Raw genomic sequence first — 57170 nt, forward strand, 5'->3', positions numbered from 1 at the left:
CCGTTATCGTTGATGTCGAGGCGAGCCGTGCGATCCGGCAGGCCGAGGTCGGCGCGGCACGCACCATGATTGACCGTGCTCAGGATATCTTCGGTCTCTATCCGGAACGGCTGGCTGCCGACACCGCCTATGGTTCTGCAGAGATGTTGGGCTGGCTGGTCCACGAGCGCGGGATAGAGCCGCATATTCCCGTTCTCGACAAGTCCGAACGGCGTGATGGCACATTCGAGCGCGCCGACTTCACCTATGACCACAAGCGCGATCTCTATACCTGCCCTGGTGGCAAGGAGTTACGCTCGAGACAGATCGCCTACAAGAATGAACGTCCGCTCATCGATGAAGATGGCATGGTACGCTATCGGGCCAGCAAGCTCGACTGCGATGCCTGCGCCCTAAAACCTCGATGCTGTCCGAACGCTCCGGCGCGCAACATACCACGCTCCATCCATGAGGGCGCTCGCGACATGGCGCGCGATATCGCCAAAACCGATGCCTATCTTACGTCGAGGCATCAGAGGAAAAAGGTAGAGATGCTTTTTGCGCATCTCAAACGAATCCTCAAACTGGATCGCCTGCGATTACGAGGTCCGAACGGAGCGCGTGATGAGTTTCACCTCGCAGCCGCAGCCCAAAACCTCCGGAAACTCGCAAAGCTGATCCCGCCACCAACGCCAGAGCCGGCGTGAAGGGGAATACGTCTCCGCACGTCCAAACGACGGAAACGTCGGAGCAAGATTACAGCGCGCCTTTTTCAACAGTATCGGCCGTTAGCGGACAACAGCAACATTTGCTTCTCTGTCAGAGTTACCTTTTTCTCCAACGCAATATCCGACGGCCAGACTCCGGCCCGTTGCGGTCGGGTCCCCAGCCAATTTTCCTAGCCCCCTCGAACAGGACGGATGGCCCCGGGAACTGCGGCCAAGATTGTCCAAGTTACTGAGGAGACGTCACTTTCCGTGCAGGAGATGGTTGCCAATTTGGATAGAAAAACCGCTCAAAAATGGCTTGCCTGGGGACCTGGATTCTCACACAATTTCAATGGCTTAGAAATTTGCCTTTGAATTCCCTATATTTTCCTGCCGCGAGCGACCGTGGATGCCACCTTTGTGCCCTGGCTTTGGGCCTCAGTCAACAGAAGGGCACAGCGGCAATTATTTCCGGTTTCTGCGGATAGCTCGGCGAAGTGCGCTCTAGGCGATGCGTCACTGTTGCTCACGTCTGCGAGTCCCGTCGTCGCAAAGATGAAATTGACAGGTGCTCCTGTCGCCCGACCGTTGTCTACGTTGGCGGAGGTAGCCATCGGGCACGGCATTGCAGGAAGTCCTAGGACTGAAGATCGGCGGAGAGCGCCTTTATCCTCGAAGCATTTAACAAGAATTGCGTTACGGTGGCCGTGAATTCCGCGCTCTGTCGCTCATCTTGCTTGCAGCCATGCGAGGACGGTTCTCGCCGAACAGTTTGTAGAGAGGTACTCGGCCGATTGGTGGCTCGCTAAGCTTGCATCTTCAGGGAATAGAAGCTCAGCATCGGTATTACGGGTCACGTCACACCACCGAGACAGATGTATTTCAGTTCCAGAAATTCCTCGATACCGTAGCGTGACCCCTCGCGTCCGAGGCCGGAGAGCTTGACACCTCCGAACGGAGCTTCAGCAGTCGAAATAAGTCCTGTGTTGACGCCCACCATGCCGTACTCAAGAGCTTCCGCGACCCTGAACACACGCGCCATGTTTTTCGCGTAGAAATAGGATGCAAGGCCGAACTCGGTATCATTGGCCTGTCGAATGACATCTGCCTCGTCCTTGAACTTGAACAGTGGTGCGACGGGACCGAAGGTTTCTTCCCGAGCGACCGCCATCTCGGCTGTGACGTCGGCAAGTACGGTAGGTTCGTAGAATGTGTTGCCGATCGAAAGGCGCTTGCCTCCGGTGACGGTTCTGGCTCCTTTGCCCAAGGCGTCAGCCACGTGTTCTTCTACCTTTTCCAGCGCTGCCCGGTCGATCAATGGTCCGAGGGTCACACCCTCGTCAAAGCCGTTGCCCGTGACGAGCTTGCCCACAGCACTGGCCAGCTTTTCGGCGAACCCATCATAGACGCCGTCCTGCACGTAGATGCGATTTGCGCAGACGCAGGTTTGGCCGTTGTTGCGGAACTTGGCGATGATCGCCCCCTCAACCGCCGCATCCAGATCCGCATCGTCGAAGACGATGAAAGGAGCATTGCCGCCAAGTTCAAGGCCGAGCTTCTTGATGGTCGGCGCCGATTGCCTGTAGAGTTCCGCACCGACTTCCGTAGAACCCGTGAAGGTAAGCTTCCGGACGGTTGGGTTCGCTGTCATCTCGCCACCGATTTCTCGCGCTGAGCCGGTGATGACACTGAATAGTCCCTTCGGAAGGCCAGCCCGCTCGGCTAGAATTGCAATGGCGATAGCCGAAAACGGTGTCTGCGACGCTGGCTTCAGTACCATGGCACACCCAGCCGCAAACGCCGGCCCTGCTTTGCGAGTGATCATGGCATTCGGGAAGTTCCATGGCGTAATCGCGGCAACAACCCCAATGGGCTGCTTCATGACCATGATCCGCTTGTCGGGCTGGTGGCCGGGAATGATATCCCCATTGATACGGCGACCTTCTTCTGCGAACCACTCGATGAAGCTTGCACCATAGGTGATCTCTCCCATGGCCTCAGCAAGTGGCTTGCCCTGTTCGAGCGTCAGGATCTTTCCAAGGTCCTCCTTGTTCTCCATCATCAATTCGAACCACTTGCGCAGCACGACGCCGCGTTCCTTTGCAGTGCGTGCGGCCCAGTCTTTCTGCGCAATGCGAGCCGATTCAATTGCGGCGCGGGTTTCGGCCGCGCCAAGCTTCGGCACGTGCCCGATGATCTCACCGGTCGCGGGGTTGTCGACCGCAATGTGGTGGTCCGCGTTTGCTTGAACCCAGTCACCACCAACCAGAGCCGCTTCACGGAAGAGAGATTGATCTTTGAGCTTCATTTCTTCCAACTCCTATTGTCCCGGTGCATCGTTGTCTTAGCGGGCCTCTTCGAGGATCAGGTCCGCAGCCTTCTCCGCAATCATGAATACAGCGGCCTGCGTGTTCCCAGAAACCATGGTGGGCATGATCGAGGCGTCGGCAATGCGAAGTCCTTCGATCCCATGAACCTTCAGCGCAGGATCGGTAACGGCACCTTCGTCCACCCCCATCCGGCAGGTTCCGCAGATATGATAGATCGTCTGGCCGTCGCGTCGGGCGAAATTGAGCCAGTCTTCGTCGGTCCTGCATTCAGGACCGGGGCTCATCTCCCTGTCTCGGAAAGCGTCCAAGGGAGCCTCCTCGACGATCCTTCGAGCAACCTTCATTCCGTCGACGATAGCTCGACGGTCCTCCTCCGTTGCCAGGAAATTAGGTCGTATGGCTGGTGGCGCAAAGGGGTCGGGAGATTTGGAATGTATGGTTCCTCGCGACTCCGGCCGAAGCTGAGTGACGCCGATGGTCATTCCAGGAAGTCGATCAAGCTTACGCTCCGCTGCATTGGCGTAACTCGCGTGCATGAAGAAGTACTGGACGTCGGGCCCATCCAGGCCCGGTCGGGTCCGGACGAAGCCATGGACGAGCCCGGTACCGAGCGTCAGGATGCCACTCCGCGTCGCGAAGTAGCGTGTAACTGCGAGGCCGAGCTTTAGGCCGCGCGTTTGCTCGTTGAGGGTGACCGGCAGCTTCACGCGCCAATTCATTCGCGTGCAGAAGTGGTCGATATAGTTTGCACCTACGCCTGGCAGGGAGTGTCGCACCTCGACCCCCAGCGGCTGCAATACCCGTGGGTCGCCTATGCCAGATAGCTCCAACAACTGCGGCGTCTGGGCAGCACCCGCGGTCAGGATGACTTCGCGTCGAGCGTGGACCTCGGCGGAACTGCTGCCCAGGCGCAGTTCGACGCCTGTCGCACGGCCGTTCTCCAGAAGAATACGCGTTACGTGCGCATTGGTTCTGACCTCAAGGTTGGGTCTGCTCAAGGCTGGCTGAAGATAGGCAGCAGCCGCGCTCACCCGACGGCCACGTCGTTGGTTCACCTGATAGTAGCCGAAGCCGTCCTGACGATCTCCATTATAGTCGGCACTGCGTTCGTAGCCCGCGCTCTCCGCCGCAGAGATGAACGCTTCGGCAATCAGCGGGCGTTCCTTGACCTCGGTGACCGGAAGCGGACCACCTCGCGCACGCATTGAAGAGGCAGGTCCATCGTAGTCTTCGAGTTTGCGGAAATAGGGGAGCACGTCCTCGAAGCTCCACCCCCGGCAGCCCTGTTGGGCCCAACCGTCATAGTCCTGCGGCTGCCCCCGTACATAGATCATGCCATTAATCAACGTGGAGCCACCAAGCCCCTTGCCGCGTGGAACCGAAATGACCCTGTTGCCGGTGGCCTCCTCCGGCTCGGTTTGAAAGCGCCAGTTGAAGTCCGGGTTGGTGAGCAGCTTGCTGAATCCGGCAGGAATCTCTACCCAGAGGCTTCGCGCGGCCTTGCCTGCTTCCAGCATCAGAACCGTGTATCTGCCAGATGCCGTCAAGCGGTTTGCAAGAACGCACCCGGCCGTGCCACCGCCGACGATGATGTAATCGAATGCCTCGCGGTCCTGCTGCATTAGTTCATCCCCCTGATCGCCTTGGCGTGTGTCAGCGAGGAAGGAAGGATCTTGCCGGGATTGAGCAGGCCACTTGGATCGAGCGCAGTCTTCAATATGGAAGCGAGGCGCAGGTCGCTTTCGGGAGCAAGCCGCAGCCATTCATCCACCCGATATTGACCCAATCCATGTTCCGCGGAGATGGAGCCCCCGTGCTTGACGACGGCATCGTGTACTACGCGGTTGATTGCCTTTTGATCGTGATCCGGTCGGAACAGGACATTGTAGTGGAGATTGCCATCGCCCAAGTGGCCGAAGATATTCAGCTCCGCTCCGGGAGCTGCATCTACCAGAGCGGCCTCGGCATCATTCAGGAATTCGCGCAAGTGCGTGAGTGATACGGATATGTCGTGCTTCAGGCTAGGACCGTCCCGCGCTTCTGCTTCGGTGACGTGCTCGCGCAGAGCCCAGAGCTGCCGAGCCTGCGCCTCCGATTCCGCAACAACGCCATCGATAACCCAGCCATTCTCGAACCCGCCCGCCAACACACCTTCGGCTGCGTCGCGCAGTCCGGAAAGACTGGAGGCTCCTTCAAGAAGAATGAACCAGTCACCAGCGGTGATAGGGGGCTTCAGATGCGCATGCCGGCTGACGCGATCCAGAGAGTTGGCAGAGATAAGTTCGAAAGCTGAAAGCGCTTCTCCCATTTCCTGCTGGGCGTGGCCGAACAGCGAAATGGCGGCTTCAAGACTGCTAACGCTGAGGAGGGCTGTGACGGAGTGACGAGGAGCGCTCACGAGCCGCAGAACTGCGGCGGTGACGATGCCCAAAGTGCCCTCGGAACCGATAAACCACTGCTTCCAGTCATAGCCGGCATTGTCCTTGCGCAGATGGCGCAAGCCGTTTGATACACTACCATCAGCAAGAACGACCTCAAGCCCGAGCGTAATATCGCGCGTCATCCCATAGCGAAGAACATTCAATCCGCCGGCGTTCGTGGCTATCACGCCCCCGACAGTAGCGGAGCCTTCTGCTGCGATGGCGATCGGAAGCATCCGGTCCATAGAAGCCGCCTTTTCGCGAACGGTCTGGAGGATCGCACCCGCTTCTACTTCCACGGTCATGCCGATCGGATCGAGCGAGCGGATCGTCTGCATACGGTTCAGGGAAAGGACGACCTGGCCCCCAGTGGTGTCCGGGATGGCCCCGGCGGCAAGGCCGGTGTTGCCGCCTTGGGGCACGATGCTGATGCCAGAGTCGCCGCAAAGTCCGACGATGGCGGCCACCTGGCCTGTTGAGGCAGGGCGTACCACGCATGCTGGCACCCCCGTGGTGCTTCGCTTCCAGTCCGTCGCATAAGGTGCGGTGTCTTCTGCTGTGGTCAGGACGTATCGCTCGCCAACGATGCCAGAGAGCGCTGAGAGAAGATCGGTTCGGCTCGTCATGCCAGTGCACCCATGTGCTGCGCCATCAGCACGATCTGGGACTCCAGCATTGGCTTGCCCGGAAAGATCCTGCACCCTTTCGCCTTCGCCGCCTCAAGCAGTGGTGTCATGGCGGGGTCCATGATGGCATCCGCGACAAGCTGATCCCGATGAAGCTGCGAGAGGTCTAAGGGTGGCTCATCGCCGGAACGCATTCCCAGCGACGTCCCGTTGACGACCAATTCATGGTCCGCAACCCGCTGAGTATTGGTTGCGACCGTAAGAGCCGGATATGCAGCTTTAAGACGTTCGGTAAGGCTCACCGCACGCTTCACGGTTCGATTTGCGATAGTGATGTGGGTCACTCCTGCCTCGGCGAGGGCGAATGCGATGGCGCTGGAAGCTCCCCCCGCGCCCGCAACATAGGCCCTCATCCCCGCCGGATCCGCGCCTCCAACACGCAAGGCTTCAACAAAGCCGATACCGTCAAGCATGGCCCCGACCATGCGACCGTCAGGCTCGCGGCGAACACAATTGACGGCGCCGATGTTATGCGCAGCTTCCGTGATCTCGTCACACAGCGCGAGCATGTCCGTCTTGTGCGGCACCGTCGCAATGAAGCCCCCGAAGTTCTCCATACGCCGTAGACCATCAACAAGCCCCTTCAAGCCATCCGATTTGACATGGAATGGCACGAGCACTGCATCCACGTCCTTCGACTTCAGCAGGGCGTTCATCACTTCCGGCGTCTTCACGTGGTAGATGGGGTCAGCGAGAATCCCGTAGATGCGGGTGCGTCCGGTGACTGGCGGCAAGAAGCTCCGGTGGAGTTCATTGTGATCCGCGGCGATCGGGGTGGTCATGAGAGGTTGTTCCTATGCATTGCCTTGCGCGACACGTCTTGGCGTGCCTCAGGTCATGTACAGACCACCGGCAACGTCGATGGTCTGGCCAGTGACGAAGCTTGCTTCCGGTGAGGTAAGGTAGAGGGCTAGATCGGCGACTTCCTCGGGGGCGCCCAAGCGCCCCATTGGTGTCAGTCGTACCTGTTCCTCGTTGACCTCGCCGGCGACGGCGCGAACCATAGGTGTTTCGATGCGGCCTGGCGCTATGGCATTGACCCGAACTCCGAAGGGTCCGAGTTCTGCGGCAAGATGCTTCGTAAAGCCGATCAGGGCGGATTTCGTTGCGGCATAGTGGCAGGCTACGATGGGCGAGTATGTCTTGCCTGCAACCGAAGACATGTTGACGATCCAGCCGGCATTCGCTTCCCGCATGCTGGGGGAGAGCGCACGGATAGTATTGAAGCAGCCGGAAAGATTGACGGCGACGACCCGTTTCCACTCCGCTGGATCCATCTCCCAGATCTTGTGTGCGATGCCTTCATGCTTCGGCGAAATCCCGGCGTTGTTCACGACAGTGTCGAAGGGGCGGCCGATCCGGCCTGCCGCATCCCCGAGCGACTTCTCGACCGACGGGTAATCCGCGACATCCAGCACCAAGGGAATGGCACCGCCCTTGCCGTCAGCTTCGATCAGCCGGACCGTTTCATTGATGTCGGCTTCGTTCATGTCCGCAACGCCGACCATAGCGCCACGTGCTGCGAAGCGCTGCGCAATGGCCCGACCGATGCCGCGCCCGGCGCCGGTCACCAGAACGCGGCGTCCTGCGTGGCTCGGTCTGTAGGTGATTTCTTCCGGATTGATTTCTCGATGAGACATTTCAAATTCCTAGGTATGCTTGACGGACATGGTCGTTGTGGAGCAGCGCATCGGACGTGTCGGCAAGGACGATCTCGCCGTTCTCGAGTACGTAGCCCCTGTCAGCCGCCTTCAGTGTGTGGAAGACGTTCTGCTCGACAATCAGGACGGTTGCCCCTGTCTTCACAATCGTCTCGATGACATCGAACACCTGCGTAACGATGATCGGCGCAAGGCCGAGAGAAGGCTCGTCGAACATCAGGAGTTTGGGCCGAGCCATCATGCCACGGGCGATTGCGACCATCTGCTGTTCGCCGCCTGACAATGATCCGGCTTTCTGGGCAAGACGCTCGCGCACTCGCGGAAACAGCGACAGGACCTCCTCCAGAGCAGCGTCCTTGTGTTGCCGCGCAGCCTTTCGATAAGCGCCCATCAGAAGGTTTTCCTGAACCGTCATGTCCGGGAAAAGCTGACGCCCTTCCGGGATCAAGGTGATACCTCGATCGACCATCTCGTGCGAGGAAAGCCGGGTGACATCCTCACCTTCGAAGGTGATCTTGCCCGCGGTAGGACGGATCAGTCCGGCAATGGTACGAAGAGTGGTGGTCTTGCCAGCGCCATTTGCGCCCACAATGGTGACGACTTCCCCGGCCTCCACGGCCAGTGAGATATCGTGAAGAATGGTTGTCGGGCCGTAGCCGGCGTGAATGTTCTCAAGCCTGAGCATCGATGAATTCCTTTCCAAGATAGGCCTCGACGACCACGGGATCCCTGACTACCTCGCGGGGTTCGCCCTGGGCGATGATCTTACCGGAGTTGAGAACGATGACCCGGTCTGAGAGAGACATTACTGCCTGCATGACGTGTTCGATGGCGACGATGCTGACGCCGCTGTCGCGGATCGATTTCATCAGGTCGATCGCCCGGCGAACATCCGTCTGATTGATCCCTGCCATCACTTCGTCGAGCAAGAGAATGCGTGGCTTCATCGCCATAACCCGAGCGACTTCCAGCCGCTTCAGGCCGCCAATGGTCAGACCGCGTGCCTCGGCATCAAGCCAGGGGGCAAGCCCCATCCGCTCAGCCGTCTCACGCGCAACTTCGCGGGCTTCTTCGACATCGGAGTACCGATGGAACGCGCCGACCATGATGTTCTCTTCAACGGTCATCGCGGCGAATGGCTGGACGATCTGGAAGGTGCGACCGACGCCAATCGTTGCGAAGTCGCCAGGAGTAGCAGGACTTTGCCAGCTACCGTCGGCGGCGCGAACAGTTACCGATCCGCTGTCTGGTTTCAGGAAGCCGGAAATCATGTTGAAGACCGTTGTCTTGCCTGCACCATTCGGACCAATCAACCCGAGGATTTCACCCTCCCTGAGGGTGAAGCCGACGTCGTTGGTGACATGAAGGCCGCCGAAATGCTTTTGCAGGTGCTCCACACGCATAACATCGGCACCGATTGGTGCCCTTGGGGCTGCGGTTGGCGTTGCCGCGCTTGCGGCGATGGTGCCTGCCGACACACCCCGCTCACGCCTCTGCTTCGTAAAACGAGAGATCAGTCCCATCAGGCCATTAGGCATGAACAGAACGACCAGCATCAAGACGACGCCATAGACAAAGCCGTGGAGACCAAGCGCATGCGCCCCAAGCCACCCACGTGCCAGTTCGCTGATGGGGACGAGAAGAACAGCGCCGAGCAGGGGACCGAACACCGTGCCCAAGCCGCCGATCAGGGCAAACATCGCGATCTGGATCGACATCTGCAGTGAGAACATCGCAGCAGGCTCAATGAATGTCAGATACATTGCATGGAATGTACCAACAAAGGCTGTGAGTGCGGCAGATACCGCAACGGCTGCGAGCCGCACCCGTACCGTTCCAACGCCAGCGGCCAGTGCGGCCGATTCCCGCTCGCGGGTCGCGACGAGGTAGAAGCCCATCCTGTGCGAGCGGATCCACCAGGCAACCGCCAACGTCAGCAGAAGCAGGCCGAACGCGATGAGCAATTGGGGGAGCCGGTCACGAAAGACCATCCATTCCCAACCGATCTGCAAAGGGATCATCAACCCAGTTGCGCCACCAGTGAGTTCACGCCAATGAAGGGCGAGAACCCTGAACACTTCCAGAAAAGCAATGGTAGCAAGAGCGAAGAAAGGACCGTGCAGGCGGAAGCAGGGATAGCTGATGATCACTGCGGCCACGACGGCTATCGCAGCGCCGGCGAACATCCCGATCCACGGACTGATCCCCATGTTCATCAGGATGACACCGGTGTAGGCGCCAATCCCGTAGAAGATGGCATGACCCAACGAAAGCTGGCCGGCAAAGCCACCCACGATGTTCCAGGCTGTTGAAAGGGCAGCGAAGATGCAGATCGTGATGAAGATATGGTAGACGAACTGGTTGCCGACCATGACGGGGATGAGGAGCAGCGATGCAAGGATCACCGCAAGTGGGATAGCCTTCAGCATCCAGCCATTGGAGGCTGCCTGCGGTCTGGGGGAAGTGGAGGAAATATCTGTCATGGCGACACGTGCGATAGGTTGAGACGCGAGCTGAACAGGCCCGACGGCTTCAGGATGAGGATCAAGAGGAACACGCCAAAGACGGCGACCTCACGAAGGTCGGAGCCAATGTAAAATCCCGCAAAGCTGTCGATCAGGCCGATGATCATGGCGCCGGCAAAGGCCCCTCCGATCGATCCAAGACCTCCCAGAACGACGACGACGAACGCGGTCAGGACGAAGTATGTGCCGATACCAGACGAGGTTGGATAGAGCGGGGCGATGAGGACCGAGGCGACCCCCACACAGGCAGCGCCGATGCCAAAGGTCAGGATGTAGATCCAATTGACATTGATACCCATCAACTGAGCAGCCGCGCGGTTCTGGGCGACGGCGCGGATGGCACGCCCGGTCTGGGTGCGCGAAAGGAAAAACTGGAGAACCACGACAACTGCAATGGAAGCAACTAGGATGGCGACCTGGCCCGAGAGCAGGCGTACAGGACCAAGCTGCAGAGGAGTTCGGAGTCCACTTGCCGGCGTGCTAGCGATGTCGGCACCGAAGACCAACAGCGCCAGGTTGATAAGCGCGGTCGAAAGTCCAACAGTAGCGAATATCTGTATGTGATCGTCGTCGGCAGACATCAGGGGCTGTATCAGGAACCGCTGTGTCACGGCGCCCAGCAGAAAGAGGGCCGGTGCAACGAGAATAACCGTCGCAAATGGGTGGATTCCCATCCAGGTCGTCAGCACGTAAGTTAGATACATGCCCACCATGAGGAATTCCCCGTGGGCGAAGTTGACGACTTTGACGATGCCGAAGATCAAGGTCAGGCCCACGGCAACGATGGCGAATAGACTGCCGAGCATGATCCCGTTGGTGAGAACTTGTAAGAAAGTGTTCATTGGCCTCTCCAGGACAGAAAGGTGCCGGGCGGTGACCGCCCGGCACGTCAGAAGGGCTTACTCACCCAGCTTGATTGGCGTCATGGCAGCGGAATCCGGGAACACGGTGACCAGCTTTCCGTCCTGCCACTGCATTCCCATCATTTCGGCGCGTTCATTCTGATTGTCGTCGCCGAACTTGAAGCCATAACCGGCAGCGGTGACACCAGCCTCGATGTCGATGGCCTTCACGGTGTCGACGATGGTGTCCGGCTCAAGGTCGGAGGCTTTTCCAAGGGCTTCAAGAATGACTTTTGCGCCGACATAGTTGTTCAGGGAATGTCCCGAACGGGGAGCCGATCCGTATTTCTTCTGATACGCCTCGACGAACTGTTCCAGGCCAGGCGTGTAGCTCGTGTTGACAGTGTACTGGGTGAAGTCGACGTCCAGTACGCCTTCGATCACGTCATGGCCAACTGCGTCCGCGGTAGGTTGCATCGAGTAGCCGCCGCCACCGCCAATGATGGCGGAAGGCTTGTACCCCGCCTCGTTCGCCTGCTGCAGAAAGAGAACGGAGTCGTTCTGATAGGACGTCTGAAGAACGATATCGACCTCCCGGTTCTTCAGGTCTAGCACCAGGGACGACATGTCTACGATAGCCGCCGGATAGGCCTGGGTCGTCACGATGCTGAGGCCGGCTTCTTTAGCGTACGCGTTCTGCCGCTCGGCAACGGATGTACCGTAGCTGGAGTCTTCGTGGATGATCGCGATCTTCAAGTCAGCCGGCTCTTTGCCGAGACCGGGTCCGACTTTCTCTACGACCATCTGAATGATCATCTTGGCCATGTCGTCAGCGGTGGGATTAGTACGGAAGAGGTATTTCATGCCGCGCCCGGTGACTTCCTCGGCCACAGCACCAAGCTCAAAGTAGGGAATACCAGCCAGCTCGGTCACCTGGCTGGCTGCAATCGAGCGTGCAGATGAATAGGTGCCAAAGATGGCTTTCACGCCTTCGAGCGAAGTCAGGCGCCGTGCCTCGCCGATCGCCTGGTTGTTGTCGACTGCATCACCTCGAACCAAGGTGATCTGTTCACCTTGGATACCGCCGGCGGCATTGATTTCCTCTACGGCCAGTTCAAGGCCACGCGCACTCTCTTCACCCAAAAGGGCGAGCTGTCCGCTGAACGGGTAAAGCGAGCCGAACTTGACTTCGGCTTGCGCCGCGGTTGCGGTCAACGCCAGAGCGATGGCAGTAGTCTTCATTAGGTACGACAGTTTCATTGTTTCCTCCCGTGAAAACGTCGTTGCTGATGGGTCTGTAGGTTAGTAGTTCAAGGCCTCCTTGCCTTCGAAGCTGGTGATGGGCGGATAGGCCCGCTGGTCGGTGATGACGTCCAGTACCGTCGTCCGTCCGCTTGCTAGCGCATCCTTCAGCGCAGGCAGGAAGTTCGATGGCTTCTCAACACGGATGCCGTCGCACCCAACGGCACGCGCGATTGCCGCGTGATCGACGGCTTCGAAGTCACATACGTCTGTGAAGTCGCCGAAGAGGCTAAGCTCTGCGTGTTTCTGATATCCCAGAATCTGGTTGTTGAGCACGACCACCACGACTGGCAGCTTCATGCGCCGCGCGGTTTCCAGTTCCGACCATACATGGCCAAAGCCGCCGTCGCCCGTAAGGCAGATCACGGGTGCATCCGGCCGGGCCGTCTTCGCACCGATTGCGTAGGGTAGCCCCCAACCCAGCCCTGCAATGCCTCGCGGCGTGAGAAAGCGCTGCCCGGCCTTTTGGGCCGTAAGGAAGTTTGCGATCCAGATCGACGAGTAGCTGGCATCGGCAACCGTGATGGTCTCCGGGGTCAGAACAGTGTCGATGTCGGCAAGAATACGCTCCGGGCGAAGAGGAGCCGCATCCATGTCGACGAGACGCTTCATGTCTTCGCCGTGGGCCGTGCGTCCGCTCGCGATAGTGGCTTCTAGCGCCGGCCGTCTCGACGCAATGGCCGAGAGGTCCCGCTTTCGCAGCTCGGCTTCCAACGCAGCAAGCGTCAGCTTGGCATCCCCGACCAGGCGGAGAGCCTCATAGTTTCGACCGACTTCGCTGCTCTCGATGTCAATATGGATATAGGTGGCGTTCTTCGGGTAGAGCGACCAGCTATCCGTACCGTTCTGGTTCGTCCGGTTGCCAACGAGGATGACGACGTCGGCTTCAGTGATCAATGAGCGCAGGTGGGATGAGCGGCCCCGCGGCGCCATGAAGTAGCCTACGACGCCTAAGGAAAGCGGGTTGCCCTCGGCCACCGCGCCTTTGCCCATGACCGTGGTCGCAACTGGAAGGCCAAGCGCTTGCACGGCTTCCAGTTGCGCCCACGCCTGGGAGGAATGTACCCCGCCACCGGCGATGACGATCGGCGCCTTGGCAGCGGCAATCAGGTCGGCTGCGGCCGCTACCCGTTCCGGATCAGCGACAGTCCGGTCGAGCGGAAAGGCGCCGAGCGAAGCCGAACGTTGCGGCGCCGCAGGATCAAGATCAGGGCGCTCGTCCAGCACATCGAGCGGCACCAGCAGCACCGCAGGACCGGCGCGACCGCTGGCGGCTGCCGTAAACGCCATGTCGACATAATCGTCGATGCGTTGAGGATCGGCGACCCGGCGAACCCATTTCGCGACCCCGCCAAACAAGGCAAAATGGTCGAGTTCTTGAAAGGCGTTCTTGTCGGTGAACCGGCGCGACACATCTTGTACGATTGCCACCATGGGAATTGATGCCTTGAATGCTTCGGCAAGGCCTGGAACGAGAAGCGTGGCCGCAGGCCCGTTTTGGGCAGTGACGACGGCAACCTTGCCAGAGGTGCGGGCAAAAGCGTCCGCCATGGCAGCGCCTGCATTCTCCGTGCGATAGCCGATCTGGCGGATCCCATAGTCCGGTGCGGCGAGAAACAGTGCGGAGGGAATGCTCTGACCGAAGACTTCCTTCACGCCATGCCTTTGAAGGGCAGCCGCCAGAAGATGGGCTCCCGTCATGTTGCTGCCGGCGGACTTGACCGGATGATTGGCGACCATGTTCATGCCTTTGCTCCCTGTTGTGGCGTGCCTTCGACGTTCGGCATGGAAAGAACGATCTTCCCAATATGTGCTCCCGTATCCATGCGGGCATGTGCATTTCGGACGTCTTCGAAGGCGAAGACGGAATCGATTAGCGGCTTCACCTTGCCTGTCTGAATGAGTGGCAGGACCTTCTCGCGTAGCGCTTTAGCGAGCTTCGCTTTCATTTCGATTGGGCGAGCACGAAGCGTGGATCCGGTGAGGGTGACGCGCTTCATCAGCAGTGGCGTGAAGTCCACCTCCGCTTTAGCGCCTCCGAGGAAGGCGATCTGCGCGATCCTGCCATCAACGGCAACCGCTTCCAGGTTGCGGGCGATATAGTCACCGCCAACCATGTCGAGGATGACATCCGGACCACGCCCATCGGTTAGACGCCGACTTTCGCTGACGAAGTCCTGCGTTCGGTAATTGATCGCCGCGTCCGCTCCCAGGTCGAGGCAGGCCTGGCATTTTTCGTCCGAGCCCGCCGTTGCGATCACTTGCGATCCTAACGCCTTGGCAAGCGATATAGCTGTAGTCCCGATCCCTGACGTGCCGCCGTGGATCAAGATCGTCTCACCCGCAGCCAAGCGAGCCCGTTCGAAGACATTGCTCCACACCGTAAAGAACGTTTCCGGGAATGCGGCAGCCTCAGTGAAGTCAAGGCTGTCTGGAATTGGTAGCGTGGCACCCTCTTGAACAATTGCCCAATCTGCATAGGCACCGCTATGAACGAGTGCCATCACTCGATCACCCTGCTTGAATTCGCGGACGTTCGGACCAACCACTTCCACCGTACCGGCAAGCTCCAGTCCCAGAACGTCAGAAGCTCCGGAAGGTGGTGGGTAGTTGCCCTGCCGCTGCATAACATCGGGCCGATTAATGCCCGCAGCACGGACACGCACCAACATCTCTCCATTGCCAGGAGTGGGGCAGGGGCGGTTGATTATTTCCAGGACTTCCGGCCCACCCGGCTGTCTCGCAATCACGGCTCGCAAAGTTGAGGTCATACGTGTTGTCCTTCAGGAATTAGGAGGACTTTGACTGCCTCCCGGCTGCGGGCGAGTTCGAACCCGTCGGCGGCTTGTGAAAGAGGGACGCGGTGTGTCGCCAGAGTTGATAGAAGTTGTGTGTGTTCAGCCAAGAGGGAGATCGCTTCCGAGAGCGCCTCATTGGTCGTGTCATGGGCTGCTCGGAGTTGCTTCTTCTCACGCACAAACCGAGTAAGGTCGAGTTCCAGAGGACGAGAGTGGATGCCGGCCACGACGAAGATGCCGCTCGAGCGAAGAACGGCCAGACCTTCCGCCACAGACGTGCTGATGCCAGTGGCCTCCAGGACCCGGTCAACCGGCCGGCGGAAATGTCGTTCAACCGCTTCAGCCAGTGTTTCAGTTGAGAGATCTGCGGTGCTAGTGATGCCAAGATCCCGCGCGTGTTGCAGGCGCACATGATCGTTGAAGCCCGCGATCAACACGTCGGCACCGCGCCGCGATGCAACGAAAGCCATGCCAAGCCCGATGGGACCTGGGCCTAGAACGACAACGCGATCACCGTCCGAAATCTCGGCGACATTCACGGCGTGAACTGAAACCGCAAGTGGTTCGGTCAATGCGGCGATGTCTAGTGGAAGACCGTTGGGTATCTTTCGGCAGTTGATCGCCGGGACCGTGACACGCTCGGCGAAGCCACCATTAACGTGAAGGCCGATGATGCGCCGATCGGTGCAATCCTGAGGGTGTCGGGACGAGCATGCAAGGCACTTGCCGCAGGCGATCGTAGGCCAGCATACGACTCTGTCACCTATTTTGATATCAAGAACGCCTGCACCCACGCCCTTGACGACGCCAGAGAACTCGTGCCCCAGCGTCAGGGGCAGGCATGTTTCCATGAACTCGTAGCCCGGCGTCCATTCATATGCGTGGATGTCGCTGCCGCAGATCCCGGCAGCCGCCACTTCCACAGTCGCCATGCCTGCTGCTGGCAAAGCGGGCTCGGCAACTGTAACGATATCGGCACCGAACGCCGGTGACGTTTTACGAAAGGCAAGCAAATGTCACTCCTCCGATCGCACCTAAATTGGACCTCCTCGTCCAAGTTCACTTGCGAAACAGACTTCGCTTGAACATCATTGGGTGCTATATGTAATTTGTTATAACACTTTTTCGCAAAGGATCTCTGGTGTCAAGACGGCTGGTGCAGAATTATGAGCAGACCGGGGAGGGGGAGGACTGGGCTCGCCCACTCGTCAAGGAAAACCTGAGCGAAAGGGCTTATTCCGACCTCAAGAACGCGCTCATGCACGGCAAGTTGAAGCCGGGCGAGCGATTAAGATTGCGCCCGATGTCGGCGCGTTTTGGAATCAGCGCGACTCCCATGCGCGAAGCCTTGCTGCGCCTAGTCAGCGAGAAGACGCTCACCCTGGACGCACGGGGTACCGTCGTCGTTCCCACCTTGAATCTAGATGAGCTTGTTGAGATCCGCAGTATCCGCGTCGACTTGGAGGGACGGGCGGCTGCGGCAGCGGCCGAACGCGCGACGGAAGCCGAGATCAACACTTTAGAAGCGATTCATTCAGAAATATCGGATTGTCATCGCCTTCAACAATTCGAACGAGCAATCGTCCTGAACACGGAGTTCCACCTCGGGCTTTGCCGTTCAGGGCGAATGCCCATCACATACGATATCGTCGAAGGCCTGTGGATGCGCTGCGGCCCGATCTTGTCACACCTGTACGACGGTGGCTTGCCCGACTGGGAACCGCATCCGCACAAGAGGATCATCGCTGCACTGAAGGCCCGCGACTCAGCAGCAGCCGAGGAGGCCATCAAAGAAGACATCGTCCGAGGAGGACAAGGGCTTCTTGCGTATGTGAAGGCGGCGGACAAGACAGATTGATGGAGGGCCACCTGTTCGCTGAAGGCGAATTCCTGCGGGCATGACCAACGCGGTAGCGTCCCCAGCCAAGTCGTGAGGATACCCCATTATCCGCCAGAACCATCAGACTCTTAGCGATCAAATCAGGCAAGTAGCTGCAATGACGTCACTTTTTTTGGTGGGGAATTGCGGCGATCGAAGTGGAGGAGTGGGTCCAAAAACGGCTCGCCTGGGGAGCCTGGATTCTCGCATGATTTCAAAGGCTTAGAAGAAAATCCTTGAAGTTCCCTCTGTTTTCCCGCCGCGAGCGACCGTGGACGCCACCTTTGTGCCCTGGCTCTGGGCATCAGTCAACGGGTCGCCAGAGCGGCAATAATTTCCGCCTTCGGACCTCAAACTTGCGGTGAGCCGGCAATGAAGCGCACGGAAGCTTCGCGCCTCCATCTACGCCGTTTGTTGGCTGCTGAGATCTCCCCGAATGCCGCCGTCCCCTCAGCATCTTTGGGACCATCAGCGTCCCGTTAGGAGCATTGGACCAGTGGTGGCCGCTCGCGATTCGGTTCCATGTCCAACAGGTCGGGCATACTTTAGGCGGTGGATAAAAAGGAGATTCTTGTTGGCTTTCGCGCTTGGTCGCGAGAGCCTGCAAGTACAGACGGAGTCATTATTCTGGTCGCGACCAGATCAGGACTGCGCTTTTGCTTGTTTTTGTCGGACGCTTAGCATCAGGGGGACAGAATGCCACTTACCCAGGCGCAGCTTGAAGCAGTGGGCTATCGCGAGGGGAATGTTCAGCTAGTCGCATGTGCCGGGTCCGGCAAGAACCGAGGTTGTCGCCCGGCACATCGCCGGACTTCTGACGCCCCTTGGCGCAGGTGGCGCCGGGCTTCATCCGCGGAATATTGTTGCATTCACCTTTACGGAAAAGGCGGCTGCGGAGCTACGGCAGCGGACGCTCGAGCGCTGCCTCGAAGTGATGCCCGAACTGATCGGCGGGGCCGAGATGTACATCGGCACCATTCATGGCTTCTGCCTTGAGCTACTCCGCTCCGAGGTGCCCCGGTTCCTCAAATACGATGTGCTCAACGAGACGCAGCAGACGCTGTTCGTCGACCGCAGTTCAGCCCGTTGTGGTCTAACCGCGACCACGACGCTGCAGGGGCGGCAGCTACGCCGCTATGTCGACACACGCGTCTACATCGACGCACTCGGGCTGCTGCGTGAAGCGCAGGTCGACCAAGCTGCACTTCGACAGGTGAGCATCGCGGAAGGCTTGGAGGCTTATTGCGCTCTGCTGGACGAAAAAGGTTACCTCGACTATTCGTCGATTCTCCAAGAAGCCGCGTGGGCAATTACCGAAGACAAGGCGCTACGGCAGCGGCTCGCCGAACGACTGCGCGTCGTGATCGTCGACGAGTATCAGGACGTTAATCCGATCCAGGAACGCCTGATTGCCGAACTTCATGCGTTGGGCGCCGCTGTCCGTGTCGTCGGCGACGACGATCAGACCATCTATCAGTGGCGCGGCAGCGACGCCCGCAACATCTTGACATTTGAAGGCCGATACAACGCGCACTCTATTCGGCTTGAGGACAATTTCCGATCTAGCCCTGGCATCACCGATGTCGCCCGGCTCGTCATCGAGAAGAACCCTATCCGGCTTGAAAAGACGATGCGCTCAACCGAGCAGCAGGACTACGAGCCCGGCGATATCGTCGCGCTGCAGTTCTCCTCTCCGGACGAGGAGGCGGAATACATCGCAAGGACCTGCCGGGCGCTCCACAGCACCATGATCCGCGAAGGGGACAGTCAGAGGGCGCTCTCCTGGTCCGACATGGCCGTGCTGATCCGGCTCACCAGCATGGCGGAGCCCATCAGGGTCGCGCTCGAGCGCGAAGGTATCCCTGTGATCTCGGTCGGAATGGGAAGTCTGTTCGACACTCAAGAGGCAGAGGCCGCGCGCCAGCTCTTCTACCTAATGGCTGGCCAAGCGGATGCCATCGATGTCGTCACTGCCTGGAGCGATGCGAACCTCGGCGTTGATCCTATACTCATCGCCCAGGCGGTCGCGGAGGCCGAGGCCACCAGGACACGCATGGCGGCCGAGGACCAGGACGTCCGCTTCTCCGTCTATAATATACAACGCCAGTTCATCGGACTCCTCGAACGCCTCAAGCTCCGTGAAGAGGCCGTTCCGGGCGGCAGGGGGGAGGTCGTGTTCTACAACCTCGCCAAGTTCAGCCAGGCTATCTCTGACTTCGAAGCAATCTATTTCCATTCGCGGCCGGTGCAAAAATATGAGTCGTTCGCCGGCTTCCTGCGCAATCAGGCGGCCGCGGCCTATGACCAGTCCACTGGCACCGAGGAGCGGCTTGTCTCGGTCGACGCCGTGCAGATCCTTACCGTTCACCGCTCCAAAGGATTGCAATGGCCGGTGGTGTTCGTGCCGCAGTTGGTCAAGAACCGATTTCCACCGGCAGCACGCGGAGGCATGTCGATCTGGCACCTCGTCCCGGCACGGTGCGTGGAGGGTCAAGCCGCTATCTAGGTTCTGAGGAGGACGAGCGGCGCCTCTTCTATGTAGCGGTAACTCGCAGCCAAAAGCACCTCCATATGACCACTGCTCCGACGCCGGGCAGCAGGCGAAATCTCCAACCCTCGATCTTCTGGTACAATGTCCTGGAGTCCCGGTACGTCCGCCGGACGCCCCAAGATTTGAGCGGACGCCCGCGCGGCGTGCCACAACCCCGCTCGGCAATCGCTGATGTCCGGCTCTCCTTCTCCGATATACGTTACTTCTTCGAATGTCCGTACCAGTTCAAGATGCGGACCCTATATGGCTTCAACGCGCCGCTTGACGAGGCACTGGGCTACGGCAAATCGCTCCACGACGCGCTTGCCGAACTTCACATGCGCGCCATTAGCGGCGAGACTGTCGACGCCTCATGGGTAGATCCTCTCGTCGACCGGCACCTGCGCGTGCCATTTGCTTATCCCAGCCTCCGGGACACCATGCGCGAGGCCGCCAGGCGAACTGTCGCCGCCTATATCGATGCCCGGCAGGGTGAGTTCGCGCAATTGGAATTCAGCGAGAAGGCGATAGAGCTCAGCCTCGGCAATGGTGTCTCCCTAGCGGGCCGCATCGATCTCGTGCGACGCCGGGATAGCGGCGATGTCGCGATAGTCGACTTGAAGTCAAACGAACGCGCTCAAGCCGAGGCGCTGACCGAGGCCCAGCTACATATCTACGCGCTCGGATACCGCGAACTCACCGGGCGCGACGCTGACTTCGTCGAGACCTATGAGCTCGACCACCAACGCCGCAAGGCGCGGACGGTCGACGAAGACCTCATCCGCGATGTCACTGACCGCATCACCAGACCGCACAGGCTCTACGCGAGAACCACTTCGCGCCGGCACCCGAGGCGAGGCGCTGCGCGACTTGCGACTTCGGACGGCTATGTTCCGCTGCCGACCGAGTAAGAGGTCCCCAATGACCGTGAATTATGCCGCGCTCAGCGAAGAGAACCGGTTGGAGTATGGTCGCGCTATCGGCCGAATTGGCAAGATGCTACTCGAGGACCGCTACGACAAGCGGACCCACTTCATCTACGAAGTGCTGCAGAACGCCGAGGACGCGCTGCGCAGGCGAACCGGGTGGACGGGCTCCCACGCCGTCACCTTCACGCTCACCAAGGAGGCGCTACGCATATTCCATTTCGGCGTGCCCTTTACCGAGGACGACGTACGTCATACAGTTCGATGTAGTTCGTGGTGATTGCCGGGATATGCGAGGCGGGGACTCCATTGGCTACAAGATACCTGTACCCGTTGCAGCCTTCTCTCAGCGTCAGATGTTGGCGGATGCCGAACATGGCGAGCAGCTTGTAGGCCCAGCCATTTTCCAGGTCGAGTTCCAGCTCCTCGATGTCGGCAGGGCGTCCATAGCGCCTGGCGGCGATCGCGGCGTCTTCGAGATGCAGAAGCATGACGTCGCGCTCGTGTTCGCACAGTCTCTGGAGCTGCTGCTTGGACATCGGTTCCTTCGATTTCATCTTCAGCTCGGCCATCAGCATGTTGAGTTTGCGGCCGATTACCTGCGCCTTCTTATGGTCGGAACAGTGAAGGCTGAGTGAAAGCCGACTGCCGGGTCTGGATGGCGCGAAGCGCGTGGGGACCCGTGCCCGCCAGTAGAAGATGTTGCCGCGGCGAATGAGATTCTCGACGTCGTGGCGCACTGCCATGGGTATCTTGCCCTTCCCTGCCACCGGAGAGGCCGCAGCGCTTGTTTCGCGTGGGCATCACCTGTGGGCTACAGTTCTGGGCATCAGGTCGCCAATGACGCCAAAACGGGATCCGGCGCGACTGGAAAATCAAGGAAATAAGGGCTTTTCGGGAGAATTGGCTGGGGAACCTGGATTCGAACCAGGACTAACGGAGTCAGAGTCCGTGGGTCTACCGTTAACCTATTCCCCATTGCTCGGGCGCTTGGCCCGGCAATCTGCGGCGGCTTATAACCAATGCGCCTGACTATGCAAAGACTTTTTCGGAAAAAAGTTCCGGCGCCGCCACCGCGCCGTGCGCAGCGAACGTGTGACGGAAAAAGGCGTTGGCGATCGACCCGTCCGCTGTTATCTTGCCCTCAACGTAACGATAAGCGCCAGCTGCATGCCTCGAGGTTTTGCGCGGCGAGATGGATATAAAGTGATGGACCCCGATAGCGGCGGAGAGCCGCCAGAAGGCGGGGCGTCGGCTGCAGGGCGTGGCGATGGGAGATCCTCCCGCCGTCGCAAGGCGAAGCGTAGAGGCAAGATTGCTGGCGCGGCGCCATCCATGCATGGCGAGGCGGCACAAGGTGCCGCTTTGGCCGGGCGACCCCAGTCAAGCGAAACCGGCAAGCGCAAGCGTCGCCGCGCCCATTCCGCTCCGAGCGTGAAGGAGCAGGGTGAACAGGCTGTAGCGTCCTCTCTGCAAGACAGCGAAGGGACCTCTTCCTCGGGATTGGGTGACGCCACAAAACTGCACAAGCGCCGAAAGAAGGCGCGTGGCGGGCGCGGCCTCCAGGGGCGCCCCTTGGTGCATGCACGCCCGCAACCGGCCTTCGACGCAAAGGCAGTCGCCGTGGTGTCCTCTGCGTTGCCGCACGACAGCGGCGCGCATATTTCACCGGATACCAAACCTGTCTATCGTGACGACTTCTATGCGGCTCTCGACCTTGGGACCAATAACTGTCGACTCCTGATCGCGCAGCCGACCCGTCCTGGACAGTTTCGCGTGGTCGACGCCTTCTCACGCATCGTGCGGTTGGGAGAAGGGCTTGCCGCCAACGGTCGCCTATCGGAGGGGGCGATGGATCGCGCTGTCGAAGCGCTGAGGGTATGTGCCTCCAAACTTGCCAATCGTCCGATCCGCAGGATGCGACTCATTGCCACCGAGGCATGCCGTTCCGCAGAAAACGGTCAGCTTTTCCTAGATCGCGTCGTGCGGGAGACCGGTCTTACGCTGGAAATCATCGACCGGGAAACGGAGGCACGGCTTGCCGTATCGGGATGTTCCTCGCTGGTGGGCCGCGAGGCACGGTCAGTGGTGCTGTTCGACATTGGCGGCGGCTCGTCGGAGATCGCGGTGATCCGCATAGCCGAAAGCCGCTCCAGCCGGCTTGCCAATCATATTACGCATTGGACATCGCTGCCGGTCGGGGTGGTCACCTTGTCCGAACGCCATGGCGGAAGGGACGTCACGCCGCAGGTCTTCGAGGCGATGGTCACCGAAGTTGCGGGCATGCTGGCACGGTTCGACTGCCCTCCGGTTGTCGCGCGTCAGGTAAATGCCGACGATTTCCATCTGATCGGGACCTCCGGCACGGTCACGACCCTTGCCGGCGTCCATCTTGATCTTCCTCGCTACGATCGACGCAAGGTGGATGGGCTTTGGCTTTCCGATGCCGAGGTGACGGCCATGCAGGCGAAGCTTCTCTCATGGGGGTTTGAGGATCGCGCCGCCAACCCTTGTATCGGGCCGGACCGCGCCGATCTCGTGCTGGCGGGTTGCGCCATTCTGGAGGCTATCCGCCGACGTTGGCCAAGTCCCCGCATGCGGGTTGCCGACCGCGGCCTGCGTGAGGGAATCCTGACAGATATGATGGCAGACGATGGCGCCTGGCGCCGCATCCGCCCGCGACGACCGAACGCCGAGCGGCACGATCAAGGAGGACGCCGATGACCAAGCCCCCCGTCGGCAGCAATCGCACGGGCCGCAAGCTCGGCCAGAAGGTGAAAAAGGGAAAGCTGAAGGCATCGTCGCGCCGCTGGATCGAGCGCCACATCAATGATCCCTATGTACAGCGGGCAAAGCTCGAAGGGTACCGTGCGCGTGCAGCCTTCAAGCTGCTGGAGATCGACGAGAAGCATCAGATTCTGAAAGGCGCGCGCCGGATCATCGACCTGGGCGCGGCACCGGGAAGTTGGTCACAGATCGCAGCGAAAGTGACCGGGTCCACCGACGAAGACATCCGGGTTGCCGCGATCGATTTTCTGGAGATGGCGCCGCTGCCGGGGGTCCATGTCTTGCAACTCGACTTCCTTGATCCCGATGCGCCGCGTCTTCTGGTGGAGGCCATCGGAGGAGCGCCGGATCTGGTGGTCTCCGACATGGCAGCGCCAACCACGGGCCACCAGAAGACCGATCATCTGAGAACGATGCATCTGTGCGAGGTCGCGGCTCATTTTGCCGTGGAGGTGCTGCGGGAGGGAGGCCATTTTCTGGCAAAGACCTTCCAGGGCGGCACGGAGCGTGAACTTCTCAACATGCTAAAGCAGAATTTCCGCCAGGTCATCCACATTAAACCGGGAGCATCACGCTCGGAATCGGTGGAGATGTTCCTGCTCGCCAAGGGCTTCAAGGGCCCAAGAGCGGAGGCGGACGTGGAGAACAGCGCCGGCTGACTATTCAGCCGCTTCCGTAGGCACTGCCGTTCGTCGATGCCCGGAGACGGCCGCTCTCGCGTTGCGACTGAGCGCAAGCAGTGGCACCACCGCCAAAAGCGAAACGCCGGCCACGATGAAAAACGCGAGGTGGAAGTCGGCAAGCTGCAGAGGGAATCCCGAGAGGCCAGACGACGCTTCCAGGATGAAAGCAGCGAACGCGACGCCAAGCGCGAGGCTGACCTGCTGCAGCACGGACGCGATCGAGGTGGCTTGGCTCGCCTCGCTATCGTCGATTTCCGAATAGCTCAGGGCATTGCTGCCGGTAAAGAAAAACGACCGGCAGAGCCCGGACATCACGAGCAGGGCGATGATCAGCGCATGCGACGTCTGTGGCGTGAAGAAGCCGTTGGCTGCCGTCGTCGCTGCACCGAGGACGCCGGCAGCAATCAGGATCACTTTGAACCCGGTGACGGCAAAGACCCGGCGGGCGATGAATTTCACCGTCAGTGCACCCAGGGCTCCCGCGAAAGTAATCATGCCGGACTGGAACGGGTTAAGGCCGAAGGCGAGCTGGAGCATCAGCGGCATCAAAAATGGAATGGCGCCCGTCGCGACCCGAAAGATGGTGCCGCTCGTTGTGGCAATGCGGAAGGCTTCATTGCGAAAGATCGTGAGGCGGAGGATCGGCGAGGGGTGGCGCCGGGCGTGCCGGACATACAGAATTGCGCACAAGATGCCGAGCCCTGCCGCCGTCATGCCGAATGCCGGCGGCAGGGCGGGAAGGCTCACGATGGACAGGCCCAGGACAATGCCTGCCGCAGCCATGGCGGTGAGAAAAAATCCTAACCAGTCGATCGAGGGAGGCCGAACACTCTCGATCTTTGGAAGGTAGATGCCGGAGAGCCAGATACCGAGGAAACCGATGGGCACATTGATGATAAAGATCCAGTGCCAGGTGAAATAGGTCGTGATGAACCCGCCGACGGGTGGGCCGGTCAGGGGGCCGATCAACGCAGGGATGGTGAGCAAAGCCATAGCGGAAACCAAGTCGCTGCGTTTGGTTGTCCGCAGCAGCACGAGTCGGCCAACCGGTGTCATCATCGCGCCGCCCGCGCCTTGAAGAAAACGCGACAGAACGAATTGCAGAAGCGTCTCCGAAACTGCGCAGAAGATAGAGCCGACGATAAACGCGAAGATGGCCAGACGGAATATTGTCTTGGCGCCGAACCGATCCGCCATCCAGCCGCTAATCGGGATGAACATGGCGAGCGCCACCATGTAGGACGTCAACGCCAGCTTGAGCGTAATCGGGCCGACGCCCAGGTCGGCAGCGATAGCCGGAAGCGCGGTTGAGATAACGGTCGCATCCATCTGCTCCATGAACAGGGCGACGGCAAGGATGAGAGGAACGACACGGTTCATGGAGCAATCGGTTGCAGGCTGGGAAGCCGCTGGTGTATCCGGATCTCCGGCGCGTGCCAACGGTGGGCGGGCACGCGAATCGCGGGATCGACCCATCACGACTGCGTGACGCCGGTTTCCGGAAAGCAGGAGCCGCATATCTTCACGAGCATGGTTTAAGTGCCAGTCGTAGATCAGGGGAGAACAACATGAAACTGCCATCGATGGGTCGTCGTACGCTACTGGGAACTGCGGGTGCGGGGTTAGTGGCGGCGCCAGCCATTTTGACCGGGAAGGCCAAAGCGCAAGAGACGAAGCGATTGGAGATCAACCGAGCCATGCCGCCGCAGACCGACCGCTTCGACGTGGGTAGCTTCAGTGTTCTGGTGGTCAAGGATGGATCACGGGCGTCGGATTCGCCTGGCGAGACGTTCGGGATGGATCAGTCGGCGCAGACCGTGGGCGAGCTTCTTCGCGAGAATTTTCTCCCCGAAGACCAATTCGTCAACAGCTTCGCCCCGGCCTTGGTCAACACGGGTAGCGAAATAATCCTGTTCGACACCGGTATGGGACCTGGTGGGCGCCCGCAGGGAATGGGCCGACTTATCGAAGGACTGACCGCCGGCGGCTATACGCCGGAAGACGTAACCGTTGTGGTGCTGACTCACATGCACGGCGATCACATCGGCGGCCTCGTGGAGGATGACGGCAGCCCGGCCTTCCCGAATGCCCGCTATGTTGCGGGGCAGGTGGAATATGATTTCTGGACCGATCCTGCTCGGGTGGGAACGCCTGCCGAGAACGGTCATAAGGCGGTTCTCGACAAGGTGAAGCCGCTCGCCGAAAAGATGACCTTCATCGGAGGGGGCGAAGAGGTCGTGCCTGGCATCACCAGCATGGAGGCTTTCGGCCACACCCCCGGCCATCTGATCTTCAACGTGGAGTCTGACGGGCGCCGACTGATGATGACCGCAGACACCGCCAACCACTACGTTCTTTCGCTGCAGAGGCCGGATTGGGAGGTTCGCTTCGACATGGACAAGGAAATGGCGGCCGAGACCCGAAAGAAGGTTTTCGACATGATTGCAGCGGATAAGGTCGCGTTCCTTGGTTACCACATGCCGTTCCCGTCGGTCGGCTACGTGGAGAAGCTGGATACCGGATACCGCTTCGTCCCGAAGACCTACCAGTTCGAGATCTAATCCTTAGGATCTTCGGCAAACTCGCAGGCAAAGCGCCTGCGGGTTTTTGCTATTCCCTTCCCGTCATAACCGTGTTACCAGCCCTCGCCAACTTCCCATTCCCGAAGACCGCATCCGGCGCCTCCCGACCGGAAGGACTTCCTTTACTGAAGGAAATTGGCTCATGGCACGCATTATTGAATCGGCAACCGGCGCGGACGCGCTCACTTTTGACGACGTGCTGCTGCAGCCCGGTCATTCCGAGATTATGCCTGGCCAGACCGATATCGCCACGAGAATTGCCCAGGACATCGACCTCAACCTGCCGATCCTGTCGTCCGCCATGGACACGGTCACCGAAGGCCGGCTCGCGATTGCCATGGCACAGGCGGGCGGGATCGGCGTCATCCACCGCAACCTCAGCCCCAGCGAGCAGGCCGAGGAAGTCCGTCAGGTCAAGAAGTTTGAAAGCGGCATGGTTGTGAACCCGGTCACGATCGGGCCGGATGCGTCGCTCGCCGAGGCGCTCTCGCTGATGAAGATCCACGGGATCTCCGGCATTCCTGTCGTCGAGAACGGCGGTAATGGTGGCCAGAAGACGGGACGCCTCGTCGGCATTCTCACCAATCGCGATGTTCGCTTCGCCTCCGATCCGGCGCAGAAGATCTATGAGCTGATGACTCGTGAAAACCTCATCACGGTCAACGACAATGTCGACCAGTCGGAAGCCAAGCGGCTCCTGCACAAGCACCGGATTGAGAAGCTGCTGGTGGTGGACGGGCAGGGCCATTGCGTTGGCCTGATCACGGTCAAGGATATCGAGAAGTCGCAGCTCAACCCTAACGCTTCCAAGGATGCACAGGGGCGCCTGCGGGCAGCCGCGGCAATCAGCGTGGGGGATGATGGCTTCGAGCGCGCCGAACGGCTGATCGATGCCGGCGTCGACCTTTTGGTGGTCGATACTGCCCACGGTCATTCTCAGCGCGTCCTTGATGCGGTCACTCGGGTGAAGAAGCTCTCCAATTCGGTTCGCATCATGGCCGGCAATGTCGCCACCTCAGATGGAACCAAGGCACTGATCGATGCCGGCGCTGATGCTGTGAAGGTCGGCATCGGTCCGGGTTCGATCTGCACCACCCGCATCGTGGCAGGCGTCGGTGTTCCGCAGCTTGCAGCCATCATGGCAGCCGTCCAGGCTGCACAAGATAAGAACATCCCGGTTATTGCCGACGGCGGCATCAAGTTCTCGGGTGACCTCGCCAAGGCGATCGCCGCCGGTGCCTCGGCCGTGATGGTCGGGTCGCTGCTTGCCGGTACGGATGAAAGCCCCGGCGAGGTCTATCTCTACCAGGGCCGATCCTTCAAGGCATACCGCGGCATGGGCTCCGTCGGCGCCATGGCCCGCGGCTCGGCCGATCGCTACTTCCAGGCGGAAGTGCGTGACACGCTGAAACTCGTGCCTGAAGGCATTGAGGGCCAGGTACCCTACAAGGGACCCGTTTCCGCCGTCCTGCATCAGCTTGCCGGTGGCTTGAGGGCAGCCATGGGTTATGTCGGCGGTTCGAACATCCTTGAATACCAGGAAAGGGCCACCTTCGTGAGGATCTCTGGCGCTGGCCTACGAGAAAGTCACCCGCACGGCATCACCATCACCCGTGAAAGCCCGAATTATCCAGGCGGAGCCTGATCCCGACTAAGAGCGTCTGACGGAACATAAAAGCCATGGCAGCAGGCTGCCATGGCTTTTTTCATGCCTTTTCATCAGCGCCATGCCATACCTGTCGCAGTTCGAGCCCAGGAGCGGAAATGACATTCAGCACCATGATGATCTGGCCGATGATCGCGCACGCGTTCCTCGTCTTCGGCCTCTACTACCTTCTCTCCAGTCGCCGCATCGGCGCCGTCCGTGCCGGCACGGCCAGAGCAGAGCAATTCAAGGCAAACCTCGAGGAGCCGGTCGAGAGCCTGATCATCCACAACAACCTGAAGAACCAGTTCGAGCTCCCAGTTCTGTTTCATGCGGTCTGCCTGGCGCTTTACATCACGACGGCCGACAACGCGGTGACGGCGATGCTGGCCTGGGCCTTCGTGCTGTCGCGCTACGTCCACTCCTATGTCCACATCACCAGCAATCGGCTGCGCTACCGGCGGCCGATTTGGATCACCGGCTACTTCATTCTGATTGCACTTTGGATCTGGCTTGGCATCTGGCTCGCATTCAGCTGACGGCGTTTTGCGGTGGATCAACATCGCTACTGCTGATGTGCGCTAGGTCCTCTCACAAAACGCCGCCATGAGCGGCTTCCGTTTGAGAAGGGACCGCAGATGTCTGCAATGATGAAAGCCGCCGTGGTACGAGAGTTCCGCAAGCCGCTGGTGATCGAGGAGATGCCGATCCCCGAACCGGGCCCCGGACAGATCCTGGTGAAATACGAGGCCACCGGCGTTTGCCACACCGACCTGCACGCTGCCAACGGTGACTGGCCGGTGAAGCCAACCCGCCTTTCATTCCTGGCCATGAAGGCGTCGGCTATGTCGCAAAGCTGGGCGAAGGCGTATCTCGCATCAAGGAAGGTGACCGCGTCGGCGTCGCCTGGCTTCACACCGCCTGCGGATGCTGCACGCCTTGCCGCACCGGCTGGGAAACGCTGTGCGGCAGCCAGCAGAATACCGGCTATTCGGTGAACGGCACCTTCGCGCAATCTGGTCTCGCCGACCCCGATTTCGTCGGGCGTCTGCCGGACAAGCTGGAATTCGGCCCGGCCGCTCCCGTGCTCTGCGCTGGTGTCACCGTCTACAAGGGCCTGAAGGAAACAGAGGTGAAGCCCGGTGAATGGGTGGTGATCTCGGGCATCGGCGGCCTCGGCCACATGGCTGTGCAATATGCCAAGGCTATGGGAATGCACGTCGTTGCGGCCGACATCTTCGACGACAAGCTGGCGCTCGCGAAGAACCTCGGGGCTGACGTCGTCGTCAACGGCAAGGCCGACGATGCCGTCGAGCAGGTGCAGAGGCGACGGGTGGCGTGCATGGTGCGCTGGTGACGGCCGTTTCGCCCAAGGCCATGGAGCAGGCTTACGGATTCCTGCGCGCCAAAGGCACCATGTCGTTGGTCGGCCTGCCGCCTGGGTACATCTCGCTACCGGTCTTCGACACGGTGCTGAAGCGCATCACGGTGCGCGGCTCGATCGTCGGCACAAGGCAGGACCTTGAGGAGTCGCTGCAATTCGCCGGCGAGGGCAAGGTCGCCTCCCACTTCTCCTGGGACAAGATCGAGAACATCAACGAGATCTTCCATCGCATGGAAGAGGGCCGGATCGATGGCCGCGTCGTCCTAGACCTCGCAGCCTGAGCTTTCACGCTAACGTGTCACCCGTGTTGGGGCCGGATGATCTAGCTTGAGTCATCCGGCCCTTCGCCGCTTGGTGCGGGGCGTTGCCCAACGGAGGAGCGTGTCATGGAAAAGCCGACGATCACCCAGGCGATGATCAACGCCTACGACGAGTATACCCACCTCACTCTCGACCGCCGCCGCTTCATGGAGAAGCTCACCGCCCTGGCAGGCTCCGGAGCGGCCGCCGCCGCGATCGCTCCGATGCTTGCAGCGAGCGGAGCGCGCGCCCAGATCGTACCGGAGGACGATGATCGCCTGACGGCCGAGGATGTGACCTATCCGGGGGCAGAAGGCGAGATGAAGGGCTACCTCGTGCGCCCGAAGGATGCCGCAGGGGACTTGCCTGCGGTCATCGTCATCCACGAGAACCGGGGGCTTAATACCCATATCCGCGACGTGGCACGCCGCATGGCCTTGGAAGGTTTTGTCACCCTGGCGCCGGATTTCCTATCGCCGCAGGGAGGGACGCCGTCAGACGAGGATCAGGCGCGGCAGATGTTCTCCTCGCTCGACGCTGACCAAACCACGGCCAATGCCGAGGCGACCCGTGTGTATCTCTCGGAACTCGATGGAACGAACGGCGAGGTGGGCGCGGTGGGCTTCTGCTGGGGTGGTGGCCTCGTCAACCGATTGGCCACGAAGTCTCCGGAGCTGGGTGCAGGCGTCGCCTATTACGGCTCGCAGCCACCGGTCGGAGACGTTCCGGACATCGAAGCGCCGCTGATGCTTCATTATGCGGGCCTCGACGACCGGATCAATGCCGGCATCGACGCGTATCGGGCGGCACTGGAGGAAAACGGCAAGGTCTTCGAGATCCATGTCTATGACGGCGTCAACCATGCCTTCAACAATGATACTTCGGCGGCGCGCTACAACAAGGAAGCGGCGGATCTCGCCTGGCAGCGGACGGTAGAGTTCTTCAAGACCCATCTATCTTGATGGCCGGGGCAAGGGCGACCGGCCGCCTCAGCGGTTTGCTGGGGCGCAGCCCGAGATGGCTTCTGCGAGTGCCTTCATCTCGTCGCGCCGCCCGCTCGATCTGCGCCAGATCAACCCGATCTCCCGCGAAGGGGCCGGGTCTGCGAAGGGCACGATGCGGATATCGTTGCGTGCCGTTTCGGTCGGGATCGCCATCTCGGGGATCAGCGTCATTCCCATGTCGTGCGACACCATCTGCAAGAGCGTCGTCATCGACGTGGCGCCGAAGTTCACGAGGCTGCGCTTGCCTGCCGTGCCGCAGACCGAAAGCGCCTGTTCACGCAGGCAATGGCCTTCCTCCAGAAGCAGCAGGCGATCGACATCGACCTGGGTCTCCGTCAGCGGCGACATCAGGACCGCTTCGGCGTTGTTGGCGATAGCCATGAAAAATCGGTCGGTGAACAGGGAGACGGTCTCCAGGCCGTCGCCCTGAACCGGAAGCGCTGCGATTACGGCATCGAGCTTGCCGTCCTGCAGGTCGATGATCAGCCGATCCGTCACCGCCTCTTTCAGCTCGAGTCCCAGGGAGGCGGAAAGCTCCCGCAGGCAAGGAACGAGCTTCGGCACGAGGTAGGGGGCGACGGTCGGGATGATGCCGATGCGCACCAGGCCGTCCAGCATACCACTGCTGCTGCGCCGGAGGCCTTCCAGTCGTTCGACCTGCTCAAGGATTGAAGACACCTGTTGCAGGACCTCCTCTCCGTCGCGCGTGAGAAGGATGCCATTGCGCTTTCGCTCCACCAGGCGCACGCCGAGCGTCTGCTCCAGATCCAGGATCTGGGCAGATAGCGCAGGCTGACTGATATGCGCGGCTTCGGCCGCTCGCCCGAAATGACGTTCCTTCGCAAGGGCCGCGAAATAGCGCATCTGCCGGAGCGTTAGTCCCATAGGAAATTCCGATCGAAAGTCGCAGAAAATAATATTGGAAACTATGGAACCGCAGTGCGATGGTCAACGGGTAGCCTAGAATGGTTCCAGATTTTCAAACAGGGGAGACACGCGATGTCTGATCGTCCCACGATGACGACGACGGCCGGTGCGCCGATACCGGACAACCAGAACACCATGACCGCCGGCCCGCGCGGCGGGGTCATGCTGCAGGATTACCAGCTGATCGAGAAGCTGGCCCACCAGAACCGCGAGCGTATTCCGGAGCGCGTCGTCCACGCCAAGGGTTGGGGCGCCTACGGTACACTGAAGATCACCGGCGACATTTCCAAATACACCAAGGCGAAATGTCTGCAGCCGGGCGCGGAAACACCAATGCTCGCCCGCTTCTCCACCGTTGCCGGTGAAATGGGCGCCGCCGACCACGAGCGGGACGTCCGTGGATTTGCGTTGAAGTTCTACACGCCGGACGGCAACTGGGATCTCGTCGGCAACAACACGCCGGTCTTCTTCATTCGCGACCCGCTGAAGTTCCCCGATTTCATTCATACCCAGAAGCGCCACCCGCGCACAAACCTCCGTTCGGCAACGGCCATGTGGGACTTCTGGTCGCTGTCGCCGGAAAGCCTGCACCAGGTCACCATCCTGATGTCCGACCGCGGTCTGCCGGTCGACCCGATGCACATGAACGGTTACGGCTCGCATACCTATTCGTTCTGGAACGACGCCGGCGAGCGCTACTGGGTCAAGTTCCACTTCAAGACTGAGCAAGGCCACAAGCACTTCACCAACGAGGAAGGCGAAGCCCTGATCGGCAAGACCCGTGAAGGCTATCAGGAAGCCCTCTTCGGCGGCATCGAGCGCGGCGAGTTCCCCCGCTGGAAGGTGCAGGTCCAGATCATGACGGAGGAGCAGGCGGATAACACCTCCTACAATCCCTTCGACCTCACCAAGGTCTGGCCGCATGCGGAATTCCCGCCGATCGACATCGGTGTGATGGAGCTGAACCGCAATGCGGACAACTACTTCGCCGAAATCGAGCAGGCCGCGTTCTCGCCGTCGAACATCGTGCCCGGCATCAGCCATTCGCCGGACAAGATGCTGCAGGCTCGCGTGTTCTCCTATGCCGACGCCCACCGCTACCGCCTCGGCACGCACTACGAGAACATCCCCGTGAACCAGCCGCGCTGCCCGGTCCATCACTATCATCGCGATGGCCAGATGAACACTTACGGCGGCCTGCGCACCGGCAACCCGAACGCCTATTACGAGCCGAACTCCGTCAACGGCCCGTTCGAAGATGCCTCCGCCAAGGAGCCGCCGCTGAAGATCTCCGGCGACATGGCCCGCTACAACCATCGCGAAGGCAACGACGACTATTCGCAGCCGCGGGCTCTCTTCAATCTCTTCGACGAGGGGCAGAAGGGCCGTCTGTTCTCCAACATCGCGGCAGCGATGGGTGGGGTCCCGGGTGAGATCGTCGAGCGGCAGCTGGCGCACTTCAAGCTCGTGCATCCGGACTATGAAGCTGGCGTCCGCGCAGCGCTTGAGCGTCTCCACGGCTACAAGGCCGACACGATTTCAGCACAGCCCACCGCCGCCGAATAACATCGGTATGTGCTGAAAAGGAAACCGGGGCTTCGGCCCCGGTTTTTTGTTGCCTACCAGCTTGTCGCCATCTGTCCTGCGCGAACCTTCAGCGCACGCGCGATGCCCTTCGGCTCCGCATCCAGATCGTCCGGCACCACGGCCGGAGAAATATTGTCGAGGCAGGCGGCGATGTGGTCGGTGATGGCGTTCATCAGCGAAGGTGACAGACCCGGCCGCTTCATCAGGCCGATCTGCACCGGCGGAAGCGGCGGAAAACCATCGCTGGACGTCAGCACCTTCATCCCCGGCCGCAGCGCCGATTCCGGCAGCACGGAGACAGCCATGCCGGCGAGCACCGCAGCGGCAACAACCGTCGACGACCAGCTGGTGAACAGCACCTGATATTCCCGCCCATCCGCATCCAGCGCCGAGCAGGCAAGCTGGCGCCAGAGGCAGTCGCGGCGGCCGACCGCAAGCGGCACCGGCGCATCATCACGCAGCGGGTGGTTGGCGGAGGCAACCCAGCAGAGAGGTTCTGTCCGCACCACGTCCGAGATGCGGGCCCGCGGGTTGTGGGTCACGAGAGCAATGTCCAGTTCGCCCCGTGCCATCCGCTCGGCCAAGCTCGCCGAGTTTTCGCAGACGATATAGAGCTCGACGTTCGGATGGGTCTTGGCAAAGCGACCGATGATCTCCGGCATGTAGCGGTCGGCGTAATCGTCCGGCGTGCCGATCCTGAGCGTCCCCTCCAGCCGGTTGTCGTCGAAGGCGGCGATCGCCTCGTTATTCAGCCGGATGATGCGCCGCGCGTAGTTGAGGAGCTTCTCGCCCTCGGCCGTCAGGCGGTTGCCGCGACCGTCCTTGGCAAACAGCTGCTTGCCGATCCGCTCCTCCAGCCGCCGCATCTGCATGGAGACGGCAGACTGCGTCTTGAAGACGCGATCGGCGGCCTTCGTGAAGCTGCCGGTGTCGACGATGGCAAGAAAGGTGTGGAGCTGGTCGATATCGAGAGGAGCTGACATGGCACGATCATCCATCAGAGTAGCTGATGACAATCATTAGAAACATTCGTTGGACTGATCAATACCGTCTGCTGCATAAACGAGGCTGTAATCATGACATCGGGTGCTTTCGGGCACTCGCAGCCCTGACCACCTTTCCGCAGGACCTCCGTGGAAGGGACGGTCTTTCTCGTGCCGATGGAAAGGATACGATCGTGCGCACGACCCAGATAGTTGAACTCGACCTCGTTCAGGAGCGTCCGGCCCCGCGCGGCTACGCCTCCGTTACGTTGGCTCTGACGGGCTATGTCTGGCGTGTGCTCCGCAACCGATGGCTGGCGAACCGGCTGCATGACCTCGACGACCGCCAGCTCGACGACATCGGCCTGACCCGGCACGACGTGATGAAGGCCACCCATGGCTCCGGCCTCTTCGACGATCCCTCTGCCCTTCTGGCGGAATCGGCGCGGCGCCGGGCTCGCACCAGGTTTCAGCGCCTTTCGCGCAACTGAGTGATTTTCCCCGCAGGGTGATAGCCAATAGCCCTGCCGCTTGCCCGGCCCGGACCTCCCGGCCGGGCTTTTTTATGCCTTGTCGTCGCCGTCGGCTGTCGGCTGTCCTGCAGGCTTGCCGCCGAGATAGGTCTCGAAGATCGATTCCATGTTCTTCTGGTAAGCCTTCTGCACTTCAAGGCCGCTGTCGAACATGCCGGTCAGCGCCTCGACATAAGGATTGGTTTCCGTCTTGCTCTCTGACTGCTCGGGGTTCTTGCCTGCGCCTGTCATCGAACTCGACATCATCCCCTGGAATGCCTGCATGAAGGGATTGTCGGCGAATGGATTGGGATGAGCCTTGGTCGTAGGACTGGACGGGCGATCGAGGCCCCAGGCGGCGCGGACACCCTTCACGAAAGGATTGTCGAAAACGTCCGCAGGGCCGTTCGGCGGACTCTGCTTCGGCTGCATGCCGAGGCTCTCCAGCCATGGCTTGGTCATCTGACCCATGGGCGTGGAAGCAAACATGTCCGCTCCCTGCTGCATCTGCCCCGTCGCCTGCTTGAACATTCCGCCCATCAACATGTCGGCCATGGCCGGCATCATGTTGCGCAGCACGTCCTGGCCCAGCCCCGTAAGTTGCGCCGCCTGTGCGGCAACCGCGCGCGAGACCTCCGGAGATCCGAACAGCTTGTCCAGCACCGCATTGCCGTCTGCCGTGCCCTGAGGAGTGAAAGCCTTGCCTAGGTCCTCGAAATACTTCGCATACGAACCGGACATCATCGTGCTCATCAACGACGAGAAGTCGTACGGGCTTGTGGCTGTCCGCTTGAAGCCTGAGGAGAAAGCGGGCGTCAGCGCCGCCATCGCCTGCGCAGCCTGTTCCTGCGCCAGATTGAACTGCTTTGCCATCGCCTCCATGGCGGCCCCGTTCTGTGCCTTCAGCATCATGTCGAACAGTGGCAGCATGGCGCGTCCTTTCCAGTTGGCTTGATAAGCCAATATATCCGGAAAGTTAGCGACGGGAACCGCTTTTTCGGGGCGGGCGGGTCAGTACTTGAATTCGTCGAAAATCGGCTCGACCGACTGCTGCCAGCGGCCGTTGTAAAGCATCAGCAGATCATCGGCCATGGTGGCCTTCTTTGCCAGCACCTCGTCCAGCGTCGTCAGGAACACCGTCTCGTCCTGGCCCTCGCTGTTCAGCCGCTTGCGCGCTGCAAGGCCGGAGCGGGAGATCTCCACGACCGCCTTCGCTACCGCCAGAAGCGACCGGCCCGCGACTTCGGCCTTCAGCGCCTTTGCCGGCACGACGTCCCGCAACTGCAGCACGTCCTCAAAACTCCAGCCGGCAGTCAGTTCCTCGGCTGCGGCCAGTGCCGAGTCGTCATAGAGCAGTCCGACCCAGAAGGCAGGCAGGGCGCAGATGCGCCGCCACGGTCCGCCATCGGCGCCGCGCATTTCCAGGAAGCGCTTCAGCCGCACGTCGGGAAAGAGCGTCGAGAGGTGATTGGTCCAGTCGCCCATCGTCGGCTGCCAGTCGGCAATTTCGCCCTTCAGCGCCCCGTTCATGAACTGCCTGAAGGTGACATGGGTGCAGTCGTGGTACTTGCCGTCGCGGACGACGAAATACATCGGCACGTCGAGGGCCCATTCCACGTAATCTTCGAAGCCGAAGTCATTGTTGAAGACGAAGGGAAGCAGGCCGGAGCGCTGGTTGTCCGTATCGCGCCAGATGTCGCCGCGCCAGGAAAGAAGCCCGTTCGGCTTTCCTTCGGTAAACGGGGAGGAGGCGAAGAGCGCCGTGGCGACGGGCTGCAGCTTCATCGAAAGCCGCATCTTGCGCGCCATGTCTTCCTCGGACGAAAAGTCGAGGTTCACCTGGATGGTGCAGGTGCGATACATCATGTCCAGACCCTTTGCGCCAACCTTGGGCATGTAGCGGGTCATGATCTCGTAGCGGGATTTGGGCATGCGCGGCGTCTCGTCCAGCCGCCACTTCGGGCTGCCGCCGATGCCGAGGAAATGGATTCCCATGGGCTCCGCCACTTCCCGCAGCACATCGAGATGCCGGTTTGACTCCGAGCAGGTCTCATGGATGGTCTCGAGCGGCGCACCGGAGAGTTCGAACTGACCGCCGGGTTCGATCGAAATCGCGCCCATTCCCGAACGGTCAGCGAGGCCGATGATGTTGTCCCCGTCCGTGATGGGGTCCCAGCCGAGCTTGGCCTGCATGCCCCTCAGCAATGCTGAAATGCTGGCCTCTCCGGCATAGTGAACGGGACTGTTGTCTGAGTAGAAAAAGGCAAATTTCTCGTGCTCCGTCCCGAGCCGAAAGTCTTCCTTCGGTCGCGCGCCGCTGGCAAGGTAGGCGGAAAGCTCGGACACCGAAGTCAGCGGTGTCTGGTCGGTGGTGTCACGGGCCATGGGATGTACCTTATAGGGCCGACAGAACTGTCGCGTCCGGCTGCTTTAACCGGATTGAGGTGCTGTTCAAGTCAATTTCTTTCAAGATGCTTTCAGAAAAGCAAGGCGCTGTATCATCGCCAGTCGCCGATGGCGGCCTGAATGACGGCCAGCGCTGCGACCGCGGCGGTATCGGCGCGCAAGATACGCGGTCCCAATGGTATGGGCGTGACGAAATCGCAGCCGCGCAACAGGCTGCGTTCCTCCTCCGAAAAGCCTCCCTCCGGACCGACGAGAAGCGCCAGCTGTTTCTCTTGGATCCGGTTCAGGATGGGGAGGGGGGCCTGGCTCTCTTCGCCTTCGTCGCAGAAGACGACGCGCCGCTGCTTGGGCCAGTTGTCCAGGACGTCGCGGAGTTTGCGCGGCGGCGCAATCGTCGGGATCGAGAGGATGCCGCATTGCTCGGCCGCCTCCACGACGTTTGCCTGCAGTCGGTCCAGATTGGTGATCTTGCCTTGCACGTGTTGCGTCATCACTGGCTGGAGAAGCCCGGCACCCATCTCCACCGCCTTCTGAACCATGTAGTCGAGCCGCCCGACCTTGAGCGGAGCGAACAGGTAGTGAAGGTCTGGAGCCGGGGGCTGCGGCCGCGTCTGCTCTTTGGCTTCGATCAGCAGCTTCTTGCGCGTTGGGAAGGAAAGCTCCGCCGCCCACTCGCCGTCGCGGCCGTTGAAGGCGAGAATCTGCCCACCGTCGGTGAGACGCAACACGTTGGCGAGATAGTTGAACTGCTCCGAACTGGCCTCGACCGATGCGCCGGGGAACAGAGCCGCATCGATGAACAATCGCTGCATCCGAAAGTTGGCACGCATTCCGGCAACCCCAAGCCGTTCAAATGAAGAGCAGAGACATAACCCAATAGAGAACAGCCGCAAGCCCGCCGGCTGCCGGAACGGTAATCACCCAGGCCGCAACGATGGTCATGAAGTGCGAGCGCCGGACGAGGTAGCGGCGGCGCAGCTCTTCGGCATTACGCTCCGGGCGTTCCTCGATTTCCCAGCGATCGGCCTTCATCTTCATGTATTCAACACGCCGCTTGGAGTTGCGCGTGTACCATTCTCGGAAGAATCCCACGCCAAAGACGGCGCCAACGGCGATATGCGTGGAGCTAACAGGCATTCCCAGCCAGGAAGCCACGATGACCGTCAGTGCTGCGGAAAGGGATACGCAGAAGGCACGCATCGGATTGAGCTTGGTGATTTGCTCGCCGACGAGCCGGATGAGGCGAGGGCCGAACAGAAGGAGACCGACGGAGATGCCGAAGGCCCCGATCACCATGACCCAGATGGGGATGGACACGGAACTGCTAACACCATTGCCCTGTGCCACCGATACGATAGCCGCCAGCGGACCGATCGCATTCGCCACGTCATTGGCGCCATGGGCGAAGGAAAGGAGCGCCGCGGCGCAGATCAGCGGGATCTGAAACAGCTTTCGCAGCGACTGGTTGCGGTTTTCCAGCCCCTCCGACTGACGCCGGATCAACGGGATGCTTATCCCCCAGATAAGCAGGCCGCAGCCAAGGCCTATCGCCGACGCTGTCGAGAGGGGAACATCGAACAACTGGCGAAGGCCTTTCAGCGCCAAATAGGCGGAGAACGCACCGGCCATGACGCCGAGCAGGACAGGCACCCATCTGCGGGCAGAGGCAATCTTGTCGTGCCGGTAGATGATGAACTCCTTGATGAAGGCAAGGAAGAGTGCCGCAACGACGCCGCCCATCACAGGCGAGATCACCCAGCTTGCGGCGATCCCGGCCATCTGCGGCCAATCCACAGCCGAGGCTCCAGCCGCCGCGATTCCGGCACCGAGAACACCGCCGACAACGGCATGGGTGGTCGATACGGGGGCGCCAATCCAGGTAGCGAGGTTCACCCAAAGGGCAGAAGAAAGCAGGGCCGCCATCATCGCCCAGATGAACATGTCAGTGCTGCCGAAGAGGGCAGGGTTGACGATCCCCTTCGATACCGTCTCTACCACGTCGCCGCCGGCGATCATCGCGCCCGCCGTCTCGAAGACGGCCGCAATCGCCAGCGCAAGCCCCATGGACATGGCGCGGGAGCCGACGGCAGGGCCAACATTGTTGGTGACGTCGTTCGCCCCGATGTTCATCGCCATATAGGCGCCGACGGCAGCCGCCGCGACGACAACGACAGCCCCGGGCTTGCCGATCACGTAGACGGCAGCAAACATCGTCGCTGCAACCAGGAAGATCAGCGCGATGCCGGGCCCCGCCAGTCCGCGGGAAACATTTTGGGTGGCGGCTTCAACGGAGGTGATCTTGTCGAGGTCCTTGTCAAGCGTCTGCTTGACGAGGTGCGGTGGCTGCTGTGCCATCGGGGATCCTTTTGTCCCGGGTGCGGCAGATCCGCGCCCGTGGCTGTCAGTCGAGGAGGGGCCTCAAAAGGCGAGGCCGCACAGGCGGTCGACCTACTGGCATTGCCGCCGGATTGCAATATGACAGTTTTGTGACAGTTGGCGCGTCAACCGGCAGCGGCAGTCTTCGGCACTGGCGCACAGGCTCTGGTGTCGAAAACCTCGAACAGCGCTTTGAGTTCCGGCTCGTTCACACGTTTTGCAGCCTCTTGCGTGCTCACCCAGTCCAGCCGACGGCTTCCCTTCTCGGGGAAGTTCTTCAGCATCTCCTGCACCTCGAGCACGTGGACCTGGACGCGCACCGGGATTTTCAGGCCGGTCCGGAGCGCCTTGTTGTAGTGATAGTAGCCCAGAGGTTCCTTCTCGACCTTCCCCTTGACGCCCGCTTCCTCATAGGCTTCGCGCTCAGCCACAGCATGCGCCTTCTTCGCGGGCATCGGCCAACCCTTAGGAATGACCCATCGACCGGTATCCCGGCTGGTCAGCAGCAGCACCTCGATCTCTCCCTGTTTCTTCTTCATCCGGTAGCAGAGCGCAGCATACTGCTGCTTGGGCGGGCGCCGCAGCATCAGGCCGACATCTGTCTTGAGGCGGGAAAAAAAGTTCAAGGCGGTTCGCTCCTTATGCTGATTCTTCTAACATGAACACGCGTTCAAGTCGCGTTCTGTGAGCGTCTTCTTTTTAAGCATGATCATGAATATAGTGCAGGGCCTGCGATCGGTCAGGGCGGTAGCGGCGCAAAATCACAGGAAACTGATCGTGCATCCTGCTTTTGGCCACGAAGTGGGAGGATCCGCTGGCATGGCCTTGGATGGTAAGCCATGTTAAGCGCGATAATTGCTCTCGGATGAGGGCGGCCGGCGGGAGGTGAGGATGTCGGAAGCAATCAGGTTCCTGGAACCGCGAACAGCCGTCGTGGCACGGCGCGCAACGATCATCGGCGATCTTGTCGATCTGCTGCCTCCTGAGTGCGTTGTTCACGAGGCGCGCGAACTGGTTCCCTTCGAGACCGACGCCTTCGTCGCCTATCGCCGCCTGCCGCTGGCTGTCGTCCTGCCGAAGACGACCGAGCAGGTGGCAGCGGTGATGAAATACTGCCATCGTTACGGCATCCCGGTTGTGCCACGGGGTGCAGGAACCTCCCTGTCCGGCGGCGCCATCCCGCAGGAGGATGCGGTGGTGCTCGGGCTCTCCAAGATGACCCGTATCCTGGAGGTCGATCCGGCAAACCGAACGGCAACCGTCCAGGCCGGCGTGACCAACCTCAGCATTTCTGAAGCCGTCAGCCCGGAGGGATTCTTCTATGCCCCGGATCCGAGCTCGCAACTCGCCTGCACGATCGGCGGCAATATCGGCATGAACTCGGGTGGCGCGCACTGTCTGAAATACGGCGTTACCACCAACAATCTGCTCGGCGTGAAGATGGTGCTGGTCGACGGCACAGTGATCGAACTGGGTGGCAAGCATCTGGATGCGGCGGGCTACGATCTTCTCGGCCTCGTCTGTGGCTCGGAGGGACAGCTCGGGATTGTCACCGAGGCGACCGTGCGGCTGATTGCAAAACCCGAGGGCGCGCGACCGGTGTTATTCGGCTTCAACACGTCAGAAGAAGCTGGCGCCTGCGTGGCCGACGTGATCGGTTCCGGCATCATTCCGGTGGCGATCGAGTTCATGGACAAGCCCGCAATCGAGATCTGCGAAGCCTTTGCGCAGGCGGGCTACCCGCTCGACGTCGGCGCTCTGCTGATCGTCGAGGTCGAGGGTTCGGAGGCCGAGATGGAGGCGATGCTCAAGAAGATCGTCGATATCGCCGGCCGCCACGGCGTCAGAACCGTACGCGAAAGCCAAAGTGCCACCGAAGCGGCGCTGATCTGGAAAGGCCGCAAATCCGCGTTCGGAGCGACCGGCCGGATCTCCGACTACATCTGCATGGACGGCACGGTGCCGCTCGGCAAGCTCTCCTATGTGCTAGAGAAGACATCCGAGATCGTTGAACGCTTTGGTCTGCGCGTTGCCAACGTCTTCCATGCCGGCGATGGCAACATGCATCCTCTGATCCTCTTCAACGCCAACGACCCGGAAGATGCCGCGCGCGCCGAAGAAGCGGGCAACGAGATCCTCAAGCTGTGCGTCGATGCTGGTGGCTGTCTGACGGGTGAGCATGGGGTTGGGATCGAGAAGCGCGACCTCATGCGCCACCAGTATTCGGAAGCCGATTTGAACCAGCAGATGGCGGTGCGCGCGGCCTTCGATCCGGACTGGATCCTCAATCCTTCCAAGGTGTTTCCGCTTGAGGGGCGACCGGCCGCATGACGCTGACGCCGCACACGGAAAATGATGCCGCCTATGTCATCCGCAATGCCGCATCGAGAGGAACGACGCTGTCCATCGTGGGCGGTGGAACCCGCAGCGGTTTCGGCAACAGTGTTATCGCCGAGGAGATCCTGAGCTCCTCGGCGCTGAGCGGAATTGTCGACTACGAGCCGGCTGAAATGGTGATGACGGCCAAGGCCGGAACGCCTGTCGCGGAGATTGAAGCTCTGCTGGCGGCCAACAGGCAGATGATGAGCTTCGAACCCATGGACCATCGTGCCGTGATGGGAACCGCGGGGGAGCCGACGATCGGTGGTGTCTTCGCCGCCAACGTTTCCGGCCCCCGGCGGTTCGTTGCCGGCGCCGCACGCGACAGCCTGCTCGGCATTCGCTTCGTCAATGGCCGCGGCGAGATCATCCGCGCCGGCGGGCGGGTGATGAAGAACGTCACCGGGCTCGATCTGGTCAAGCTGCTTGCCGGCTCCCACGGCACGCTCGGTTTCCTCACGGAAGTCACCTTCCGCATTCTGCCCGTGCCGGAAACGGTGGAGACGATCGTCGTTTCGGCCCTTGACGACCATTCAGCGACCCAGGCGATGGCAGCAGCGATGGCCATGCCCGTCGAAGTCTCCGGCGCGGCCCACCTGCCGCAAACCGTACGCGCACGGTTTCTTGATGGCCAACTGCCGGAGGGGGAGGCAACAGTGCTCCGCCTCGAAGGTCTGGAAGCGTCGGTGTCCGTGCGTTCTGAAAAGCTAGGGGATATGATGCGGCGCTTCGGAGCGGTTTCCCGGCTGGGGCCGGAGCCCAGCCGCAATCTTTGGCAGGAAATCCGGGACGTTGCTCCCTACAAGGGCTTGCCAAAAAAGCCGCTCTGGCGGGTTTCGGCTGCGCCGTCCGTCGGGCATCAGCTGGTTGCAGCCCTCCGTCTGGAGGCCGGAATAGACGCCTTCTATGACTGGCAGGGCGGCCTTGTCTGGATGCAGATGGAGGGAGATCCGGAGGAGCAGCGGCTGCGGCGCTATATCAAGGCGCTGGGCGGCGGCCATGCCACACTGGTGCGTGCGCCGGATGCGGTGAGAGCGCAGCTTGCGGCTTTCCATCCGGAAGGGGATGCCGTTGCGACGCTCTCTGCGCGAATTAAGCAGAAGCTTGATCCTGGCGGCATCTTCAACCCGGGCAAGATGGCGGGAGTATAATTTGCAGACCAATTTTACCGCCGAACAGCTTGCGGATCCGCAGGTGGCGGAGTCGGAAAAGATCCTGCGGCGCTGCGTGCATTGCGGCTTTTGCACCGCGACCTGTCCCACCTATGTGACGCTCGGAAACGAGCTCGACAGCCCGCGCGGCCGAATCTACCTGATCAAGGACATGCTCGAGAACGGTCGCGCGGCCGATGCCCAGGTGGTGACGCACATTGATCGCTGCCTGTCCTGCCTTGCCTGCGTTACGACCTGTCCGTCTGGCGTCGATTACATGCACCTCGTTGACCATGCGCGCGTGCACATCGAAAAGACCTACCGGCGGCCGCTGATCGACCGCATGATCCGCAACGTGCTCGCGGCGGTGCTCCCCTATCCGAAACGTTTCCGGACCGCCCTGGCGCTCGCCAAGGTGAGCCGCCCGCTCGCCCCGCTGTTCGACCGCCTGTCCCCGCTCAAACCGCTCGCAGCCATGCTGAAGCTTGCCCCGACGGGAACGTTGCGGAAGTCGGATGCCACGCAGCCGGGCAGCCGCGCGCCAAAAACGGAGCGGCGTGGCCGCGTTGCGATCTTGAGCGGCTGCGCCCAGCCTGTGCTCGATCCCGGAATTAACGAAGCGACCATACGGCTGCTGACCCGCCTGGGCGTGGAAGTGGTGGTGCCGCAAGGCGAGGGTTGCTGTGGCGCGCTTGTTCATCACATGGGGAAGGAAGATCCCGCCCTCGATTTCGCCCGCTCCAATGTCGATGCCTGGACTCGTGAAATCGAAGGGGGCGGGCTCGATGCCATCATCATCACGACCTCCGGCTGTGGGACCACGGTCAAGGATTACGGACACATGCTCCGGCTTGATCCGCGTTATGCAGAAAAGGCTGCTCGCGTTGCGTCACTCGCCAAGGACATAACAGAGTATTTGGCGACGCTCGATCTTCCGACACTGGAAAGCCGCGGGCTTACCGTCGCCTACCATTCTGCCTGCTCGATGCAGCACGGTCAGAAGATCACGATGGCGCCGAAGAACTTGCTGAAGAACGCCGGCTTCGTCGTTCGCGACCCGCCGGAAGGCCATCTCTGTTGTGGTTCGGCTGGAACCTATAATATCATGCAGCCAGAGATCTCGGCACAGCTCAAGGCCCGCAAGGTGCGCAATCTTGAAGCGACACGGCCGGACGTGATTGCCACGGGCAATATCGGTTGCATGACCCAGATCGGCACCGGCACCGCCATCCCGATTGTCCACACTGTTGAACTGCTCGACTGGGTCTATGGTGGCCCGAAGCCGTCGCGGCTCGCATTAAGAAAAGCCGGCGCCAGGGCCGGCGTCTCGTTATAGAGCTATTTTGATGGTCTAGCGTCGAATTTCTGCCGTTCATCGAGTGGATCACGCGACAGAACGGAGGCGGGGTTTCCGGGAGGCGCGCTGCACATCGCGTCCAATTCATCAGCCGCCAAAGAGCGTCCGGAAGATGTCGATCCCACGATCCTGGAAGGCAACGTCTCCGTGCTTGTTGCCGGGGCCGACAACAACGACCTTGGTGCCGACCGGTGCCCGCTCGTAGAGGTGCTCGACGTCCTTGTTCATCATTCGGATGCAGCCCGATGACAGGTTGAGGCCAATCGACCAAGGTTGGTTGGTGCCGTGGATGCGGAAGATCGTGTCGCGGCCACCCTTGTAGAGGTACATGGCGCGGGCACCGAGCGGATTGTCCGGCCCGCCCTTCTGGACGGCAGGCAGCATGTGACCGCGAGCCGCCTCGCGGCGCCGCATTTCCGCGGGCGGCGTCCATGATGGCCACTCCGCCTTGCGGCCGATCTTCACGACTCCCGACCAGCCGAAGCCTTCGCGCCCAACGCCGATCCCGTAGCGGGTCGCCCGGTTCTTGCCCTCCACGTAGTAGAGGAACTTGTTATGGGTATCGACGATGATCGTGCCGGGCGCTTCATTGGTGGAAAAGCGCACCATCCGACGCTTGTATTTCTCCGGCACGGCGCGGTTGCGCATCGAAGGTGCCACGTCGCTCGCCGTCGTCGCCGGCCGGGCTCCGGAACTTTGAGCCGGAGCCTCGCTCGCCATCATCGCCGCCATAACGCTGGCGACGATCATCAATGTCCTGGTTCTCATCTTACCCCTCTTGCCGCTCTGCGGTGAATGGGGAGCAAGATGTCCCCGCATATGACAAACGGCAAGCGGAGGACGTGAATCGCGAGGTCCCTCGGACAAGAAACCGACCGCGCCGTGGCGGAGCGGCCACAATTGTCACATGACGATGACCTTGGCACCGACCGATACCCGCTCGTAAAGGTCGACCACATCTTCATTGCGCATCCTGATGCAACCGGAGGAGACGGCGCTGCCGATGGTCCACGGGGCATTGGTTCCGTGGATGCGGTAAAGCGTTGAGCCGAGATACATGGCGCGCGCGCCAAGTGGGTTCGCAGGTCCACCTTCCATGCTTGCCGGCAGGAAATGGCCCTTTGCGGCTTCACGAGCGATCATCTCTTTGGGCGGAACCCAGCGCGGCCACTCCGCCTTTCGGGTGACCTTGTGGGTCCCCGCCCACTCAAAGCCCGGCTTTCCTACGCCAACGCCGTAGCGACGCGCCTGTCCGTTGCCCGTGACCAGGTAGAGAAAGCGGTTGTTGGTGTCGATGACGATCGTCCCAGGAGCATGTTTCGTCTCATAGGTCACCGTCTGCGGCAGGAACTGAGGTTCGATCTGGCCGCGGATCACCTTGTTCGGTCGAAAGCCCGCCTGCTGGACGTTGCGCGGGCGTGCATCGGCTTCATTGCGGCTGCGCGGGGGAAAGAGGCTGCGGGTCCCTGCTGTACGACTCGGATAGACCACCGGCCTGACGCTGCCACCACCAAGCTGCATCACCCATGGTGCCGTGAGATCTGGGCTGACGATCACCGGAGGCCGCTCCCGATAGCGGTCATTCGCCTGCGCCAGGGTGGCAAAGGCAGGAAGAAGGCCGATGGCCAGCATAAGCATCTTGTTCATCGTCGGATCCACTCGCTACACATGCACCGATGGGGCGTTCTTCGCCCGGTTCGCAGATCACGCTGCCAACGGAGAACGATGGAACCGTAAACGGGTGGCGATTCAAATGCGTCGCTGGCTCTAAACCTTTCAGCAGGGTTACCAGCCGGTTTGGGGACATGGTTGACCAAGGCTGAAAACGAAGCGATGGCCATTAACGAGGGGACACGATGGAAAAGACCGGCATCATCATAGGCGAAGACGGGCTTTCCCGCTGTTTCTGGCACGGAGGGTTGGACGACTATCGCCGCTACCATGACGAGGAGTGGGGGCGGCCGGTGACCGATGACGTCCGGTTGTTCGAAAAGATCTGCCTCGAAGGTTTTCAGTCGGGGTTGTCGTGGCTGACGATCCTGCGCAAGCGGGAGAACTTCCGGGCCGCCTTCGCTGGCTTCGATTTTGAGAAGGTGGCATCGTTCGACCAGGACGACGTGGAGCGGTTGGTGGCCGATGCAGGGATCATCCGCCACCGTGGCAAGATCGTCTCGACCATCAACAACGCTCGCCGCGCGGTGGAACTGCGAGGCGAGTATGGCTCGCTCGCGAAATTCTTCTGGAGCTTCGAGCCGTCGCCTGCCGACCGTCCGGCCGTGATGGACCTTGCGACGCTGCGGGCGAACCCTACCACCGCAACGTCGATCCGTCTTTCGAAGGACCTGAAGAAACGCGGCTGGACCTTTGTCGGCCCGACCACCGTCTACGCCTTCATGCAGGCCATGGGGCTGGTCAACGACCATCTGGCCGGCTGCTTCTGCCAGGCCGAGGTCGATCGGCTGCGGGCCAAGTTCATTCGCCCGTGATCTCCGCCAGGACATCCCGCAACTGCCCCAGATGCTCGATCTGCCGGAAGCGGGGTGCGTCGGTCGGTGGCTCGACATGCTCCACCACCCAGGTCAGTTCGTGCGGGACGAAGACGCCGTAGCTGCCGGCGGCGATTGCCGGCACGATGTCGGACTTCAGCGAATTTCCCACCATCATCGCGCGGTCCGGCCCATCGGCGACCTTCGAGAAGATCCGCCGGTAGGTGGTGGCGCTCTTGTCGCTGACGATCTCGATCGCGTCGAAGAGTTCGCCGAGGCCGGATTGCGCCAGCTTGCGCTCCTGGTCGAAGAGGTCGCCCTTGGTGATCAGCACGAGCAGGTACTGGCCGTTGAGGGCATGAAGCGTCTCCTCCACATGCGGCAGCGTCTCGACAGGGTGGCGCAACAGCTCCCGGCCGATGTCAAGGATCTCGGCGATCGTCTTCGCGGGGACCTTGCCCTCGGTGATCTCGATCGCCGTCTCGATCATCGAAAGCGTGAAGCCCTTGATGCCGAAGCCGTAATGTTCAAGGTTCCGTTTCTCCGCCTCGAGCAGCCGCTCGGAGACATGGGTTCCCTCGGCATAATCCCCAAGCAGCGTGACAAAATGGTCCTCCGTCAATCGATAGAACTGCTCGTTCTGCCAAAGCGTGTCGTCGGCGTCGAAGCCGATGGCCGTGATAGGGCGCATGATCAATCCTCCAGCCTCCCATATGGACTGGGAGGAGAGCCGGGCAAGGACTCCTGCCCGGCTCCGCATGTTACCGGCCGCGTTCTTCCAGCCACTTGCGCATGTCGGCGATCTCCGCCTCCTGCGCCTTGATCACCTCTTCGGCGAGCTTGCGCATTTCCGGATCCTTGCCGTGTTCGAGCTGGATCTTCGCCATGTCGATAGCGCCCTGATGATGCGGGATCATGCTGCGCACGAAGTCGACATCGGCGTCACCGGTATAGTCGATCGCCATATCCTCGTGCATCTTCAGGTTGGCGTCTTCGAATGCCTTGGCCACCGGATCGTCGGAGGCAGCTGCAGTGGTGTCGGCGTGACCGTGCCCGTGCATATCCTGCGCCATGACAGGGGTCATGAGAAGGAGCGCGAGCGCGGATGTCGTGATGAGGTGTCTTGCAGACATGGTTCTTCCTATTTGTATCTCTGGTTTCGATTTGAGCTGAGTTCACATCACGAACTTCGGTGGGCGCTCCAGAGGTGACGGTCCGGAAGAGGAGATTCTTTTGGCCTTGTCCTCGACGCGATAGAAGGGGCGTCCGCTGTAGCCGACTTCACATGGACGGGGCGGCAGGAGGGCGGGGCAGATGATGCAGAAGGTCATTGAACAGGCGGCTTCACGCGCCTCGCCGGCGAGACGGTGGCTCACCTGCCGTTCGGTCGAGGCGCTGGCGGAACGATCCTGATGGAGATGATGGCCCGTTGATCGCTCCGAAAGCGCAGGGGCTGGTACCGGCGCATCGGCACGCACGGCGGCAGGCGAGACGCCTCCGGCGAACATCCAGAAGACCAGGAGCAGCAGCGCCGATAGATGCTTCATGCCAAACTGCTTACTCCTGAATTGCGGCATTGCAATCGTGCTATCGCAGGATCCGCTTCGCGATGACCTGATGGACAATCTGATAGTCTCTGCCTTGCTCCCCGAACGGCACGACGGGCCAAGGCCAATGCTCGTCGGCATCCGGCGCCGGTACCCCATGCATGAGGTCTGCCGACTCCAGCGTCTCGCCGGAGCGGCCGACGATCCTGTAGGCGACATCCGTCAGGAGAATCGTCGTGCAGGGCAGGGCCGTCAGATCTCCCAGATGTGCCTCGATGAGTTGCGATACGACATCTGCCGGTGAAACATCCTTGGCCTGTTCAAGGCGGCGCTCGGCACCGACGCCGATCTGCGACAGCAGGTTTGCCGAAACGACCAGGTCGAGATACGGAACTTGCCGCAGGAACGAAAGCGGTTCGGGCAGCTTTCCGGCCAACGCATCGCCAAGCCCGGAGAGGTCGCGATGGACGAGCCGCACATTGCCCAACCGCTTTGCCTGCAGCCACATTCGCACGCTCGCCAGATGCACGAGATCAACCAGCACCACCGTGTCGAAAGCGCTGGATAGCTCCTGGATCGGCACGTCGCGCAACAGGCCGGACCCGAGTACAACCGCCGTGCGCCTCTGCCGCATCCGACCGATCGTGTCGGCAATGAACCGCCGGCAGTTTTCCTCATGTGCCGCCCACTCGTCCTTGCAACGTGTGGCGCGCGACCAGAGGCTGACCGAGGAGCCAACGAAAGGGCGAAATTCGCTTGGTGTCACCGGAGTGGTCGCGGCGAACTGAAGGGCTTCGATGATCATCAGTTAGCGGTCGATCTCGCGCCGCTGGCCGATTTCCACGACCAGCACGACGAGCCTCTGATCCTGGATGTCGCAGATGATGCGATAGTCGCCGACGCGGTAGCGCCAGTGACCGCCAAGGGCGTGGCCTTTCAGTGCAGTGCCGAGCTCACGAGGATTATCATGTGTCGCCAAGCGGTCTTCCAGGAAGGCAACGATCCGCGCGGCGTCGCTTGATGCCAGACGCTGTAGCTGCTTTTCCGCCTTGGCCCGGAACTCAATCGCCCAGGCCAAGTCTCTGCTTCACTTCTTCAAGAGTGTAAGTAGGCTCACCATCGCGAATGCTTTGCATCGCCGCTTCGGCTGCAGCTATATCGTGCAGGTCCTCCAGATGCTGCTCGATGACGTCGCGCAGATAGGCATCTGTCGCGGCCCCTGCTTCCGCGGCATATTCCTCGACGAGCTTCAGCATCTCGTCCGGCATCTCGATCGTGACGCGCTTGTTCATGGCGGTGACCCTTTCGTGCTGCACATATACCATCGCAGCCGTCCCTTCGCCAGCCGGCCGCCCTTGCCGCTCCTCTCTCCATCCTCTAAGAAACCGCTCACGAAATCCGGCCCTTCCGGGCCGCCGGCAATGGACATCCGATCATGAGCGAGAAGCAGAAGAAACCCCAGAAGCTGAAGGCCCGCCTGCCGCGTGGCTTCGTCGATCGCTCGGCTGCCGATATCCATGCCACCAACGAGATGATCGCCAAGATCCGCGAGGTCTACGAGCGCTACGGCTTCGATCCGGTCGAGACGCCGCTCTTCGAGTATACGGACGCCCTCGGAAAGTTCCTGCCGGATGCCGATCGCCCGAACGAGGGTGTCTTCTCGCTGCAGGACGATGACGACCAGTGGATGAGCCTGCGCTACGACCTGACGGCGCCACTTGCCCGCCATGTCGCGGAAAACTTCAACGAGATCCAGCTGCCGTTCCGCACCTATCGCGCCGGCTATGTCTTCCGCAACGAGAAGCCTGGCCCCGGCCGCTTCCGCCAGTTCATGCAGTTCGACGCGGATACCGTCGGCGCACCAGGCGTCCAGGCCGATGCCGAGATGTGCATGATGATGGCCGATACGATGGAAGCGCTAGGACTTGAGGGGCAGTATGTAATTCGTGTCAACAATCGTAAGATTCTTGATGGCGTGATGGAAGCTATCGGTCTGGGCGGTGACGACAAGGCTGGACAGCGTTTGACCGTGCTGCGCGCCATCGACAAGCTCGACAAGTTCGGCGACGAGGGTGTGAAGCTCTTGCTCGGCGAAGGTCGCAAGGATGAAAGCGGTGATTTCACCAAGGGTGCGGGGCTGGATCACGCATCCATAGACAAGATAATGCATGTCGTAATCTTCAGCACTCCAGACGAACTTTTCCACACCTTGGAGTCACCTAAACCTGACGCACTGGACAACGATAATCTCAGGAGTGGTCTGAAGGAGTTGAACCTGATGGCAACTATGTTCCTCGCCGCTGGTTACGGCCCGGACCGCATCAAGATCGATCCTTCCGTCGTCCGCGGCCTCGAATATTACACCGGCCCCGTCTTCGAAGCCGAACTGACCTTCGACGTCACCAACGAGAAGGGAGAGAAGGTCGTCTTCGGCTCCGTCGGCGGCGGCGGGCGCTATGACGGGCTCGTCTCGCGCTTCATGGGCCAGCCGGTGCCGGCCACGGGCTTTTCCATCGGCGTCTCGCGCCTCATGACGGCGCTGAAGAACCTCGGCAAACTCGGTCAGGACGAGGTACTTGGCCCGGTTATCGTCACGGTCATGGATGGACAGGATATCGATGCGCTCGGCCGCTACCAGCGCTTCACGCAGGAACTGCGTAACGCGAAGTGTGAGAAGTTCCCAAATGGCATCCGCGCCGAAATGTACCAGGGCAACTGGAAGAAGTTCGGCAACCAGCTGAAATATGCCGACCGCCGCGGCTCGCCGATCGCCATCATCCAGGGCGGCGACGAGCGCGCAGAGGGCGTGGTGCAGATCAAGGACCTGATCGAAGGCAAGCGGCTCTCTGGAGAGATCGAGGACAATGCCGCCTGGCGCGAGGCCCGCGTGGCGCAGGAAATTGTGCCGGAAGCCGAACTCGTCGCCAAGGTGAAGGAGATCCTGGCGGCTCAGGCGGAAGACCGTCGGCGGGGACTTGGCATACCCTACGACCCTAATCAGATCGGTGACACTGATGACGATGTTTGAGCGTTACGCATGCCGCTGATCGACATGCCGGAATTTGCCGGCGACCTGCTGGAGGAGTTCGAGACGCGCCGGACGGTGCGGGTCAACACGCCGGTGATCCAGCCGGCCGAGCCGTTTCTGGATATGGCCGGCGAGGACCTGCGCCGCCGCATCTTCCTGACGGAAAGCGAAACGGGCGCGAGCCTCTGCCTGCGTCCCGAATTCACCATCCCCGTCTGCCTGCGCCACATCGAGACCGCGACCGGCACGCCGAAGCGCTATTCCTATCTCGGAGAAGTCTTCCGCCAGCGCCGTGAAGGCTCCCATGAGTTCTACCAGGCCGGGATTGAAGACCTCGGCGAAACCGACGTCGCCAGCGCGGACGCCCGGGCGATCGCCGACGCGGCCGGCATCCTCTCCCGTTTGCTGCCTGGCCGCGCCCTGACGCTCACCCTTGGCGATCAGGCCGTCTTTGAAGCCGTCGTGAAGGCGCTCGGCCTGCCGCTCGGCTGGCAGAAGCGGCTGATACAGGCGTTCGGCGACATGGCGCATCTCGAGGCGCTTCTGGAGCGGCTGGCACGGCCGCAGCCGGTTGCCGGACTTAACTCGGAAATAGCCGATCTCGTCACTTCCGGCAGCGAGGACGAACTGGTCGCCCGGATCGATCGGACCATGCAGGAAACCGGCTATTCCACCAATGCAAGCCGCTCGCCCACCGAAATCGCTCGTCGGTTGAAGGAAAAGCTGACGCTGGCGGAAACAAAGCTCGACGGCAGCGCGCTTCTGCTCTTGCGTGAATTCCTGACGCTGCGGCTGCCTTTGTCCGAGGCATCTGCTGCGCTCGCGGGTTTCGCCGACGCAGCAGGCTTGAAGCTCGGCTCGGCCATTGCCCAGTTCGATGCGCGACTTGCAGCCCTCTCCAATATTGGCGTGGATCTCTCGTCCATGACCTATCGCGCCGCCTTCGGCCGCCCTCTGGACTATTACACGGGCCTGGTTTTTGAGGTGACGGAAGCGGAGGCATCGGCGGTTCTGGCGGGCGGCGGTCGGTTCGACAGGCTGTTGACGCTGCTTGGTGCGACCGACCACATCCCGGCAGTCGGCTTCTCGCTCTGGCTCGACCGGATCGAAATGGCGAGGGCATCTCGATGAAGACCCTCACGCTTGCATTGCCCTCCAAGGGACGCATCAAGGAAGATACCGCAGCCATCTTCGCACGCGCGGGTCTGACGATATTAGCCATCGGCAATGACCGGTCCTATCGTGGCCGGATAGACGGGATGGACGGAGTAGAGATTGCCTATCTTTCGGCATCCGAGATCGCCCGCGAACTGGCGAGCGGCGCGGTGGATTTCGGCGTCACCGGGGAGGACCTGGTGCGCGAGGGCATGGCTGGCGTCGACGAGAAGGTGGAGTTCTGCGCCCGCCTCGGCTTCGGACAGGCCGATGTCGTCGTCGCCGTTCCGGAAATCTGGCTGGATGTCGAGACCATGGCGGATCTCGGCGACGTCGCCGCGGATTTCCGCGCCCGCCACGGCCGACGCCTGGCGATCGCCACGAAGTACTGGCGCCTGACGCAGCAGTTCTTTTCGCGCCAGCACGGCATCCAGCTCTACCGCATCGTTGAAAGCCTCGGCGCCACGGAAGGCGCGCCGGCCGCGGGGCAGGCGGACATCATCGTCGACATCACCTCGACCGGCTCGACACTGAAGGCCAATCATCTGAAGATCCTGAGCGACGGCGTGATCCTGAAGAGCCAGGCCTGCTTGGTGCGCGCTCGAAAGGCCGAGCATGATGCGGATCCACGGGTCGAGCAGATCGTTCGCGCAGTAAGATCGGTCACCGGCGGCACTGATGACTGAAGACGAGAACATTATCGCTCTTTATGAGCGGTACGCGCGGGCCTTCGACGAACTGCGCGGTAAGAACCTGTTCGAGAAGTCATGGCTCGACCGCTTCACCTCCTTGTTGCCGGCTGGCGGCACGGTGCTTGATCTCGGCTGCGGTTCGGGCGAGCCGATCGCCGCGGATCTCGCCTCTCGCGGCTACCGTTTGACTGGCGTCGACAGCTCGCAGACGCTGATCGATCTATGCAAGCAGCGCTTGTCCGGGCACCAGTGGATCGTCCGCGACATGCGCAGGCTGCCGCCCGGCCGTACCTTCAACGGCATCATCGCCTGGCACAGTTTCTTTCACCTGAACCCGGAAGATCAGCGGCGGATGTTCCCCGTCTTCTCCTATCTGTCGGCGCCGGGCGGAGCTCTCATGTTCACGGCCGGTCATTTTGCCGGCATCGCCATGGGTGAGTTCGGGGGCGAACCGCTCTACCACGCCAGCCTCGCCCGCGAAGACTATGCGCAACTGTTGGAAGAGAACGGCTTCCGGCTGGTCGCGCAGGTCGACCAGGATCCGGCCTGCGGTGGCGCAACCGTCTGGCTGGCGCAGCGCCGCACCTAGCAAAGAAAAAGGCGCCGGACCTGTCTGGTCCAGCGCCCCGTCCTGGGAGGGACTTAGGTCGAGCTTATGCGGCGACGGCGACGGAACCGCCCGCCCGGCGGGCGTCCAGCGAGTAGGCGCCGGCACCAGCGGCGGCAAGCACCAGGAAGCCGCCCGCAATCGTCAGGTTCTTCATCATCATTAGGCCGTTGAACATCGTCAGCAGGTTGTTGGCGGCTTCCGGGAAATCAGGCACGGCGATGGCGCCCGAGTGGAAGACCAGGCCGGTGAAGACTGTGAAGGCGGCCAGCAGGATCGCTGCGATCCGGGTTTGGAAGCCGACAATGACGGCCAGCCCGGCGACGAGTTCGAATATACCGGCGAGATAGGCGAGAGCCGTCGCGGCCGGGAAGCCGGCGCCGGCGATCATGCCGGCAGTGCCGGCGGGATCGACGACCTTGGAATAGCCAGACATGATGAACATGGCTGAGAGAAGCACGCGGCCGGCGAGCAGCAGAAGGTTGTTGGTGGTCGTGTTGAGCATGGGAGGTCTCCCGAAAATGGTTGGCGTGAGCGGTTCAGGTCATCGAAATGCTGACTGCTATGTGACGCGTTTTCGGAAGAGAAGAAAGATGAACAATAGAAGACAGTTCGTCATCTGATATTGAACGATCAGACGTCGCTGCCGGTGGATTGACAGCGTCTTTGAAGAGTTGCGTTATTGGTGGGGCTTGAAGGAGGCGACGCAGTGGTTGGATTTCGCCAAGGCATCATCTACGACGAATCGAGATCGGATTGGCCCGGTACTGGACCTCGCCCTATTCGCTGGAATGCCTGGTATCCAGCAGCACCTGCCGGTAGCAGCCAACCTCAGTCAATATCCGATTTCTATCAGACTGGGGCACTTTCTGTAGATGCGACCTTAGCGGATCTACCCGAGAAAGCGCCCTTGGTTCTTCTTTCTCATGGCACCGGTGGCTCCGCCGTGGGTTTAACGTGGCTGGCTAAGGCACTTGCCGACGCAGGGTTCATAGTGGTCGGTGCCGATCACCACGGAAATACGGGGGTGGAGGAGTATCGAGCAGAAGGCTTTCTCTGCTGGTGGGAACGCATGCGGGACCTCTCGGTGCTACTGGACGATCTGCTTTCCTCCTCTTTTCTTGCCGGTAGGATCGATCCCGATCAGATCGCTGCGGCAGGCTTCTCATTGGGTGGTTATACCGTGCTAGGTCTCATGGGAGCTGTTACCCAAGTGGAGCGCTTTCAGGCTTGGTCGTGGGATCGATCCTTTGGCAAAGGCCCAAAGGAATTTAAGGATGTTGTGGAGCAAATTGAGCCGCTCCTAGAGAAAAGCGCGATCTTCCGTGCGTCTTGGGAGCGTCAGTCCGACTCCTTCACCGACAGGCGAATAGCTCTTGGCTTCACCTTGGCGCCGGCGCCGAGGGTACGCAGCTTCGACGTCGGCAGCATCAAATCGATCACTGTTCCGGTGACGATCGCGGTTGGAGAAGGGGATGAGGAGGCGCCGGCAAATGATTGCGCGGTTTGGCTACATGAACTCTTGCCAAACAGTCGTCTGCATTTTTTGGGGAAGAACGTCGGGCATTATACCCTGCTTGCAATGGGGACACCCGAAGCAAGGACGTCAAAACCACATCTTTTTTCTGACCACAGTGGTGTAGATAGGGGCGCCGTGCATCGGCAGGTAATAGAAATTGCGCTGCAAAGTCTCTCTTGCATGGAGCAACAAAAAGGGCGGCCCGGAGACCGCCCTTTCCGAAACTGAACCGGATGGCTCAGATGTGAAGACCCGAAGGTCTTACATCATGTCCATACCGCCCATGCCGCCCATGCCGCCAGGCATGCCGCCGCCAGCCGATTCCTTCTTCGGCAGTTCGGCGATCATGGCTTCCGTGGTGATCAGCAGCGAGGCAACCGAAGCTGCGTTCTGCAGAGCCGTGCGGACAACCTTGACCGGATCGACAATACCCATGGCGATCATGTCGCCGTATTCCGACGTCTGGGCGTTGTAACCGAAGTTGTCGGTGTCGCTTTCGAGGATCTTGCCGACCACGATCGAAGCTTCGTCACCGGCGTTGGTGGCGATCTGGCGAACCAGCGACTGCAGGGCCTTGCGGACGATGTTGATGCCGGCTTCCTGGTCGTCGTTGGCACCCTTCGCGGTGATCTTGACGGAAGAGCGCAGCAGGGCAGTACCGCCACCCGGGACGATGCCTTCCTGAACGGCAGCGCGTGTTGCATTCAGCGCGTCATCGATGCGGTCCTTGCGTTCCTTGACCTCGATTTCCGTGGAGCCGCCAACGCGGATGACGGCAACGCCGCCAGCGAGCTTGGCGAGGCGCTCCTGCAGCTTCTCGCGGTCGTAGTCCGAAGTGGTTTCTTCGATCTGCGCCTTGATCTGTGCAACGCGGCCTTCGATGTCGGTCTTCTGGCCAGCGCCGTCGACGATCGTGGTGTTTTCCTTGGAGATCGAAACCTTCTTCGCACGGCCGAGCATATCGAGCGTGACGTTTTCGAGCTTGATGCCGAGGTCTTCGGAGATGACCGTGCCGCCTGTCAGGATGGCAATGTCTTCGAGCATGGCCTTGCGGCGATCGCCGAAGCCCGGAGCCTTGACGGCAGCAATCTTCAGGCCGCCACGCAGCTTGTTGACGACGAGGGTCGCGAGGGCTTCGCCTTCGACGTCTTCAGCGATGATGAGGAGCGGCTTGCCGGACTGTACGACGGCTTCCAGAACCGGCAGCATGGCCTGAAGGTTGGAAAGCTTCTTTTCGTGCAGGAGGATATAAGCGTCGTCGAGATCGGCGACCATCTTTTCCGGGTTCGTCACGAAGTAAGGCGACAGGTAGCCGCGGTCGAACTGCATGCCTTCGACGACTTCGAGTTCGGTTTCGGCGGTCTTGGCTTCTTCGACGGTGATGACACCTTCGTTGCCAACCTTCTGCATCGCTTCAGCGATGTCACGGCCAACCTGGGTGTCGCCGTTTGCGGAGATCGTGCCGACCTGGGCAACTTCTTCCGAGGT

53 protein-coding genes, 1 tRNA gene and 1 pseudogene (1 of these 55 running past the window's edge) are annotated in these 57170 nt (G+C 60.9%); 23 read left to right on the forward strand and 32 right to left on the reverse strand.

The window, feature by feature from the left end:
• Positions 1-686: transposase (locus LXM96_RS12650; protein WP_239998923.1), on the forward strand; the 686-nt coding region annotated here is incomplete at its 5' end.
• Positions 687-1539: 853 nt separating this feature from the next.
• Here LXM96_RS12650 and gabD read toward each other — a convergent pair.
• From gabD to LXM96_RS12710, 12 genes are read right to left on the reverse strand one after another with little or no spacing between them, the layout of a single operon-like run.
• Positions 1540-2994 carry an NADP-dependent succinate-semialdehyde dehydrogenase gene (gene gabD, locus LXM96_RS12655; RefSeq protein ID WP_239998924.1) on the reverse strand — a complete coding sequence of 485 codons (1455 nt, stop codon included), beginning with the start codon at positions 2992-2994 and terminating at the stop codon, positions 1540-1542.
• A gap of 36 nt (positions 2995-3030) precedes the next feature.
• Positions 3031-4638, reverse strand: a complete 1608-nt coding sequence (locus tag LXM96_RS12660) for a GMC family oxidoreductase (protein ID WP_239998925.1) — start codon at positions 4636-4638, stop codon at positions 3031-3033.
• The gene (locus tag LXM96_RS12665) at positions 4638-6062 is read right to left on the reverse strand and encodes an FAD-binding oxidoreductase (RefSeq protein ID WP_239998926.1); all 1425 of its coding nucleotides are present in this window, start codon (positions 6060-6062) and stop codon (positions 4638-4640) included. Before LXM96_RS12665 ends, LXM96_RS12660 begins: the two co-directional genes overlap by 1 nt.
• Positions 6059-6904: a shikimate dehydrogenase family protein gene (locus LXM96_RS12670; RefSeq protein ID WP_239998927.1), complete on the reverse strand. Its 846-nt coding sequence runs from the start codon at positions 6902-6904 to the stop codon at positions 6059-6061. The genes LXM96_RS12665 and LXM96_RS12670 overlap by 4 nt, the downstream gene beginning before the upstream one ends.
• 48 nt (positions 6905-6952) lie before the next feature.
• Positions 6953-7762 carry a 3-oxoacyl-ACP reductase FabG gene (gene fabG, locus LXM96_RS12675; protein ID WP_239998928.1) on the reverse strand — a complete coding sequence of 270 codons (810 nt, stop codon included), beginning with the start codon at positions 7760-7762 and terminating at the stop codon, positions 6953-6955.
• Between the two features lies 1 nt (position 7763).
• Positions 7764-8468, reverse strand: a complete 705-nt coding sequence (locus LXM96_RS12680; protein WP_142589968.1) for an ABC transporter ATP-binding protein — start codon at positions 8466-8468, stop codon at positions 7764-7766.
• Positions 8455-10266 (reverse strand): branched-chain amino acid ABC transporter ATP-binding protein/permease, encoded by a 1812-nt coding sequence (locus LXM96_RS12685; protein ID WP_394801953.1) that lies wholly within the window; start codon positions 10264-10266, stop codon positions 8455-8457. Before LXM96_RS12685 ends, LXM96_RS12680 begins: the two co-directional genes overlap by 14 nt.
• Complete coding sequence (locus LXM96_RS12690; RefSeq protein WP_052637072.1) at positions 10263-11150, reverse strand: branched-chain amino acid ABC transporter permease; 888 nt, start codon at positions 11148-11150, stop codon at positions 10263-10265. Before LXM96_RS12690 ends, LXM96_RS12685 begins: the two co-directional genes overlap by 4 nt.
• 57 nt (positions 11151-11207) lie before the next feature.
• Positions 11208-12410, reverse strand: coding sequence for an ABC transporter substrate-binding protein (locus tag LXM96_RS12695; protein ID WP_239998929.1), 1203 nt, complete (start codon positions 12408-12410; stop codon positions 11208-11210).
• A 42-nt stretch (positions 12411-12452) separates the two neighbouring features.
• Complete coding sequence (locus LXM96_RS12700; protein ID WP_394801954.1) at positions 12453-14198, reverse strand: acetolactate synthase catalytic subunit; 1746 nt, start codon at positions 14196-14198, stop codon at positions 12453-12455.
• Complete coding sequence (locus LXM96_RS12705) at positions 14195-15223, reverse strand: NAD(P)H-quinone oxidoreductase (protein ID WP_239998930.1); 1029 nt, start codon at positions 15221-15223, stop codon at positions 14195-14197. Before LXM96_RS12705 ends, LXM96_RS12700 begins: the two co-directional genes overlap by 4 nt.
• On the reverse strand, positions 15220-16263 hold the full coding sequence (locus LXM96_RS12710) for a zinc-dependent alcohol dehydrogenase (protein ID WP_239998931.1): 1044 nt from the start codon (positions 16261-16263) through the stop codon (positions 15220-15222). Before LXM96_RS12710 ends, LXM96_RS12705 begins: the two co-directional genes overlap by 4 nt.
• A 128-nt stretch (positions 16264-16391) precedes the next feature.
• Between LXM96_RS12710 and LXM96_RS12715 the strand changes: the two genes are divergently transcribed.
• The 4 genes from LXM96_RS12715 (at position 16392) to LXM96_RS12730 (ending at position 20865) form a co-directional block, all read left to right on the forward strand.
• Positions 16392-17108 carry a GntR family transcriptional regulator gene (locus LXM96_RS12715; protein ID WP_239998932.1) on the forward strand — a complete coding sequence of 239 codons (717 nt, stop codon included), beginning with the start codon at positions 16392-16394 and terminating at the stop codon, positions 17106-17108.
• A gap of 784 nt (positions 17109-17892) precedes the next feature.
• Complete coding sequence (locus tag LXM96_RS21730) at positions 17893-19635, forward strand: ATP-dependent helicase (RefSeq protein WP_239998933.1); 1743 nt, start codon at positions 17893-17895, stop codon at positions 19633-19635.
• Positions 19636-19700: 65 nt separating this feature from the next.
• Positions 19701-20570 carry a RecB family exonuclease gene (locus LXM96_RS12725; protein WP_239998934.1) on the forward strand — a complete coding sequence of 290 codons (870 nt, stop codon included), beginning with the start codon at positions 19701-19703 and terminating at the stop codon, positions 20568-20570.
• Positions 20571-20580: 10 nt separating this feature from the next.
• A complete protein-coding gene (locus LXM96_RS12730; RefSeq protein ID WP_239998935.1) occupies positions 20581-20865 on the forward strand; it encodes a hypothetical protein in 285 nt (94 codons plus the stop codon).
• Here the strand turns inward: LXM96_RS12730 and LXM96_RS12735 are convergent.
• Together LXM96_RS12735 and LXM96_RS12740 are read right to left on the reverse strand one after the other, a co-directional pair.
• The gene (locus LXM96_RS12735; protein WP_239998936.1) at positions 20819-21331 is read right to left on the reverse strand and encodes a DUF6538 domain-containing protein; all 513 of its coding nucleotides are present in this window, start codon (positions 21329-21331) and stop codon (positions 20819-20821) included. The genes LXM96_RS12730 and LXM96_RS12735 overlap by 47 nt on opposite strands.
• Before the next feature lie 158 nt (positions 21332-21489).
• Positions 21490-21563: transfer RNA gene (locus LXM96_RS12740), tRNA-Gln, on the reverse strand.
• Between the two features lie 228 nt (positions 21564-21791).
• Between LXM96_RS12740 and LXM96_RS12745 the strand changes: the two genes are divergently transcribed.
• Together LXM96_RS12745 and LXM96_RS12750 are read left to right on the forward strand one after the other, a co-directional pair.
• Positions 21792-23309: a Ppx/GppA phosphatase family protein gene (locus tag LXM96_RS12745; RefSeq protein ID WP_239998937.1), complete on the forward strand. Its 1518-nt coding sequence runs from the start codon at positions 21792-21794 to the stop codon at positions 23307-23309.
• Positions 23306-24031 (forward strand): RlmE family RNA methyltransferase, encoded by a 726-nt coding sequence (locus tag LXM96_RS12750; protein ID WP_239998938.1) that lies wholly within the window; start codon positions 23306-23308, stop codon positions 24029-24031. The genes LXM96_RS12745 and LXM96_RS12750 overlap by 4 nt, the downstream gene beginning before the upstream one ends.
• Here LXM96_RS12750 and LXM96_RS12755 read toward each other — a convergent pair whose 3' ends face one another.
• Positions 24032-25435, reverse strand: coding sequence for an MFS transporter (locus tag LXM96_RS12755; RefSeq protein ID WP_239998939.1), 1404 nt, complete (start codon positions 25433-25435; stop codon positions 24032-24034).
• A 203-nt stretch (positions 25436-25638) separates the two neighbouring features.
• Between LXM96_RS12755 and LXM96_RS12760 the strand changes: the two genes are divergently transcribed.
• The 5 genes and pseudogenes from LXM96_RS12760 to LXM96_RS12780 all read left to right on the forward strand — a co-directional run bounded on the left by LXM96_RS12760 (position 25639) and on the right by LXM96_RS12780 (position 30928).
• Positions 25639-26616, forward strand: a complete 978-nt coding sequence (locus LXM96_RS12760) for an MBL fold metallo-hydrolase (protein WP_394801961.1) — start codon at positions 25639-25641, stop codon at positions 26614-26616.
• Between the two features lie 163 nt (positions 26617-26779).
• Positions 26780-28282, forward strand: a complete 1503-nt coding sequence (gene guaB, locus LXM96_RS12765) for an IMP dehydrogenase (RefSeq protein ID WP_239998941.1) — start codon at positions 26780-26782, stop codon at positions 28280-28282.
• 119 nt (positions 28283-28401) lie between these two features.
• Positions 28402-28821 (forward strand): MAPEG family protein, encoded by a 420-nt coding sequence (locus LXM96_RS12770; protein WP_239998942.1) that lies wholly within the window; start codon positions 28402-28404, stop codon positions 28819-28821.
• 99 nt (positions 28822-28920) lie between these two features.
• Positions 28921-29947, forward strand: a pseudogene (gene adhP / locus LXM96_RS12775) (alcohol dehydrogenase AdhP).
• A gap of 105 nt (positions 29948-30052) precedes the next feature.
• On the forward strand, positions 30053-30928 hold the full coding sequence (locus tag LXM96_RS12780; RefSeq protein ID WP_239998943.1) for a dienelactone hydrolase family protein: 876 nt from the start codon (positions 30053-30055) through the stop codon (positions 30926-30928).
• Between the two features lie 27 nt (positions 30929-30955).
• Here the strand turns inward: LXM96_RS12780 and LXM96_RS12785 are convergent, their stop codons facing one another.
• Positions 30956-31855, reverse strand: coding sequence for a hydrogen peroxide-inducible genes activator (locus LXM96_RS12785; RefSeq protein WP_239998944.1), 900 nt, complete (start codon positions 31853-31855; stop codon positions 30956-30958).
• 114 nt (positions 31856-31969) lie between these two features.
• On the opposite strand from LXM96_RS12785, the gene katA reads away from it, so the two are divergent.
• Positions 31970-33463, forward strand: coding sequence for a catalase KatA (gene katA / locus LXM96_RS12790; protein ID WP_239998945.1), 1494 nt, complete (start codon positions 31970-31972; stop codon positions 33461-33463).
• 53 nt (positions 33464-33516) lie between these two features.
• On the opposite strand, the gene LXM96_RS12795 is transcribed toward katA, so the two are convergent.
• Positions 33517-34467, reverse strand: coding sequence for a LysR substrate-binding domain-containing protein (locus tag LXM96_RS12795; protein ID WP_239998946.1), 951 nt, complete (start codon positions 34465-34467; stop codon positions 33517-33519).
• Between the two features lie 194 nt (positions 34468-34661).
• On the opposite strand from LXM96_RS12795, the gene LXM96_RS12800 reads away from it, so the two are divergent.
• A complete protein-coding gene (locus tag LXM96_RS12800; RefSeq protein ID WP_239998947.1) occupies positions 34662-34958 on the forward strand; it encodes a DUF1127 domain-containing protein in 297 nt (98 codons plus the stop codon).
• 72 nt (positions 34959-35030) lie between these two features.
• Here LXM96_RS12800 and LXM96_RS12805 read toward each other — a convergent pair whose 3' ends face one another.
• The 5 genes from LXM96_RS12805 to LXM96_RS12825 form a co-directional block, all read right to left on the reverse strand.
• Positions 35031-35909, reverse strand: coding sequence for a DUF937 domain-containing protein (locus LXM96_RS12805; protein ID WP_239998948.1), 879 nt, complete (start codon positions 35907-35909; stop codon positions 35031-35033).
• An 81-nt stretch (positions 35910-35990) separates the two neighbouring features.
• Positions 35991-37364, reverse strand: a complete 1374-nt coding sequence (locus LXM96_RS12810; RefSeq protein WP_239998949.1) for a glutamate--cysteine ligase — start codon at positions 37362-37364, stop codon at positions 35991-35993.
• A gap of 113 nt (positions 37365-37477) precedes the next feature.
• Positions 37478-38215, reverse strand: a complete 738-nt coding sequence (locus LXM96_RS12815) for a 16S rRNA (uracil(1498)-N(3))-methyltransferase (RefSeq protein WP_239998950.1) — start codon at positions 38213-38215, stop codon at positions 37478-37480.
• Positions 38216-38234: 19 nt separating this feature from the next.
• Positions 38235-39740 (reverse strand): inorganic phosphate transporter, encoded by a 1506-nt coding sequence (locus tag LXM96_RS12820; RefSeq protein ID WP_239998951.1) that lies wholly within the window; start codon positions 39738-39740, stop codon positions 38235-38237.
• A 146-nt stretch (positions 39741-39886) separates the two neighbouring features.
• Positions 39887-40348 carry an NUDIX hydrolase gene (locus LXM96_RS12825; RefSeq protein WP_239999147.1) on the reverse strand — a complete coding sequence of 154 codons (462 nt, stop codon included), beginning with the start codon at positions 40346-40348 and terminating at the stop codon, positions 39887-39889.
• A gap of 304 nt (positions 40349-40652) precedes the next feature.
• Between LXM96_RS12825 and LXM96_RS12830 the strand changes: the two genes are divergently transcribed.
• Genes LXM96_RS12830 through glcF form a run of 3 tightly spaced genes read left to right on the forward strand, consistent with a single transcriptional unit; the run spans position 40653 to position 44627 of the window.
• Entirely contained in the window at positions 40653-42092 is a 1440-nt protein-coding gene (locus LXM96_RS12830) for an FAD-linked oxidase C-terminal domain-containing protein (RefSeq protein WP_239998952.1), read from the forward strand.
• Positions 42089-43291, forward strand: a complete 1203-nt coding sequence (gene glcE / locus LXM96_RS12835; protein ID WP_239998953.1) for a glycolate oxidase subunit GlcE — start codon at positions 42089-42091, stop codon at positions 43289-43291. Before LXM96_RS12830 ends, glcE begins: the two co-directional genes overlap by 4 nt.
• Position 43292: 1 nt before the next feature.
• Positions 43293-44627 (forward strand): glycolate oxidase subunit GlcF, encoded by a 1335-nt coding sequence (glcF, locus tag LXM96_RS12840; protein ID WP_239998954.1) that lies wholly within the window; start codon positions 43293-43295, stop codon positions 44625-44627.
• A 108-nt stretch (positions 44628-44735) separates the two neighbouring features.
• On the opposite strand, the gene LXM96_RS12845 is transcribed toward glcF, so the two are convergent.
• Together LXM96_RS12845 and LXM96_RS12850 are read right to left on the reverse strand one after the other, a co-directional pair.
• Positions 44736-45416: a L,D-transpeptidase gene (locus LXM96_RS12845; protein ID WP_394801955.1), complete on the reverse strand. Its 681-nt coding sequence runs from the start codon at positions 45414-45416 to the stop codon at positions 44736-44738.
• 135 nt (positions 45417-45551) lie between these two features.
• Positions 45552-46295, reverse strand: a complete 744-nt coding sequence (locus tag LXM96_RS12850; RefSeq protein WP_239998955.1) for a L,D-transpeptidase — start codon at positions 46293-46295, stop codon at positions 45552-45554.
• A gap of 209 nt (positions 46296-46504) precedes the next feature.
• On the opposite strand from LXM96_RS12850, the gene LXM96_RS12855 reads away from it, so the two are divergent.
• Positions 46505-47134, forward strand: coding sequence for a DNA-3-methyladenine glycosylase I (locus tag LXM96_RS12855; RefSeq protein ID WP_239998956.1), 630 nt, complete (start codon positions 46505-46507; stop codon positions 47132-47134).
• Here the strand turns inward: LXM96_RS12855 and LXM96_RS12860 are convergent.
• The 6 genes from LXM96_RS12860 to relB all read right to left on the reverse strand — a co-directional run bounded on the left by LXM96_RS12860 (position 47121) and on the right by relB (position 49973).
• Entirely contained in the window at positions 47121-47831 is a 711-nt protein-coding gene (locus LXM96_RS12860) for an HAD family hydrolase (RefSeq protein WP_239998957.1), read from the reverse strand. The two genes, LXM96_RS12855 and LXM96_RS12860, sit on opposite strands and share 14 nt — an antisense overlap.
• 64 nt (positions 47832-47895) lie before the next feature.
• Positions 47896-48267 carry a CopM family metallochaperone gene (gene copM / locus LXM96_RS12865; protein WP_239998958.1) on the reverse strand — a complete coding sequence of 124 codons (372 nt, stop codon included), beginning with the start codon at positions 48265-48267 and terminating at the stop codon, positions 47896-47898.
• Positions 48268-48309: 42 nt separating this feature from the next.
• Positions 48310-48681: a hypothetical protein gene (locus LXM96_RS12870; RefSeq protein ID WP_239998959.1), complete on the reverse strand. Its 372-nt coding sequence runs from the start codon at positions 48679-48681 to the stop codon at positions 48310-48312.
• Between the two features lie 40 nt (positions 48682-48721).
• Entirely contained in the window at positions 48722-49486 is a 765-nt protein-coding gene (locus LXM96_RS12875; protein ID WP_239998960.1) for a hypothetical protein, read from the reverse strand.
• 3 nt (positions 49487-49489) lie between these two features.
• Positions 49490-49759, reverse strand: a complete 270-nt coding sequence (locus tag LXM96_RS12880; protein WP_239998961.1) for a type II toxin-antitoxin system RelE family toxin — start codon at positions 49757-49759, stop codon at positions 49490-49492.
• Positions 49743-49973 (reverse strand): type II toxin-antitoxin system RelB family antitoxin, encoded by a 231-nt coding sequence (gene relB / locus LXM96_RS12885; RefSeq protein ID WP_239998962.1) that lies wholly within the window; start codon positions 49971-49973, stop codon positions 49743-49745. Before relB ends, LXM96_RS12880 begins: the two co-directional genes overlap by 17 nt.
• Positions 49974-50116: 143 nt before the next feature.
• Here relB and hisS point away from each other — a divergent pair, with 143 nt between their 5' ends.
• From hisS to LXM96_RS12905, 4 genes are read left to right on the forward strand one after another with little or no spacing between them, the layout of a single operon-like run.
• Positions 50117-51709, forward strand: a complete 1593-nt coding sequence (gene hisS / locus LXM96_RS12890; protein WP_239998963.1) for a histidine--tRNA ligase — start codon at positions 50117-50119, stop codon at positions 51707-51709.
• A gap of 9 nt (positions 51710-51718) precedes the next feature.
• A complete protein-coding gene (locus LXM96_RS12895) occupies positions 51719-52840 on the forward strand; it encodes an ATP phosphoribosyltransferase regulatory subunit (protein ID WP_239998964.1) in 1122 nt (373 codons plus the stop codon).
• Positions 52837-53550 (forward strand): ATP phosphoribosyltransferase, encoded by a 714-nt coding sequence (gene hisG / locus LXM96_RS12900; RefSeq protein ID WP_239998965.1) that lies wholly within the window; start codon positions 52837-52839, stop codon positions 53548-53550. Before LXM96_RS12895 ends, hisG begins: the two co-directional genes overlap by 4 nt.
• Positions 53543-54145, forward strand: coding sequence for a class I SAM-dependent DNA methyltransferase (locus LXM96_RS12905; RefSeq protein ID WP_239998966.1), 603 nt, complete (start codon positions 53543-53545; stop codon positions 54143-54145). Before hisG ends, LXM96_RS12905 begins: the two co-directional genes overlap by 8 nt.
• A gap of 64 nt (positions 54146-54209) precedes the next feature.
• Here LXM96_RS12905 and LXM96_RS12910 read toward each other — a convergent pair whose 3' ends face one another.
• Positions 54210-54686: a DoxX family protein gene (locus tag LXM96_RS12910; RefSeq protein ID WP_317208250.1), complete on the reverse strand. Its 477-nt coding sequence runs from the start codon at positions 54684-54686 to the stop codon at positions 54210-54212.
• Between the two features lie 186 nt (positions 54687-54872).
• Between LXM96_RS12910 and LXM96_RS12915 the strand changes: the two genes are divergently transcribed.
• Positions 54873-55910 carry an alpha/beta hydrolase family protein gene (locus LXM96_RS12915; RefSeq protein WP_239998968.1) on the forward strand — a complete coding sequence of 346 codons (1038 nt, stop codon included), beginning with the start codon at positions 54873-54875 and terminating at the stop codon, positions 55908-55910.
• A gap of 33 nt (positions 55911-55943) precedes the next feature.
• Here the strand turns inward: LXM96_RS12915 and groL are convergent, their stop codons facing one another.
• Positions 55944-57170, reverse strand: the 3' portion of a protein-coding gene (gene groL / locus LXM96_RS12920) for a chaperonin GroEL (protein WP_239998969.1). It continues 417 nt past the right edge of the window; the window shows 1227 of its 1644 coding nt (coding positions 418-1644); its start codon lies off the right edge, out of view — the gene reads right to left on this strand; it ends in the stop codon at positions 55944-55946.

The sequence above is a fragment of the Rhizobium halophilum genome (assembly GCF_021648825.1).
GTDB classification, from domain to species: Bacteria; Pseudomonadota; Alphaproteobacteria; order Rhizobiales; family Rhizobiaceae; genus Neorhizobium; species Neorhizobium halophilum.

Coding starts and splice junctions, on each gene's coding strand:
- LXM96_RS12825 (WP_239999147.1), bottom strand. CDS start 40,348: ATGCTGCGGCGCCCGCCCAAGCAGCAGTATGCTGCGCTCTGCTACCGG.
- LXM96_RS12875 (WP_239998960.1), bottom strand. CDS start 49,486: ATGATCATCGAAGCCCTTCAGTTCGCCGCGACCACTCCGGTGACACCA.
- glcE (WP_239998953.1), top strand. CDS start 42,089: ATGACGCTGACGCCGCACACGGAAAATGATGCCGCCTATGTCATCCGC.
- LXM96_RS12795 (WP_239998946.1), bottom strand. CDS start 34,467: ATGTCAGCTCCTCTCGATATCGACCAGCTCCACACCTTTCTTGCCATC.
- LXM96_RS12815 (WP_239998950.1), bottom strand. CDS start 38,215: ATGCGTGCCAACTTTCGGATGCAGCGATTGTTCATCGATGCGGCTCTG.
- LXM96_RS12855 (WP_239998956.1), top strand. CDS start 46,505: ATGGAAAAGACCGGCATCATCATAGGCGAAGACGGGCTTTCCCGCTGT.
- guaB (WP_239998941.1), top strand. CDS start 26,780: ATGGCACGCATTATTGAATCGGCAACCGGCGCGGACGCGCTCACTTTT.
- LXM96_RS12805 (WP_239998948.1), bottom strand. CDS start 35,909: ATGCTGCCACTGTTCGACATGATGCTGAAGGCACAGAACGGGGCCGCC.
- LXM96_RS12820 (WP_239998951.1), bottom strand. CDS start 39,740: ATGGCACAGCAGCCACCGCACCTCGTCAAGCAGACGCTTGACAAGGAC.
- LXM96_RS12750 (WP_239998938.1), top strand. CDS start 23,306: ATGACCAAGCCCCCCGTCGGCAGCAATCGCACGGGCCGCAAGCTCGGC.
- LXM96_RS12735 (WP_239998936.1), bottom strand. CDS start 21,331: ATGGCAGTGCGCCACGACGTCGAGAATCTCATTCGCCGCGGCAACATC.
- LXM96_RS12780 (WP_239998943.1), top strand. CDS start 30,053: ATGGAAAAGCCGACGATCACCCAGGCGATGATCAACGCCTACGACGAG.
- copM (WP_239998958.1), bottom strand. CDS start 48,267: ATGTCTGCAAGACACCTCATCACGACATCCGCGCTCGCGCTCCTTCTC.
- LXM96_RS12830 (WP_239998952.1), top strand. CDS start 40,653: ATGTCGGAAGCAATCAGGTTCCTGGAACCGCGAACAGCCGTCGTGGCA.
- LXM96_RS12665 (WP_239998926.1), bottom strand. CDS start 6,062: ATGACGAGCCGAACCGATCTTCTCTCAGCGCTCTCTGGCATCGTTGGC.
- relB (WP_239998962.1), bottom strand. CDS start 49,973: ATGAACAAGCGCGTCACGATCGAGATGCCGGACGAGATGCTGAAGCTC.
- katA (WP_239998945.1), top strand. CDS start 31,970: ATGTCTGATCGTCCCACGATGACGACGACGGCCGGTGCGCCGATACCG.
- LXM96_RS12785 (WP_239998944.1), bottom strand. CDS start 31,855: ATGGGACTAACGCTCCGGCAGATGCGCTATTTCGCGGCCCTTGCGAAG.
- LXM96_RS12850 (WP_239998955.1), bottom strand. CDS start 46,295: ATGAACAAGATGCTTATGCTGGCCATCGGCCTTCTTCCTGCCTTTGCC.
- hisS (WP_239998963.1), top strand. CDS start 50,117: ATGAGCGAGAAGCAGAAGAAACCCCAGAAGCTGAAGGCCCGCCTGCCG.
- LXM96_RS12870 (WP_239998959.1), bottom strand. CDS start 48,681: ATGAAGCATCTATCGGCGCTGCTGCTCCTGGTCTTCTGGATGTTCGCC.
- LXM96_RS12755 (WP_239998939.1), bottom strand. CDS start 25,435: ATGAACCGTGTCGTTCCTCTCATCCTTGCCGTCGCCCTGTTCATGGAG.
- LXM96_RS12730 (WP_239998935.1), top strand. CDS start 20,581: ATGACCGTGAATTATGCCGCGCTCAGCGAAGAGAACCGGTTGGAGTAT.
- fabG (WP_239998928.1), bottom strand. CDS start 7,762: ATGTCTCATCGAGAAATCAATCCGGAAGAAATCACCTACAGACCGAGC.
- gabD (WP_239998924.1), bottom strand. CDS start 2,994: ATGAAGCTCAAAGATCAATCTCTCTTCCGTGAAGCGGCTCTGGTTGGT.
- LXM96_RS12810 (WP_239998949.1), bottom strand. CDS start 37,364: ATGGCCCGTGACACCACCGACCAGACACCGCTGACTTCGGTGTCCGAG.
- LXM96_RS12695 (WP_239998929.1), bottom strand. CDS start 12,410: ATGAAACTGTCGTACCTAATGAAGACTACTGCCATCGCTCTGGCGTTG.
- LXM96_RS12725 (WP_239998934.1), top strand. CDS start 19,701: ATGACCACTGCTCCGACGCCGGGCAGCAGGCGAAATCTCCAACCCTCG.
- LXM96_RS12685 (WP_394801953.1), bottom strand. CDS start 10,266: ATGACAGATATTTCCTCCACTTCCCCCAGACCGCAGGCAGCCTCCAAT.
- LXM96_RS12700 (WP_394801954.1), bottom strand. CDS start 14,198: ATGAACATGGTCGCCAATCATCCGGTCAAGTCCGCCGGCAGCAACATG.
- LXM96_RS12905 (WP_239998966.1), top strand. CDS start 53,543: ATGACTGAAGACGAGAACATTATCGCTCTTTATGAGCGGTACGCGCGG.
- LXM96_RS12895 (WP_239998964.1), top strand. CDS start 51,719: ATGCCGCTGATCGACATGCCGGAATTTGCCGGCGACCTGCTGGAGGAG.
- LXM96_RS12770 (WP_239998942.1), top strand. CDS start 28,402: ATGACATTCAGCACCATGATGATCTGGCCGATGATCGCGCACGCGTTC.
- LXM96_RS12690 (WP_052637072.1), bottom strand. CDS start 11,150: ATGAACACTTTCTTACAAGTTCTCACCAACGGGATCATGCTCGGCAGT.
- hisG (WP_239998965.1), top strand. CDS start 52,837: ATGAAGACCCTCACGCTTGCATTGCCCTCCAAGGGACGCATCAAGGAA.
- LXM96_RS12680 (WP_142589968.1), bottom strand. CDS start 8,468: ATGCTCAGGCTTGAGAACATTCACGCCGGCTACGGCCCGACAACCATT.
- LXM96_RS12670 (WP_239998927.1), bottom strand. CDS start 6,904: ATGACCACCCCGATCGCCGCGGATCACAATGAACTCCACCGGAGCTTC.
- LXM96_RS12845 (WP_394801955.1), bottom strand. CDS start 45,416: ATGAGAACCAGGACATTGATGATCGTCGCCAGCGTTATGGCGGCGATG.
- LXM96_RS12660 (WP_239998925.1), bottom strand. CDS start 4,638: ATGCAGCAGGACCGCGAGGCATTCGATTACATCATCGTCGGCGGTGGC.
- LXM96_RS12760 (WP_394801961.1), top strand. CDS start 25,639: ATGGGTCGTCGTACGCTACTGGGAACTGCGGGTGCGGGGTTAGTGGCG.
- LXM96_RS12705 (WP_239998930.1), bottom strand. CDS start 15,223: ATGACCTCAACTTTGCGAGCCGTGATTGCGAGACAGCCGGGTGGGCCG.